This window comes from Amycolatopsis sp. NPDC045836, assembly GCF_056431745.1.
Genome location: NZ_JBWKKF010000008.1, coordinates 331294 through 385506 on the forward strand (window position 1 = coordinate 331294; position 54213 = coordinate 385506).

General features: G+C 71.9%; 62 protein-coding genes (2 of these 62 cut by a window edge). 40 read left to right on the forward strand and 22 right to left on the reverse strand.

Annotated features, from left to right (window positions below):
- The 3 genes in view from AC07EG_RS18160 to AC07EG_RS18170 are tightly spaced (at most 53 nt apart) and all read right to left on the reverse strand, a layout consistent with a single transcriptional unit that may run on beyond the window.
- Positions 1-20 carry the start of a VOC family protein gene (locus AC07EG_RS18160; RefSeq protein ID WP_478254264.1) on the reverse strand. It extends 370 nt beyond the left edge of the window, so 20 of the gene's 390 nt are visible here — the first part of the coding sequence; the start codon lies at positions 18-20; the stop codon falls past the left edge of the window.
- 53 nt (positions 21-73) lie between these two features.
- On the reverse strand, positions 74-559 hold the full coding sequence (locus AC07EG_RS18165) for an STAS domain-containing protein (RefSeq protein WP_478254265.1): 486 nt from the start codon (positions 557-559) through the stop codon (positions 74-76).
- Positions 560-598: 39 nt separating this feature from the next.
- Positions 599-976, reverse strand: a complete 378-nt coding sequence (locus AC07EG_RS18170; protein ID WP_478254266.1) for a sensor histidine kinase — start codon at positions 974-976, stop codon at positions 599-601.
- 400 nt (positions 977-1376) lie between these two features.
- On the opposite strand from AC07EG_RS18170, the gene AC07EG_RS18175 reads away from it, so the two are divergent.
- The 5 genes from AC07EG_RS18175 (at position 1377) to AC07EG_RS18195 (ending at position 5898) form a co-directional block, all read left to right on the forward strand.
- Complete coding sequence (locus tag AC07EG_RS18175; RefSeq protein ID WP_478254267.1) at positions 1377-2423, forward strand: chitinase; 1047 nt, start codon at positions 1377-1379, stop codon at positions 2421-2423.
- Positions 2424-2518: 95 nt separating this feature from the next.
- Positions 2519-3709: a lipid-transfer protein gene (locus tag AC07EG_RS18180; RefSeq protein WP_478254268.1), complete on the forward strand. Its 1191-nt coding sequence runs from the start codon at positions 2519-2521 to the stop codon at positions 3707-3709.
- Positions 3710-3728: 19 nt separating this feature from the next.
- Positions 3729-4160 carry a type II toxin-antitoxin system Rv0910 family toxin gene (locus tag AC07EG_RS18185; protein WP_478254269.1) on the forward strand — a complete coding sequence of 144 codons (432 nt, stop codon included), beginning with the start codon at positions 3729-3731 and terminating at the stop codon, positions 4158-4160.
- The gene (locus tag AC07EG_RS18190; RefSeq protein WP_478254270.1) at positions 4160-5002 is read left to right on the forward strand and encodes a MaoC/PaaZ C-terminal domain-containing protein; all 843 of its coding nucleotides are present in this window, start codon (positions 4160-4162) and stop codon (positions 5000-5002) included. The genes AC07EG_RS18185 and AC07EG_RS18190 overlap by 1 nt, the downstream gene beginning before the upstream one ends.
- 11 nt (positions 5003-5013) lie before the next feature.
- Positions 5014-5898 (forward strand): SDR family oxidoreductase, encoded by an 885-nt coding sequence (locus AC07EG_RS18195; RefSeq protein WP_478254271.1) that lies wholly within the window; start codon positions 5014-5016, stop codon positions 5896-5898.
- 240 nt (positions 5899-6138) lie between these two features.
- On the opposite strand, the gene AC07EG_RS18200 is transcribed toward AC07EG_RS18195, so the two are convergent.
- Positions 6139-6840, reverse strand: a complete 702-nt coding sequence (locus AC07EG_RS18200) for an IclR family transcriptional regulator (protein ID WP_478254272.1) — start codon at positions 6838-6840, stop codon at positions 6139-6141.
- An 81-nt stretch (positions 6841-6921) separates the two neighbouring features.
- Between AC07EG_RS18200 and leuC the strand changes: the two genes are divergently transcribed.
- From leuC to AC07EG_RS18220, 4 genes are all read left to right on the forward strand, one after another.
- On the forward strand, positions 6922-8361 hold the full coding sequence (leuC, locus tag AC07EG_RS18205; protein WP_478254273.1) for a 3-isopropylmalate dehydratase large subunit: 1440 nt from the start codon (positions 6922-6924) through the stop codon (positions 8359-8361).
- Between the two features lie 59 nt (positions 8362-8420).
- Complete coding sequence (leuD, locus tag AC07EG_RS18210; protein ID WP_478254274.1) at positions 8421-9020, forward strand: 3-isopropylmalate dehydratase small subunit; 600 nt, start codon at positions 8421-8423, stop codon at positions 9018-9020.
- Positions 9021-9251: 231 nt separating this feature from the next.
- The gene (locus AC07EG_RS18215) at positions 9252-9911 is read left to right on the forward strand and encodes an HU family DNA-binding protein (protein ID WP_478254275.1); all 660 of its coding nucleotides are present in this window, start codon (positions 9252-9254) and stop codon (positions 9909-9911) included.
- 158 nt (positions 9912-10069) lie between these two features.
- Complete coding sequence (locus AC07EG_RS18220; RefSeq protein WP_478254276.1) at positions 10070-12883, forward strand: AfsR/SARP family transcriptional regulator; 2814 nt, start codon at positions 10070-10072, stop codon at positions 12881-12883.
- A 66-nt stretch (positions 12884-12949) separates the two neighbouring features.
- Here the strand turns inward: AC07EG_RS18220 and AC07EG_RS18225 are convergent, their stop codons facing one another.
- Genes AC07EG_RS18225 through cofC form a run of 3 tightly spaced genes read right to left on the reverse strand, consistent with a single transcriptional unit; the run spans position 12950 to position 16822 of the window.
- Complete coding sequence (locus AC07EG_RS18225; protein ID WP_478254277.1) at positions 12950-13945, reverse strand: NUDIX hydrolase; 996 nt, start codon at positions 13943-13945, stop codon at positions 12950-12952.
- Complete coding sequence (locus AC07EG_RS18230; RefSeq protein ID WP_478254278.1) at positions 13942-16146, reverse strand: RNA degradosome polyphosphate kinase; 2205 nt, start codon at positions 16144-16146, stop codon at positions 13942-13944. The genes AC07EG_RS18225 and AC07EG_RS18230 overlap by 4 nt, the downstream gene beginning before the upstream one ends.
- Positions 16147-16204: 58 nt before the next feature.
- Complete coding sequence (gene cofC / locus AC07EG_RS18235) at positions 16205-16822, reverse strand: 2-phospho-L-lactate guanylyltransferase (protein ID WP_478254362.1); 618 nt, start codon at positions 16820-16822, stop codon at positions 16205-16207.
- A 118-nt stretch (positions 16823-16940) separates the two neighbouring features.
- Between cofC and AC07EG_RS18240 the strand changes: the two genes are divergently transcribed.
- The 3 genes from AC07EG_RS18240 to AC07EG_RS18250 all read left to right on the forward strand — a co-directional run bounded on the left by AC07EG_RS18240 (position 16941) and on the right by AC07EG_RS18250 (position 19358).
- Positions 16941-17645, forward strand: coding sequence for a lysophospholipid acyltransferase family protein (locus tag AC07EG_RS18240; protein ID WP_478254279.1), 705 nt, complete (start codon positions 16941-16943; stop codon positions 17643-17645).
- Between the two features lies 1 nt (position 17646).
- A complete protein-coding gene (locus AC07EG_RS18245) occupies positions 17647-18657 on the forward strand; it encodes an NAD(P)H-dependent glycerol-3-phosphate dehydrogenase (RefSeq protein ID WP_478254280.1) in 1011 nt (336 codons plus the stop codon).
- Between the two features lie 215 nt (positions 18658-18872).
- Positions 18873-19358: a cysteine dioxygenase gene (locus tag AC07EG_RS18250; protein ID WP_478254281.1), complete on the forward strand. Its 486-nt coding sequence runs from the start codon at positions 18873-18875 to the stop codon at positions 19356-19358.
- Here AC07EG_RS18250 and AC07EG_RS18255 read toward each other — a convergent pair.
- Entirely contained in the window at positions 19325-19978 is a 654-nt protein-coding gene (locus AC07EG_RS18255) for a pyridoxamine 5'-phosphate oxidase family protein (protein WP_478254282.1), read from the reverse strand. The genes AC07EG_RS18250 and AC07EG_RS18255 overlap by 34 nt on opposite strands.
- Positions 19979-20046: 68 nt before the next feature.
- Between AC07EG_RS18255 and pdxR the strand changes: the two genes are divergently transcribed.
- On the forward strand, positions 20047-21447 hold the full coding sequence (pdxR, locus tag AC07EG_RS18260; RefSeq protein ID WP_478254283.1) for a MocR-like pyridoxine biosynthesis transcription factor PdxR: 1401 nt from the start codon (positions 20047-20049) through the stop codon (positions 21445-21447).
- Positions 21448-21453: 6 nt separating this feature from the next.
- A complete protein-coding gene (locus AC07EG_RS18265) occupies positions 21454-22545 on the forward strand; it encodes a D-alanine--D-alanine ligase family protein (protein ID WP_478254284.1) in 1092 nt (363 codons plus the stop codon).
- A gap of 184 nt (positions 22546-22729) precedes the next feature.
- On the opposite strand, the gene AC07EG_RS18270 is transcribed toward AC07EG_RS18265, so the two are convergent.
- From AC07EG_RS18270 to AC07EG_RS18280, 3 genes are all read right to left on the reverse strand, one after another.
- Entirely contained in the window at positions 22730-23692 is a 963-nt protein-coding gene (locus AC07EG_RS18270; RefSeq protein WP_478254285.1) for a right-handed parallel beta-helix repeat-containing protein, read from the reverse strand.
- Positions 23693-23760: 68 nt separating this feature from the next.
- Positions 23761-24312 (reverse strand): DUF3515 domain-containing protein, encoded by a 552-nt coding sequence (locus AC07EG_RS18275; protein ID WP_478254286.1) that lies wholly within the window; start codon positions 24310-24312, stop codon positions 23761-23763.
- A gap of 19 nt (positions 24313-24331) precedes the next feature.
- Positions 24332-24565: an Lrp/AsnC family transcriptional regulator gene (locus tag AC07EG_RS18280; RefSeq protein ID WP_153036892.1), complete on the reverse strand. Its 234-nt coding sequence runs from the start codon at positions 24563-24565 to the stop codon at positions 24332-24334.
- Positions 24566-24675: 110 nt separating this feature from the next.
- On the opposite strand from AC07EG_RS18280, the gene AC07EG_RS18285 reads away from it, so the two are divergent.
- The 4 genes from AC07EG_RS18285 to AC07EG_RS18300 are packed head-to-tail and all read left to right on the forward strand — an operon-like array spanning position 24676 to position 27397.
- A complete protein-coding gene (locus tag AC07EG_RS18285) occupies positions 24676-25650 on the forward strand; it encodes a thiamine-phosphate kinase (protein WP_478254287.1) in 975 nt (324 codons plus the stop codon).
- A gap of 10 nt (positions 25651-25660) precedes the next feature.
- On the forward strand, positions 25661-26140 hold the full coding sequence (locus AC07EG_RS18290) for a GNAT family N-acetyltransferase (RefSeq protein ID WP_478254288.1): 480 nt from the start codon (positions 25661-25663) through the stop codon (positions 26138-26140).
- A 12-nt stretch (positions 26141-26152) separates the two neighbouring features.
- Positions 26153-26674: a gamma carbonic anhydrase family protein gene (locus AC07EG_RS18295; RefSeq protein WP_478254289.1), complete on the forward strand. Its 522-nt coding sequence runs from the start codon at positions 26153-26155 to the stop codon at positions 26672-26674.
- 45 nt (positions 26675-26719) lie between these two features.
- Positions 26720-27397, forward strand: a complete 678-nt coding sequence (locus AC07EG_RS18300; RefSeq protein ID WP_478254290.1) for a uracil-DNA glycosylase — start codon at positions 26720-26722, stop codon at positions 27395-27397.
- 57 nt (positions 27398-27454) lie between these two features.
- Here the strand turns inward: AC07EG_RS18300 and rpmB are convergent, their stop codons facing one another.
- Entirely contained in the window at positions 27455-27646 is a 192-nt protein-coding gene (gene rpmB / locus AC07EG_RS18305) for a 50S ribosomal protein L28 (RefSeq protein WP_113693675.1), read from the reverse strand.
- Positions 27647-27786: 140 nt separating this feature from the next.
- On the opposite strand from rpmB, the gene AC07EG_RS18310 reads away from it, so the two are divergent.
- Together AC07EG_RS18310 and recG are read left to right on the forward strand one after the other, a co-directional pair.
- Positions 27787-29367 carry a DAK2 domain-containing protein gene (locus tag AC07EG_RS18310; RefSeq protein WP_478254291.1) on the forward strand — a complete coding sequence of 527 codons (1581 nt, stop codon included), beginning with the start codon at positions 27787-27789 and terminating at the stop codon, positions 29365-29367.
- Positions 29368-29372: 5 nt separating this feature from the next.
- Positions 29373-31532: an ATP-dependent DNA helicase RecG gene (gene recG / locus AC07EG_RS18315; RefSeq protein WP_478254292.1), complete on the forward strand. Its 2160-nt coding sequence runs from the start codon at positions 29373-29375 to the stop codon at positions 31530-31532.
- 198 nt (positions 31533-31730) lie between these two features.
- Here recG and AC07EG_RS18320 read toward each other — a convergent pair whose 3' ends face one another.
- Positions 31731-32333, reverse strand: a complete 603-nt coding sequence (locus tag AC07EG_RS18320; RefSeq protein ID WP_478254293.1) for a TetR/AcrR family transcriptional regulator — start codon at positions 32331-32333, stop codon at positions 31731-31733.
- A 31-nt stretch (positions 32334-32364) separates the two neighbouring features.
- Here AC07EG_RS18320 and AC07EG_RS18325 point away from each other — a divergent pair, with 31 nt between their 5' ends.
- The 3 genes from AC07EG_RS18325 (at position 32365) to AC07EG_RS18335 (ending at position 35072) form a co-directional block, all read left to right on the forward strand.
- Complete coding sequence (locus tag AC07EG_RS18325) at positions 32365-33546, forward strand: erythromycin esterase family protein (RefSeq protein WP_478254294.1); 1182 nt, start codon at positions 32365-32367, stop codon at positions 33544-33546.
- A gap of 255 nt (positions 33547-33801) precedes the next feature.
- The gene (locus AC07EG_RS18330) at positions 33802-34398 is read left to right on the forward strand and encodes a sensor histidine kinase (RefSeq protein WP_478254295.1); all 597 of its coding nucleotides are present in this window, start codon (positions 33802-33804) and stop codon (positions 34396-34398) included.
- On the forward strand, positions 34395-35072 hold the full coding sequence (locus AC07EG_RS18335) for a LuxR C-terminal-related transcriptional regulator (protein ID WP_478254296.1): 678 nt from the start codon (positions 34395-34397) through the stop codon (positions 35070-35072). Before AC07EG_RS18330 ends, AC07EG_RS18335 begins: the two co-directional genes overlap by 4 nt.
- A 7-nt stretch (positions 35073-35079) precedes the next feature.
- Here AC07EG_RS18335 and AC07EG_RS18340 read toward each other — a convergent pair whose 3' ends face one another.
- Positions 35080-35793 carry a GntR family transcriptional regulator gene (locus AC07EG_RS18340; protein ID WP_478254297.1) on the reverse strand — a complete coding sequence of 238 codons (714 nt, stop codon included), beginning with the start codon at positions 35791-35793 and terminating at the stop codon, positions 35080-35082.
- A 167-nt stretch (positions 35794-35960) separates the two neighbouring features.
- On the opposite strand from AC07EG_RS18340, the gene AC07EG_RS18345 reads away from it, so the two are divergent.
- From AC07EG_RS18345 to AC07EG_RS18360, 4 genes are read left to right on the forward strand one after another with little or no spacing between them, the layout of a single operon-like run.
- Positions 35961-37208 carry an MFS transporter gene (locus tag AC07EG_RS18345; RefSeq protein WP_478254298.1) on the forward strand — a complete coding sequence of 416 codons (1248 nt, stop codon included), beginning with the start codon at positions 35961-35963 and terminating at the stop codon, positions 37206-37208.
- Positions 37205-38005: a putative hydro-lyase gene (locus AC07EG_RS18350; protein WP_478254299.1), complete on the forward strand. Its 801-nt coding sequence runs from the start codon at positions 37205-37207 to the stop codon at positions 38003-38005. The genes AC07EG_RS18345 and AC07EG_RS18350 overlap by 4 nt, the downstream gene beginning before the upstream one ends.
- Positions 38005-38613 carry a 5-oxoprolinase subunit B family protein gene (locus tag AC07EG_RS18355; protein WP_478254363.1) on the forward strand — a complete coding sequence of 203 codons (609 nt, stop codon included), beginning with the start codon at positions 38005-38007 and terminating at the stop codon, positions 38611-38613. Before AC07EG_RS18350 ends, AC07EG_RS18355 begins: the two co-directional genes overlap by 1 nt.
- Positions 38610-39479 (forward strand): 5-oxoprolinase subunit C family protein, encoded by an 870-nt coding sequence (locus tag AC07EG_RS18360; RefSeq protein WP_478254300.1) that lies wholly within the window; start codon positions 38610-38612, stop codon positions 39477-39479. Before AC07EG_RS18355 ends, AC07EG_RS18360 begins: the two co-directional genes overlap by 4 nt.
- Here the strand turns inward: AC07EG_RS18360 and shbA are convergent.
- From shbA to AC07EG_RS18380, 4 genes are all read right to left on the reverse strand, one after another.
- Positions 39457-40113, reverse strand: a complete 657-nt coding sequence (shbA, locus tag AC07EG_RS18365) for an RNA polymerase sigma factor ShbA (protein ID WP_478254301.1) — start codon at positions 40111-40113, stop codon at positions 39457-39459. The genes AC07EG_RS18360 and shbA overlap by 23 nt on opposite strands.
- Positions 40114-40462: 349 nt before the next feature.
- A complete protein-coding gene (locus AC07EG_RS18370) occupies positions 40463-40771 on the reverse strand; it encodes a DUF202 domain-containing protein (RefSeq protein WP_478254302.1) in 309 nt (102 codons plus the stop codon).
- On the reverse strand, positions 40768-41112 hold the full coding sequence (locus tag AC07EG_RS18375) for a YidH family protein (RefSeq protein WP_478254303.1): 345 nt from the start codon (positions 41110-41112) through the stop codon (positions 40768-40770). The genes AC07EG_RS18370 and AC07EG_RS18375 overlap by 4 nt, the downstream gene beginning before the upstream one ends.
- 23 nt (positions 41113-41135) lie before the next feature.
- Positions 41136-41573 carry a GtrA family protein gene (locus AC07EG_RS18380; protein ID WP_478254304.1) on the reverse strand — a complete coding sequence of 146 codons (438 nt, stop codon included), beginning with the start codon at positions 41571-41573 and terminating at the stop codon, positions 41136-41138.
- A gap of 118 nt (positions 41574-41691) precedes the next feature.
- On the opposite strand from AC07EG_RS18380, the gene AC07EG_RS18385 reads away from it, so the two are divergent.
- Both AC07EG_RS18385 and AC07EG_RS18390 read left to right on the forward strand, forming a co-directional pair.
- A complete protein-coding gene (locus tag AC07EG_RS18385) occupies positions 41692-42114 on the forward strand; it encodes a hypothetical protein (protein WP_478254364.1) in 423 nt (140 codons plus the stop codon).
- A gap of 83 nt (positions 42115-42197) precedes the next feature.
- Positions 42198-42506, forward strand: a complete 309-nt coding sequence (locus AC07EG_RS18390) for a HesB/IscA family protein (RefSeq protein WP_478254305.1) — start codon at positions 42198-42200, stop codon at positions 42504-42506.
- A gap of 274 nt (positions 42507-42780) precedes the next feature.
- On the opposite strand, the gene AC07EG_RS18395 is transcribed toward AC07EG_RS18390, so the two are convergent.
- The 3 genes from AC07EG_RS18395 to AC07EG_RS18405 form a co-directional block, all read right to left on the reverse strand.
- A complete protein-coding gene (locus tag AC07EG_RS18395; RefSeq protein WP_478254306.1) occupies positions 42781-43245 on the reverse strand; it encodes a hypothetical protein in 465 nt (154 codons plus the stop codon).
- A 65-nt stretch (positions 43246-43310) separates the two neighbouring features.
- The gene (locus AC07EG_RS18400; protein ID WP_478254307.1) at positions 43311-44414 is read right to left on the reverse strand and encodes a glycerate kinase; all 1104 of its coding nucleotides are present in this window, start codon (positions 44412-44414) and stop codon (positions 43311-43313) included.
- Entirely contained in the window at positions 44411-45367 is a 957-nt protein-coding gene (locus AC07EG_RS18405; protein ID WP_478254308.1) for a 2-hydroxyacid dehydrogenase, read from the reverse strand. The genes AC07EG_RS18400 and AC07EG_RS18405 overlap by 4 nt, the downstream gene beginning before the upstream one ends.
- Positions 45368-45494: 127 nt before the next feature.
- On the opposite strand from AC07EG_RS18405, the gene AC07EG_RS18410 reads away from it, so the two are divergent.
- From AC07EG_RS18410 to AC07EG_RS18455, 10 genes are all read left to right on the forward strand, one after another.
- On the forward strand, positions 45495-45968 hold the full coding sequence (locus AC07EG_RS18410; protein ID WP_478254309.1) for a MarR family winged helix-turn-helix transcriptional regulator: 474 nt from the start codon (positions 45495-45497) through the stop codon (positions 45966-45968).
- A gap of 86 nt (positions 45969-46054) precedes the next feature.
- Positions 46055-46855 (forward strand): CoA transferase subunit A, encoded by an 801-nt coding sequence (locus tag AC07EG_RS18415; protein ID WP_478254310.1) that lies wholly within the window; start codon positions 46055-46057, stop codon positions 46853-46855.
- Between the two features lie 17 nt (positions 46856-46872).
- A complete protein-coding gene (locus AC07EG_RS18420) occupies positions 46873-47604 on the forward strand; it encodes a CoA-transferase subunit beta (protein WP_478254365.1) in 732 nt (243 codons plus the stop codon).
- Positions 47601-48776 carry a thiolase family protein gene (locus tag AC07EG_RS18425; protein ID WP_478254311.1) on the forward strand — a complete coding sequence of 392 codons (1176 nt, stop codon included), beginning with the start codon at positions 47601-47603 and terminating at the stop codon, positions 48774-48776. Before AC07EG_RS18420 ends, AC07EG_RS18425 begins: the two co-directional genes overlap by 4 nt.
- A gap of 17 nt (positions 48777-48793) precedes the next feature.
- Positions 48794-49510, forward strand: a complete 717-nt coding sequence (pcaH, locus tag AC07EG_RS18430; protein ID WP_478254312.1) for a protocatechuate 3,4-dioxygenase subunit beta — start codon at positions 48794-48796, stop codon at positions 49508-49510.
- Entirely contained in the window at positions 49507-50052 is a 546-nt protein-coding gene (gene pcaG / locus AC07EG_RS18435) for a protocatechuate 3,4-dioxygenase subunit alpha (RefSeq protein WP_478254313.1), read from the forward strand. The genes pcaH and pcaG overlap by 4 nt, the downstream gene beginning before the upstream one ends.
- 35 nt (positions 50053-50087) lie before the next feature.
- Positions 50088-50843 carry a 3-oxoadipate enol-lactonase gene (pcaD, locus tag AC07EG_RS18440; protein WP_478254314.1) on the forward strand — a complete coding sequence of 252 codons (756 nt, stop codon included), beginning with the start codon at positions 50088-50090 and terminating at the stop codon, positions 50841-50843.
- Complete coding sequence (gene pcaC / locus AC07EG_RS18445) at positions 50840-51235, forward strand: 4-carboxymuconolactone decarboxylase (RefSeq protein ID WP_478254315.1); 396 nt, start codon at positions 50840-50842, stop codon at positions 51233-51235. Before pcaD ends, pcaC begins: the two co-directional genes overlap by 4 nt.
- Before the next feature lie 9 nt (positions 51236-51244).
- On the forward strand, positions 51245-52039 hold the full coding sequence (locus AC07EG_RS18450) for an IclR family transcriptional regulator domain-containing protein (RefSeq protein ID WP_478254316.1): 795 nt from the start codon (positions 51245-51247) through the stop codon (positions 52037-52039).
- Complete coding sequence (locus tag AC07EG_RS18455) at positions 52032-52658, forward strand: nucleotidyltransferase family protein (protein ID WP_478254317.1); 627 nt, start codon at positions 52032-52034, stop codon at positions 52656-52658. The genes AC07EG_RS18450 and AC07EG_RS18455 overlap by 8 nt, the downstream gene beginning before the upstream one ends.
- Before the next feature lie 3 nt (positions 52659-52661).
- On the opposite strand, the gene AC07EG_RS18460 is transcribed toward AC07EG_RS18455, so the two are convergent.
- Positions 52662-53423: a DeoR/GlpR family DNA-binding transcription regulator gene (locus AC07EG_RS18460; RefSeq protein ID WP_478254318.1), complete on the reverse strand. Its 762-nt coding sequence runs from the start codon at positions 53421-53423 to the stop codon at positions 52662-52664.
- 183 nt (positions 53424-53606) lie between these two features.
- On the opposite strand from AC07EG_RS18460, the gene pfkB reads away from it, so the two are divergent.
- Positions 53607-54213 carry the 5' portion of a 1-phosphofructokinase gene (gene pfkB, locus AC07EG_RS18465; RefSeq protein WP_478254319.1) on the forward strand. It continues 320 nt past the right edge of the window, so 607 of the gene's 927 nt are visible here — the first part of the coding sequence; the start codon lies at positions 53607-53609; the stop codon falls past the right edge of the window.

Here is a 54213-nt window from a genome sequence, read left to right on the forward strand (position 1 = left end):
ACCTGCAATTTCGTCTTCATGGCGGCCACGATAGGCACGCGGGGGGTGGCGGTGCTTCTCGAATCCTGATCGATCAGGCCGGGGGCACCCCGGACCGCCGCCTCGGCTCCGTGACCGCGGCGCGGGCGGGGGTGCGGTCGAACCGGCGCCTGCTCGCTTCGACGTCGGCGAGCGCGTCGATGAGCGTGGGGTGGACCGGCAGCACGGTGCTCACCCCGGTGGCTTCGACCACGCGGTTCACCACCGGCCCCCAGGTCACCATGGCCCACGAGACGTGCTCCTCGGCCGCCGCGGCGGCGGCTTCCAGCAGGGTCACCAGGCCGGCGGCCCCGAGGAAGCCGAGGCCGCGCAGGTCCAGGATGAAGTCCTCGCCGGCCGCGATGCGCCGCCTGGTGAACCGGTTGAGTGCGGGGGCGCCGAGCCGGTCGGCGTCTCCGGTCACGCAACCGATGACGACTCCGCTGCGGTGCACGCGAAGGTCTACGGACAGGTCACCGTCCCGTGGCAAGGTCGGCTCCTCGCGTTGGTCTGGCGGAAGAAATTCCCGAGCAAGGCCCATTATGCTCCGGGCCGGTGACCCCGGCAGCGCAACGGGGGTTTAGCTTTCTAGTGCACGGCCGGTGTCCGGCAGGGCCGTTCCGGCCCGCCCGAGCACGATCGGCAGGGACAGCACGAAGGTGCTGCCACCCGGCCCGCTGTCGGCCAGCACCAGATCACCCCGGTGCGCCCCGGCGATCGCCTTCGAGGTGCAGAGCCCCAGCCCGGTGCCCCGGTGCGTGCTGCCGAGCCGCTCGAACTTGCCGGACAGCCGGTCGCGGTGCTCCGGCGCGATGCCCGGCCCCTGGTCGGTCACCGCGATCTCCGCGCACGCGCCCTCGGTCCGCGGGGTGAGCCGGATCGGGGTGCCCGGCGGGCTGAACTTCGCCGCGTTGCCGAGCAGGTTCAGCAGGACCTGCCGATGCGGAAGGGGGTCCACCCCGGCCGGTTCGAACCCCCGCCAGTGCCTTTGCCGTGCCACAAGATCAACCGACGCCGGGGCCGATGAGGTGCCTCCTGCCCCAAGGGACGGTGTTCCCACCCGCCCAGCGCCACGGCGCCCGCGCCGCCCCAACGATCACACAGCTTCGGTAAACCCACACCGCACGCGAGGTCGCGCCGGTGGACGGAGGCAGGCACGCCGTGCCGCTGGGGCGGCCCGTCGCGCCTGCCTCCGCCCACCGGGTCCGAAGCGACCTCGCCGCCACGCCGGAGGCGTGGCCAACAATATGGTCTAGACCACCCGAAAGTAGGTACTGCCACTGTCCCGCCGGTGGTTATCTTGAGCCGACGGCCGTGTTCTCTCCGCTGTGGCAACGACGCTTACTAGGGAGCTGCGTATGTTCGGTCGTAAAGCACGCCTGTTCACCCTCGCCGCGCTGCTGGCGGTGTTCATCCCGGCGGGTCCGGCGGGCGCCGCGCCCGAGGCCGAGACCTGTCCGGTGAAGTCCAAGCCGGCCGGCAAGGTGCTCCAGGGTTACTGGGAGAACTGGGACGGCGCCTCCAACGGCGTGCACCCGCCGCTGGGCTGGATCCCGATCAACGACCCCCGCATCCGCCAGCACGGCTACAACGTGATCAACGCGGCCTTCCCGGTGATCCGCTCCGACGGCACGGTGCTGTGGGAGGACGGCATGGATTCCACGGTGAAGGTCGCCACACCCGCCGAGATGTGCGCGGCCAAGGAAGCCGGGGCCACCATCCTGATGTCGATCGGCGGCGCCACCGCCGGGATCGACCTCAACTCCAGTGCGGTGGCCGACCGGTTCGTCGCCACGATCGTGCCGATCCTGAAGAAGTACAACTTCGACGGCATCGACATCGACATCGAGACCGGCCTGGTGGGCAGCGGGAACATCAACTCGCCGTCGCCGTCGCAGGCGAACCTGATCCGCATCATCGACGGCGTGCTGGCCCAGATGCCGTCGAACTTCGGGCTGACCATGGCGCCGGAGACCGCCTACGTCACCGGCGGCAGCGTGGTCTACGGCTCGATCTGGGGCGCCTACCTGCCGATCATCAAGAAGTACGCGGACAACGGCAGGCTGTGGTGGCTGAACATGCAGTACTACAACGGCAGCATGTACGGCTGTTCCGGTGACTCGTACCAGGCGGGCACGGTCCAGGGCTTCACCGTGCAGACCAACTGCCTGAACCAGGGCCTGGTGATCCAGGGCACGACGATCCGGGTGCCGTTCGACAAGCAGGTGCCGGGGCTGCCCGCGCAGCCGGGTGCCGGTGGCGGGCACATGTCGCCGAGTCTGGTCGGGCAGGCGTGGAAGGCCTTCTCCGGCAACCTCAAGGGCCTGATGACCTGGTCGATCAACTGGGACGGTTCCCGGAACTGGACCTTCGGCGACAACGTGAAGTCGCTCCAGGGCCGCTGACCCCGGATCCCCCGTGAGCACGCTCACGGGGGATCTGCCCTTGAAAGATACATTCCTGTTGGTATGTAATTGCGGCGGCACGGAAGGAGGCCGTCGTGGCGAACAGGGTGTACGTCGTCGGGGTCGGCATGACCAAGTTCGAGAAGCCGGGGCGCCGGGCGGACTGGGACTACCCGCAGATGGCGAAGGAGGCGGGGACCAAGGCGCTGGCGGACGCCGGGATCGGCTACGAGCGGGTCGAGCAGGCCTACGTCGGGTACGTCTACGGCGAGTCGACCTCCGGGCAGCGCGCGGTCTACGAACTGGGCCTGACCGGCATCCCGATCGTCAACGTCAACAACAACTGCTCCACCGGCTCGACCGCGCTGTACCTGGCCGCGCAGGCGGTCAGGAGCGGGCAGGCGGACTGCGTGCTGGCGCTGGGCTTCGAAAAGATGCAGCCCGGTTCGCTCGGCTCCACCTTCGACGACCGCGAGCAGCCGCTGGCCAGCCACCTGCAGGCGCTGGCGGAGATCTCCGAGGTGCTCTTCCCGCCCGCGCCGTGGATGTTCGGCGCCGCCGGGCGCGAGCACATGAGGCAGTACGGCACCACCGCCGAGCACTTCGCGAAGATCGGCCTGAAGAACCACCGGCACTCGGTCCACAACCCGTACTCGCAGTTCCAGGACGAGTACACACTGGACGACGTCCTCGGCTCGCGGATGATCTACGACCCGCTGACCAAGCTGCAGTGCTCGCCCACTTCGGACGGTTCCGGGGCGGCGGTGCTGGCCGGTGCGGCCTTCGTGGAGGAGCACGGACTGGCCGGGCAGGCGGTGGAGATCGTCGGCCAGGCGATGACCACCGACTCCCGGTCCACTTTCGACGGCAGCGCGAAGAACATCGTCGGCCACGACATGAACGTGCGCGCCGCGCGGCGGGTCTACGAGCAGTCCGGCCTCGGCCCGGCCGACTTCGGGGTGATCGAGCTGCACGACTGCTTCTCCGCCAACGAACTGCTGCTCTACGAAGCCCTCGGCCTGTGCGCCGACGGGGAAGCCGGGCAACTGGTCGACGACGGCGCGACCACCTACGGCGGCAAGTGGGTGGTCAACCCGTCCGGCGGGCTGATCTCGAAGGGGCACCCGCTCGGCGCCACCGGGCTGGCGCAGTGCGCCGAACTGACCTGGCAGCTGCGCGGCACCGCGGGCAGGCGGCAGGTCGACGGCGTCGACGCCGCCCTGCAGCACAACATCGGCCTCGGCGGGGCCGCCGTGGTCACCGCCTACCAGCGCGCCGAGCGCTGAAGAACCCCGAGGAGGAAACATGGGCAAGGTCAACGCGTCCGTGGAACTGCCCGCCGGCCAGGAGAAGGTCTGGGCGGAGTTCTCGAACCCGAACAACTTCGAGAAGTGGCTGACCATCCACACCAAGTGGAAGGGCGAGGTGCCCGCGGAGTTCCGGCAGGGGGCGCGGGCCACCGAGGTGGTCACCATGCTGGGCATGGCGAACGCCATCGCGTGGACGGTCGACGAGTTCGACGCGCCGAACCGGCTGGTCATCTCCGGCACCGGGATGGCCGGGGTCAAGGTCACCTTCGAACTGCGCGTGGCGGCGGCGGGGGAGCGGTCGACCGCCACCATCGACGCCGAGTTCACCGGGCAGATGATCGTCGGCGCGCTGGGCAAGGCGGTGGAGAAGGACGCCAAGAAGAACCTGGACCGGTCGCTGGAGAACTTCGCCGCACTGGTGTCGTGATGGGCGAACTGGCGTTCGACCCCGCGACGCTGGGGAAGTGGACGGACGAGGTCCGGTTCGACGTGACCGCCGAGCGGATCGCCGAGTACGCCGCCGCCACCAGCGACCCGATCCCGGCGCACCGGGACGGTGCGGTGGCGAGCCCGGTCTTCGCCATCGTGCCGGTGTTCCAGTCGCTGCTGGAACCGGCGCTGGAGGTGGTGCCGCTGCCGCTGCTCGGCCGGGTGCTGCACGGCGAGCAGGACTTCCGGTTCCACCGGCCGATCCGCCCCGGCGACGAACTGGTGGCCAGGGCCAGGATGCTCGGCTACCGCGGCAGGCCGAAGGGCACCGCGGCCGGGGTCCACCTGGAAACCCGCACCACCGCCGGGGAACCGGTCAACGAGCAGTACGTGACCTTCGTCGTCCGCGGGTTCGACGCCGGGGAGCAGGTCGGGGAACTCCCGCCGGGGCACCGGTTCGACGAAGCGCTCCGCGACCAGCCGCCGGTGGCGGAACTCACGCAGCACGTCGACGAGGACCAGACCTTCCGCTACGGTCCCGCCGCCGGCGACCCGATGCCGATCCACCTCGACGAGGAGGTCGCCAAGGAGGCCGGGCTGCCCGGCATCATCGTGCACGGCCTGTGCAGCCTGGCGTTCGCCTCGTGGGCGGCGCTGACCGAACTGGCCGGCTCGGACGTGACCCGCCTGCGGCGGCTGGCCGTCCGCTTCGCCAAACCGGTCTTCCCCGGGCAGGACCTGCACACCCGCTTCTGGCGCACGGCCCCCGGTGCCTGCGCCTTCGAAACCACCGCGGGGGCGCAGGTGGTGCTCACCGACGGCCTCGCCGAAATCGGCTGAAGGGAACGAGCATGGGCGCACTGGACGGGCGGGTGGCCGTGATCACCGGGGCCGGCCGGGGGATCGGCCGCGAGCACGCGCTGCTGTTCGCCGCCGAAGGGGCCGCGGTGGTGGTCAACGACCTCGGTGGCGCCAACGACGGCAGCGGGGCCGACGCCGGGCCCGCCGCCGAAGTGGTGGCCGAGATCACCGGCGCCGGCGGGAAAGCCGTCGCCAGCACGGCCGACGTGGCTTCCTGGGACGGTGCCCGGCAGCTGGTCGAGCAGGCGGTGACCGAGTTCGGGCGGCTCGACGTGGTGGTGAACAACGCGGGCATCCTGCGCGACGCCTTCCTCGCCGGGATGGACGAGGCGCAGTGGGACGCGGTGATCGCGGTGCACCTCAAGGGGCACGCCGCGGTGCTGCACCACGCGGCCGCGCACTGGAAGGCGCGGTCGAAGGCCGGGGAACCCGTTGCCGCTGCGGTGATCAACACGGCGTCGGCCTCCGGCACCACGCTGCCGAACGCCGGGCAGGCGAACTACGGCGCGGCGAAGGCGGGCATCGCCGCGCTCACGCTGGTGGCCGCGGCGGAGCTGGAGCGCTACGGCGTGCGGGTGAACGCCATCGCCCCGATCGCGCGAACGCGGCTCACGCTGGCCACTCCGGGCATGGGCGCGATTTTCGCGCAGGAGGTCGGAGCCGGGGAGTTCGACGCCTTCGCGCCGGCCAACATCGCGCCGCTGGTGGCCTACCTGGCCACCGCGGACTGCCCGCACAACGGCCAGGTCTTCGCCGTGCAGGGCGGGTCCATCCAGCGACTGCGGGGCTGGACCGCCGCCGAGACCACCGAGACCGACGACCCGTGGACGATCGACGAGGTGGCTTCGCGCCTCGGTTCGTGGTCGCTCACATAGTCGAACCCGCATACCACTCTGTGAGCGGTGTACCGCGCGGAGTCACCTTCCTACCCTGGAAGCGGATCGGGTGTCCCGATGGGAAGGTGGTTCCGCGATGGGTGGATGCAACTGCTGCAGCTCCTGCACCGGTGCCAACTGCGGCTGCTGCGGGAGCTGCGGCTGAGTCGGCCGTCCACGACACCGGGAGTGGGCGTGCCCCGCGTCGAACGCGGAGGACGACCCGCTCCCGGCGCTCGCTCAGAGGCGTTCCTGGAGCGCTTCCGCGGCGGCGAGCAGGTCCGCCGCCCAGCGCGCGCCCGGTTTCCGCCCGATGCGCTCGATCGGCCCGGAAACCGAGACCGCGGCGACCACCGTGCCGCCGGAATCCCGCACCGGCGCCGAGACGCTCGCCACACCGGGCTCGCGTTCGGCGACGCTTTGCGCCCAGCCGCGCCGCCGGACCTCCAGCAGCGTGCGCTCCCCGTAGACCGCGTCGGTCAGGATCGCGCGCTGGGTGTGCGGATCCGACCACGCGGCGAGCACCTTCGCGCCGGAACCGGCGGTCATCGGCAGGCGTGAGCCGATCGGCACGGTGTCGCGCAGGCCACTCGGCGGCTCCGCGGTCGACACGCACACCCGCTGCACCCCGTCCCGGCGGTAGAGCTGCACGCTCTCGCCGGTGATGTCCCGCAACTTCGGCAGCACCGAGCCCGCCGCGTCGAGCAGCGGATCCGTTGTGCCACCGGCGAGTTCGGCCAGTGCCGTGCCCGGCCGCCACCGCCCGTCCGGCCCGCGCCGGAGCAGCCGGTGCACCTCCAGGCCGACCGCCAGCCGGTGCGCCGTGGCCCGCGGAAGGCCGGTCCGGCTGCAGAGTTCGGCGAGCCCGCACGGATCTTCGGCGACCGCCTGCAGCACGGCCACCGCCTTGTCCAGGACTCCGATACCGCTATGCTGTCCCACAGCGCGATACTATCTTCCCGCACTTTGGGAAGTCCAGATCCTGGGATAATCCCGGCAACAGTCTCTTCAGGAGGTGCCCTGATGTCTTCGAAACGGGGCCGCACGCTGGCGGAAAAGGTGTGGGACGCCCACGTGGTGCGGCGGGGCGAGGGAGCCGAGCCCGACCTGCTCTACATCGATCTGCACCTGGTGCACGAAGTCACCAGCCCGCAGGCGTTCGACGGCCTCCGCCTGGCGGGCCGCCCGGTGCGCCGTCCGGACCTGACCATCGCCACCGAGGACCACAACGTGCCGACGGTCGACATCGAGCTGCCCATCGCCGATCCGGTGTCCCGCACCCAGGTCGACACGCTTCGCCGCAACTGCAAGGAGTTCGGCGTCCGGCTGCACCCGATGGGCGACGCCGAGCAGGGCATCGTGCACGTGATCGGCCCGCAGCTGGGGCTGACCCAGCCGGGCACCACGGTGGTCTGCGGGGACAGCCACACCTCCACCCACGGCGCGTTCGGCGCGATGGCCTTCGGCATCGGCACCTCGGAGGTCGAGCACGTGCTGGCCACCCAGACGCTGCCGCTGCGTCCTTTCAAGACGATGGCGATCAACGTCGAGGGGCAGCTGCGCCCCGGCGTCACCGCCAAGGACGTCATCCTCGCGGTGATCGCCAAGATCGGCACCGGCGGCGGGCAGGGCTACGTGCTCGAGTACCGCGGCAGCGCGATCGAGGCGCTGTCCATGGAAGCCCGGATGACGGTCTGCAACATGTCCATCGAAGCCGGCGCCCGCGCCGGGATGATCGCGCCGGACGAGGTGACCTTCGCCTACCTCAAGGACCGCCCGCACGCGCCCAAGGGCGCCGACTGGGACGCCGCGGTGGCCTCCTGGCGCGAGCTGAAGACCGACGAGGACGCCGAGTTCGACGCCGAGGTACACCTCGACGCCGACGCGCTCACCCCCTTCGTGACCTGGGGAACCAACCCCGGCCAGGGCCTGCCGCTTGGCGACTCGGTGCCCGACCCGGAGCGCATCGCCGACGAGAACGAGCGCTCGGCCGCCGAGAAGGCCCTGTCCTATATGGATCTCAAGCCGGGCACCCCGCTGCGGGAGATCCAGGTCGACACCGTCTTCCTCGGCTCCTGCACGAACGGCCGCATCGAGGACCTGCGGGCGGCCGCGGAGGTGCTGCGCGGGCACCGGGTGGCCGACGGCGTGCGGATGCTGGTGGTCCCCGGCTCGATGCGGGTGCGCCAGGCGGCCGAAGCCGAGGGGCTGGACAAGGTCTTCGCCGACGCCGGGGCGGAGTGGCGCCAGGCGGGCTGCTCGATGTGCCTCGGGATGAACCCGGACCAGCTCAAGCCCGGTGAGCGGAGCGCGTCGACCTCCAACCGGAACTTCGAGGGCAGGCAGGGCAAGGGCGGCCGGACGCACCTGGTCTCGCCGCTGGTGGCCGCGGCGACCGCGGTGCGGGGCACGCTGTCCTCGCCGGAGGACCTGGTCCCCGCCACCGCCGGTACCGCCCGGTAAGTACCCGCCGGCGGACGCAAAAGCCCCGGTCACACCCCAGATCCAGGAGTCATCCCATCATGGACCCCTTCACCACCCACACCGGCGTCGGCGTGCCGCTGCGCCGGTCCAACGTGGACACTGACCAGATCATCCCGGCCGTCTACCTCAAGCGCGTGACCCGCACCGGCTTCGAGGACGGCCTGTTCGCCGCCTGGCGCTCGGACAGCGGGTTCGTGCTCAACCAGGAGCCGTTCCGGGCGGGCAGCGTGCTGGTGGCCGGGCCGGACTTCGGCACCGGCTCGTCGCGGGAGCACGCGGTCTGGGCGCTGATGAACTACGGCTTCCGCGTGGTCATCTCCTCCCGGTTCGCCGACATCTTCCGCGGGAACTCCGGCAAGCAGGGCCTGCTGGCCGCCCAGTGCGAGCAGGCGGACGTCGAGCTGCTCTGGAAGCTGCTCGAGAACGACCCCGGCACGGAGGTCACCGTGGACCTCCGGGAGAAGACCGTGCGAGCCAAGGACTTCACCGCGCCCTTCGCGATCGACGACTACACCCGCTGGCGGCTGCTCGAGGGGCTGGATGACATCGCTCTCACCCTGCGACACGCCGATGAGATCGATTCGTTCGAATCGGCCCGGCCCTCCTGGAAGCCGGTGACCACCCCGCAACCCGGCTGAGCTGCGAAGATTCCCTGCTCAACAAGGGAATACAGGCCCCGCCGACCGGCGTCGAACCCGTGCCGAACGGCCCCGGACAGCCCCGATGAGGGTCCCTCCACCGGCGGAACCACCGCCGATACAAGGGAAAAAATCCGCGTGCCGTTTGGAATTTGTGCTGCATTGGTAATACCGTGTGCGCAAGTCGGCCGAAGGAGGCCGTGTACGGATAGTTCTTCTTGGAGGACCGGAATGGCCAACAAGGCCCAGCTGATCGAGGCGCTGTCGGAGCGTCTGGGCGACAAAAAGGTTGCATCGGAAGCGGTCGACGGTCTCGTCGACATCATCATCCGGACGGTCAACAAGGGCGAGAAGGTGAACATCACCGGCTTCGGGGTGTTCGAGAAGCGCGCCCGCGCCGCCCGGACCGCGCGGAACCCGCGTACCGGTGAGACGGTCCGCGTCAAGAAGACCAACGTGCCCGCCTTCCGCGCCGGCACGACCTTCAAGGACGTGGTCAGCGGCGCGAAGAAGCTGCCGAAGGTCACCGCCGCCAAGAAGGCCGCCACCGGTACGCGGGCCGCGGGCACCACCGCGCGCGCGACCACGACCCGGGCGACGGCCAGCCGTCCGAGCACCACCCGCAGCACCACGACTCGCACGCGCGCCACCACCACGCGCAGCACCGCCGCGAGCCGTACCGCTGCCAAGGCGGCGCCGAAGACGGCTGCCAAGGCCACCACGGCCAAGGCGACCACGGCGAAGAAGACCACCGCCAAGGCCGCGCCGAAGGCCGCCGCCGCGAAGACGACCACCGCCAAGGCCACCACCGCCAAGGCCGCGCCGAAGGCGACCGCCGCGAAGAAGACCACCTCCGCGGCCAAGCGCACCACCGCCGCGAAGAAGAAGTAGGGCGTTCGAAGCGGTACCCACGGCGGGGCCCCGTGCTGACCGGCACGGGGCCCCGCCGTGTGTTTCGGCACCGGGTTTCGAACGCCTCCCGGGGGTCCCGCCGCCCCGCGACGGTGTGCGCCCCCCGCCTAACGCTCGCTAGAGTCGGGGGTCGCGGCGTGCGACCGCGGACTGGAGGAGGTAGAGCCGTCATCGACATCCGGCTGCTCGGCTCGTTCGAAGCCGCGATCGGCGGTGCGCCGGTCGCCCTCACCAGCGCACGCCAGCGCGCGCTGCTCGCCGGACTCGCGCTCTCCGCGGGCCGCCCGGTCTCGATCGACTCGCTGGCCCGGTTCATCTGGGGCGAAAGCCTGCCCGCGCGCGTGCGCGGCAGCCTGCACACCTACGTGATGCGCCTGCGGCGCTCGATCGGCGAGGACACCGTGGCCACCGCACCCGACGGCTACCGGCTCGTCGTGGAGCCCGAGCGGGTCGACGCACTGCGGTTCCTCCGCTTGCTCGACGACGCGGTGGAGCAACCGGACCCGGCCGCCGAACGGCGGTTGCTCGGCGAGGCGCTGGCGCTGTGGCGCGGCACCCCGCTGGAGGGCGTCGGATCACCCGCGCTGGCCGAGGACTGGGCACCCCTGCTCACCGAACGGTACCTGCTGGCGGTGGAACGGCGGATCGATCTCGACGCCGGTGTCGCCGAAGGCCCCGAGCTCGCCGCGGAACTCACCGAACTGATCGCGCGTTACCCGCTGCGGGAGTCGTTGTGGGAACGGCTCGTGGTGGAACTGGCGCGGTTGGGGCGCCGGGCCGAAGCGCTGGCCAGGTACGCGAAACTGCGGGAACTGCTCGCCGAGGAACTGGGGGTGGAGCCGGGGGCGCGGTTGCGCCGGTTGCACCTGGAGCTGCTTTCGGCGGGCACCGAGGCCCCGGAAGCACCAGCGGCCCGCGACGACGTGCCGCGGCAGCTGCCGTTCGACGTCACCCGGTTCACCGGCCGCGACACCGAACTCGCCGAACTGGACGCGTTCCTGGCCGGGCAGCACGCGCGCTCCACCGCGATCGCGGTGATCGAAGGCGCCGCCGGGGTCGGCAAGACCTCGCTGGCCGTGCACTGGGCCCACCACGTGCTCGACCGCTTCCCCGACGGGCAGCTGTTCCTCGACCTCCGCGGCCATTCGGCGGACACCCCGGTCACCCCGGACGCGGCGCTGGGCCGGTTCCTGCGGGCGGTCGGCGTGGCGGCCGAGGCCATCCCCTCCACAGTGGAGGAACGCTCGGCGATGCTGCGCAGCAGGCTGGCCGGGGCGCGGATGCTGATGCTGCTGGACAACGCGCACGACGCCGACCAGGTCCGCCCGCTGCTGCCCGGGTCCGGGAACCTGGTGGTGGTCACCAGCCGCAGCCAGCTGCGCGGCCTGGTGGCCCGTGAGGGCGCGCACCGGCTGGCGCTGGGCTCACTGGACCAACGGGGCGCCACGGCGCTGCTGGCGGGCAGCGTGGGGCACGCCAGGCTGGCCGCCGAACCCGACGCGGTGGCCGAACTGGCGGACCTGTGCGGCCGGTTGCCGCTCGCGCTGGCCCTGGCGGGCGAACGGGCTTCCCGGTTCGGCGGCATGTCCATCGCCGGCATCGTGGAGGAACTGCGCGACCAGCGCTCGCGGCTGGACACCCTGCGGGACCCGCACGACGCCGGCACCGATCTGCGTGCGGCGTTCTCGTGGTCCTACAAGGCGCTGCGCCCGGACGCGGCGCGGTTGTTCCGCCTGCTCGGCCTGCACCCCGGCGTGGACATCAGCCTGCCCGCCGCCGCGGTGCTGTGCGGCCGCCCGGTCCGCGAAACCCGGGACCTGCTCGACCAGCTCGCTTCGGCGCACCTGCTCAACCAGCCGCGCGCCGACCGCTACCAGTTCCACGACCTGCTGCGCGTCTACGCCACCGAGCGGCTGGAGGAGACCGAAAGCCCGGCGGAACAGGAAGCCGGTTTCGGCAGGCTGCTCGACTGGTACCTGTGCGCCGCCGCCGAAGCCAACAGCCACGTGCGCCCCGACCTGCTCACCGAGGACGTGGTGCTGCCGGTGGTGGACGGTCCCGAGGTGCGCTTCGCCGACCGCGCCGCGGCCACCGCGTGGTACCTCGCCGAGCGCTCCACCCTCGGCGCGCTGGTGGCCGCGGCGGCCCGGCGCGGCTGGTCCACCCGGACCTGGCAGCTCGGCTGGCTGCTGCGCGGGTTCAACGCGGAGCGGCATGACATCGATGACTGGATCGAAGTCGCCCGCCGCGCGGTGGAGGTCGCCGAGGCCGTGCACGACCGGCTCGGCCTCCAGTACGCCGCGAACAACCTGGGTACCGCGTTGCTGCGCGCCTCCCGCACCGACGAAGCGCTGGCGGCGCTGGAACAGGGCCTGGCGGCGGCACCGCCGGGCGGCAACGCGCTCAGCGTGGCCATCCTGAGCAACCTCGCCGGGGCCTACTACCTGCGCGGGGAATACGAGGAGTCCTACCGCTACAGCTCCGAGGGCGTCGAAGCCGCCCGCCGGTCCGGGCAGCAGACCTACCTCGCGCACGCCGAACTGAACCTGAGCGCCAGCTGCATCGGGCTGGGCAAGTTCGACGACGCCGCCGAGCACGCGACCAAGGCGCGGGAGACCTTCCTCGCCCTCGGCGACCAGTACCACGCCGCGCTGGCGAACGGGAACCTCGCCGAGGCGCTGGGCCGGACGGGCAGGCTCGACGAAGCGCTGGAGCACGCCCTGCACGCGCTGGCCGCGTTGCGCGAGATGAACGCCGACTACGGCACCATCGACGTGCTGATCACGCTCGGCCAGATCGAACGCGCGAGGGAGAACGGCGACGGGGCCCGCACGCACTGGCGGGAAGCGCTGGCGGCCTGCCGCCGGCTGAACGACCCGCGCACCGGCGAAGTGCAGGCCCTGCTGGACGAACTGGGAGGACAACCGGGACGGGATGCGCCGCACCCCTAGACCGTCGCATCCCGCCCGGCAACGGGCGCGATACGGAGTACACCAGGGTGGGCTGTCAGCTCGCTGTCAATCACCTTTCGCACTGCCGGACGGCAACGGCGAAGGCAGCTGGCTGGCGAAGTAGGTCGCCGCCGCCAACCGCGGCCCCTCGTTCCCGGCCGCCTGCCGGAAGGCGAGCAGCCACAGCGAACCCTTCTTCGCCGGGGCCGGCCGCCGCCGCTGCTCCGCTTCGGTGACGTGGCTGCGCAGTTCCAACTGGACGCCGTCGCGTTCGGCCAGTTGCGTCACCAGGTCCGGGATCACCCCGCCCTGGCTGCACAGCAGCGGCGTGCCGCCGTCACCGACGACGGCGGAGAACCGGGCCAGCCCGAGCACCGGGTCCGCCCAGTAACCCTCCTCGGAGAGCAGGTGCTCCTGCTCCACCTCCACGCCGAGGTCCTCGGCCACCTTCGAAACGGTCTGCACGCAACGCAGGCGCGGCGCGGAGAGCACCCGGGTCGGGCCGAACCGGCTCGCCACCGCGCGCACCCCGTCGGCCTGCCGCAGCCCGGCGTTCGACAGCGGGCGGAGGTCGTCGTCGCCGGTCCACTCGTCGCGCTTGCCCGCCTTGGCGTGGCGGACCAGCAGCACGGTGGTCAGGTCGGGGGGCAGCGCGCAGAACTCGCGCAGCGTCTCGACGTCCCCGCGGCGGCTGAAGACCGCTTCGGCCTCGGCCACGCCCAGCCAGCGGAGTTCGTCCACCTCCTCGTTCGGGGTGAACTCCCCGCCCACCGCCCTGGCGCTGAAGTAGTCGACGGTCTTGCCGACCGGCCTGCCGCCCGGACCCGGCACCGGATAGGCGACCTGCTTGAGGAAGCGCCCGAGCACCACCTGGAAACCGGTCTCCTCGTGCAGTTCGCGCACCGCGGCCGCCACCGTGGTCTCACCCGGGTCCAGCTTGCCCTTGGGCAGCGACCAGTCGTCGTACCGCGGCCGGTGCACCACCGCGATCTCCGGTTCACCGCCCGGACCCGGCCGCCACAGCACCGCACCGGCGGCGCGGACCTCCACCACCTCGTTCAACCGTTCGCCCGGTGCTTGGCGATCAGCTCCACCTGGTGGTCGCGCACCTCGGTGTCGTCGGCCGGGGACGGGGCCCACTCGCCGGTCGAGGTGAGCACCCAGCAGCGCGTGCTGGGGTCGAGCGCGGAGGAGAAGATTTCGTCGAGTTGCCGGGTCAGCTTGGGTTCCTTGACCCGCACCAGCGCCTCGATCCGGCGGTCGAGGTTGCGGTGCATCATGTCCGCGCTGCCGATCCAGTAGCTGTCACCACCGCGGAAGTGCAGGATCCGCGAGTGCTCCAGGAACCGGCCGAGGATGGAGCGGACGCGGATGTTCTCGCTCAGCCCCTCCACCCCCGGCTTCAGCGAGCAGATCCCGCGCACCACCACGTCGACCTCGACCCCGGCTCGCGACGCCTGGTACAGCGCGTCGATGACCTGTTCGTCGACGAGCGAGTTGCACTTGATCCGCACCCCGGCGGGCCGCCCGGCGCGCGCGTGCTCGATCTCCTCGGCGATGTCGCGCAGGAGGCCCCGCCGGATGCCGTTCGGCGCGGTGAGGATGTTGCGGAAGGTGTCCTGCCGCGAGTAGCCGGTGAGCACGTTGAACAGGTCGGTCAGGTCCGCGCCGATGCTCGGGTCGGCGGTGAGCAGGCCGAGGTCCTCGTAGAGCCGGGCGGTCTTCGGGTTGTAGTTGCCGGTGCCGATGTGGCAGTAGCGGCGGATGGTCGAGCCCTCCTGGCGCACCACCAGCGCGGTCTTGCAGTGCGTCTTGAGCCCCATCAGCCCGTAGACCACGTGCACGCCGGCGCGTTCCAGCGTGCGGGCCCAGGTGATGTTGGCCTGCTCGTCGAAGCGGGCCTTGATCTCCACCAGCGCCACCACCTGCTTGCCCGCTTCGGCGGCGTCGACGAGCGCGTCCACGATCGGCGAGTCGCCGGAGGTGCGGTAGAGCGTCTGCTTGATCGCCAGCACCTTGGGGTCGGCGGCGGCCTGCTCGACGAAGCGCTGCACGCTGGTGGAGAACGAGTCGTAGGGGTGGTGCACCAGCACGTCGCCCTCGCGCAGGGTGGCGAACACGCTCTTCGGCGTCTCGCGCTCACCGAAGGCCGGGTGGGTGGCGGGCACGAAGGTCGGGTACTTCAGCTCCTTGCGGTCCACGCCGGACAGCTGGTGCAGGCAGGTCAGGTCGAGCAGGCCGGGCACCTCGACCACGTCCCTCGGGTCCACCTCCAGCTCGCGCAGCAGCAGTTCGAGCATGTGCTCGCTCATGTCCTGCGCCACCTCGAGCCGCACCGGCGGGCCGAACCGGCGCTGGGCCAGTTCGCGTTCCAGCGCCTGCAGGAGGTCCTCGTCGCGGTCCTCCTCGACCTCGAAGTCGGCGTTACGGGTGATCCGGAACACGTGGTGCTCGGTCACCTCCATCCCGGTGAACAGTTCACCGAGGTGCGCCGAGATCAGTTCCTCCAGCGGCAGGAAGGTGGCCTCGCGCTGCTCCCGCTGGGCCTCCACCCGGATCAGCCGGGGAACGTTGCTCGGCACCTTGACCCTGGCGAAGCGCTCGGTACCGCCCTCCGGGTCGCGCACGGTCACCGCGAGGTTGAGCGAAAGGCCCGAAATGTACGGGAACGGGTGCGCCGGGTCGACGGCGAGCGGGGTCAGCACCGGGAAGATCTGGTCGGTGAAGTAGTTCGACAGCCGGGACCGGTCCGGCCCGTCCAAATCGGACCAGCTGACGATCCGGATGCCCTCGGCGGCCAGCTCCGGGCGCAGCTCCTCCTCGAACGCCCCGGTGTGCCGCTCCACCAGGTCCTGGTTGCGCTTGGCGATGTAGGCCAGCTGCTCACGCGGGGTGAGCCCGTCCGCGCTGCGCACCGACAGGCCGGTTTCGTCGCGGCGCTTCAGCCCGGCCACCCGCACCATGTAGAACTCGTCCAAATTGGACGCGAAGATGGCGAGGAACTTGGCCCGCTCCAGCAGCGGCTGGGAGGCGTCCTCGGCCAGCGCGAGCACGCGCGCGTTGAAGTCCTGCCAGGACAGCTCGCGGTTGAAGTAGCGGTCGTCCGGCAGGGAGTCGGCGGTCAGCGGCGCCACCGCGGTCACCGCCGGTGGCGCCGAGGGGACCCCGTGCTTCTCCGTTGCCGCCGGTGCGGACTGGGTACGGGCCCGGCGCAGGTCCGGTGGGGTGGGTGGGGGGTTCAGCGGCTCGCTCACACCCTGCATTCTTCCCCATCGGGGGCCGTCCTGCGCGTACCGCGATCTACGCCACGGTGAATTCCGGTCAGCTCAGGCAGCACGCCTCGCCGAGCAGGGTCGAGGTGCGCTCGCCGAGCCCGAGCCGCCGGGTGTGCGCGAGGTCGGCGGCGGTGTCCACGTCGCTGCGCAACGAGGGCGCGGCCAGGTCCAGCGGCACCGCGCCGGAGGCGGTGTGGGCCAGCGCCGACCCGGCGCCGAAGTGCGGGTCCAGCGGTTCGCCCGGCGCTGCGACCAGCAGCGTCGTACCGGTGCCCTGGCGGTCGGCGACGAAGGCGCGGCGGTCGGCGGCGGCCCCGAGGGCCATCGCCAGCTCGTCCGGCCGCAGCGCGGGGAGGTCGGCCTGCAACGCGGCGACCACACCGCCCGGATCGGCCCGGCGCAGGATCGCTTCACCCCGGCGCAGCGCGGCGTTGAGCCCGCGCACCCCGGCGTCGTCGACCACCTCCACGCCGAGCCGGTGCAGGCTGGTCAGCGCCAGCGGGTCGGCCGCGACCACCAGCACCCGGCGGACCCCGTTCGCCGCGGTCGCCGCGGCCAGGGTGTCGGCGGCCAGCGCGAGCACCAGCTCGGTGTGCGTGTCCTGGTCATGGATCTCCTCCAGCGCGCCCCGGAGCCGGGATTTGCCCAGGCTGGGCGGTTTCATCGGGACGATCAGGTCCACCTCGCGAGCCACGCCCTCCTTTCTACTCCTGCCCACCCGCCCGGTGCCCGTGACCGGGAGGGAGGCAGGATCAGCGAGGGCAACCGAGCGAGGAGGAGTTTTGGCCGATCGGGAAAAGGGCGGTTTCTGGGTGGGGACCGCCGCGGCGCTGTTCTACCCGCTGACCCTGCTCGGCAGGCGGGAGTACCGGCACGCGGAGCGCATTCCCCGGCAGGGCGGCGCACTGCTGGTGCTCAACCACATCTCGCACCTCGACCCGGTGGTCGACGCGGTGCTGGTGCACCGCGCCAGGCGCGTGCCGCGGTTCATGGCCAAGGAGAGCCTGACCCGGGTGCCGCTGCTCGGCAAGATCCTGATCGGCTCCGGCGGCATCCCGGTCTACCGCGGTTCGTCCAGCGCCGGCGACAGCCTGCGCGCGGCGCACCAGGCGTTGCGCGAGGGCAAGGTGGTGGTGATCTACCCCGAGGGCACGATCACCAGGGACCCGGCGGTCTGGCCCAAGCGCTCCTACACCGGGGCGGCCCGGCTGGCGCTGGAGAACGACGTGCCGGTGATCCCGATCGCGCGCTGGGGCACGCACGAGATCCTCAACGGCTACGACCGCAAGTTCCGGCCGTTCCCGCGCAAGCGGGTGATCCACTCGGTCGGCGAGCCGCTCGACCTGTCCGCCTATCGCGCTCGCCCCTCGGGGGCGAAGGTGCTGCGCGAGGTGACCGACCTGATGATGGCAGAGGTCACCGAGCTGCTGTCCGAAGTGCGCGGTGAGCAGCCGCCGCCGCGCCCGGCCGTCGCGGACGGGGACTGAGATGGGCCTGCAGCGGGTCACCGTGCTCGGGGCCGGGTCCTGGGGCACCACCTTCGCCAAGGTGCTCGGCGACGCCGGGCGCGACGTGACGATCTGGGCCCGCCGTCCGGAGGTCGCCGCGGAGATCGCCGGCGCCGGGACCAACGGGGGTTACCTGCCGGGCGTGGTGCTGCCGTCGCGGGTCACCGCCACCGCCGACCCGGCCGCGGCGCTGGACGGCGCCGAGGTGGTGGTGCTCGCCGTGCCCAGCCAGAGCCTGCGGGCGAACCTGACCGCGTGGCGCGGGCTGCTGCCGCCGGAGGCGATCCTGGTCAGCCTGGCCAAGGGCGTGGAACTGGGCACGCAGAAGCGGATGAGCGAGGTGATCACCGAGATCGCCGGGGTGCCGGACGGGCAGGTGGTGGTGGTCTCCGGGCCCAACCTGGCCAAGGAGATCGCGCAGGAGCAGCCCGCCGCGGCGGTGGTCGCCTGCGCCGACCACGAGCGGGCGGTCGCCGTGCAGCAGGCCTGCTCCACCGCCTACTTCCGGCCGTACACCAACACCGACGTGGTCGGCTGCGAGCTGGGCGGGGCCTGCAAGAACGTGATCGCGCTGAGCTGCGGCATGGCCACCGGCCTCGGCTTCGGCGCCAACACCACGGCGACGCTGATCACCCGCGGCCTGGCCGAAACCGCCCGGCTCGGCGTGAAACTGGGTGCCGACCCGCTCACCTTCGCCGGCCTGGCCGGGCTGGGGGACCTGGTCGCCACCTGCTCGTCCCCGCTGTCGCGGAACCGCACCTTCGGGGAACGGCTGGGGCAGGGGGAGTCGGTGGCGCAGGCGCAGCGGTCCGTCGGCGGCCAGGTCGCCGAGGGCGTGAAGTCCTGCACGTCCATCCGGGAACTGGCCTCCGGCCTCAGCGTGGACATGCCGATCACCGACGCCATGCACCGCGTCTGCCACGAGGGCGGCGACCCCCGCCGCCTCGGTGCCGAACTGCTCGGCCGGACCCACAAGCACGAGTGGTCCTAGTCGCGGCCCCGGGTGGGTGAACGCGGGGTTCACTGGGTGGGAGCCGGTTGACCCGGCGCGGATCGGCTGCTTCGCTGCCGGGGTGACCACGCGTGAGGTGTACGAGCGAGCCAGCCGCCAAGGCCAGCCCCGCGTCTCCGTGCTGTGTCCGTGTTGTCGCCGCTGAACCGTCGCCGAAACCCAGCCGCCACAACACCCGCAGAGGACAGACCACGATGTTCGCCGTCCCGGACAACACCGTCGCCCTGATCGAGAACGTTGTCCACCGCCACCCGGTGCGCGTCGCGCTCGCGTACGCCCACGACCGCGACCGCTGGCGCCACCTCCTCCGCTACGACCCCGACCAGCGGTTCTCCACCCTCGTCGCCCGTGACGGCGAGCAGGAGATCTGGCTGATGAGCTGGCTCCCCGGCCAGGAGACCGACCTGCACGACCACGTCGAATCGACCGGGGCCTTCACCGTCGTCTCCGGGGCGCTGACCGAGACGGTCAGCCGCACCACCGCCGACGGCCGGGTGGTCACCGAGGTGCACCCGCTGGTCGCGGGCCAGTCCCGGGTGTTCGCCCCCGGTTACGTGCACCACGTGCACAACCCCGGCACCGACCCGGCCGTCAGCGTGCACGTCTACCGCACCGGCGGCCGGGCCATGCGCAGCTACCGCGGCAGCTACGTCGACGGGCCCGCCCGCTCCGACACGTGAGCGGGCACCGGGACCGAGCACCCCGGGTCGGTCACCGGTGCCCCGAACGACGTCCGGATCGGCAGCACCCCCGCCCACGCCACGTCCGCTTCCACGTCGGCGGGGTCGTCGAGCGCACCGGCGTCGCGCACCTTGACCGACGCCTCCGCCAGGTCGAGCGCGAGCACCGTGACCGCGGCGAACTCCTTGGCGTTGACCTCGCGCGCGTGCTCCCACGAGCCGGGCGCGAGGTGGTCGGTGAGCACCCGCAGCCCGTGCCGCTTCTCGTCACCGGACAACGCCCGCGCCCGCCCGTGCACCACGGCGCTGCGGTAGTTCATCGAGTGGTCGTTGACCGAACGCGAGTACACCACGGCGTCCAGCAGGGTGACCGTCACGCACACGTCCAGCCCGGTCGCGGCCGCGCGCATGCTCGGCGAACCGGTCGAGCCGTGCAGGTAGAGCGTGTCCCCGTCGCGTCCGTAGCCGGTCGGCAGCACCACCGGCGAGCCGCCGAGCACCAGCCCGAGGTGGCAGACCAGCCCCTCGTCGAGCACCGCGTGCAGCTCGGCGCGCTCGGTCCGGCCGCGGTCCTTCTTCCGGGTCAGCGTGCTGCGTGGAGTGGGTGACAATGGGGTCATGCGGCTAGTCTGGCGCCGGCAAGTGGCATCATGAACGTCCAATTGCCGGACAATTCCAAGAGGCCACTTTGCCGCACCCCGACACCGCGCTCCCGGTGCACCTGGACCGCCGCAGCGGCACCCCGCTCGCCGTGCAGCTCGCCGACGCCCTGCGGGAATCGGCCGCCACCGGGCACCTGCGCGGCGGCGACCGGCTGCCCTCGACCCGGGCGCTGGCCAGCCGCCTCGGCGTCAGCCGGACGGTGACGTCGGCAGCATACGAGCAACTGCACGCCGAAGGCTGGATCGCCGGTCGCCACGGCTCCGGCACCTACGTCACCACCTCGCCGCCCCGCGACCGCCCGGCCCGCGGCCTGGTGCTCGGGGAGGTCCCGGCCCGGCCCGACCTGCTCGACCTCAGCCCCGGCGTGCCGTGGGCCGACGGGCTGGACCGCGCCGCCTGGCGCCGGGCCTGGCGGGCCGCCGCCGACGCACCGCCGTTGTCCAGGGCCCACCGCGCCGGGCTGTTCGACTACCGCGCGGTGATCGCCGAGCACCTGCTGCGCCACCGCGGCCTGTCCGCCGGAACGGATTCCGTGCTGGCCACGGCGGGCACCACGGCCGCGGTGATCGAGATCGCCGGCGCCATCTTCGAACCCGGTGACGTGGTCGGCGTCGAGGAACCCGGTTACCAGCGGGCGGTGCAGGCGCTGACCAGCGCCGGGCTGCGGACCGTTCCGGTGCCGGTGGACGGCGAGGGCCTGCGCCCGGACGCGGTGCCGCGCGGGGTCCGGGCCGTCTACTGCTCGCCCGCGCACCAGTACCCGATGGGCAGCCGGATGAGCGCGGCCCGCCGGGTGCAGCTGGTGGAACGGGCGCGCCACGAGGACTTCCTGCTGGTCGAGGACGACTACGACGGGGAGCTGCGGTTCGACGTGGCGCCGTTGCCGCTGCTCGCCGCGCTCGCCCCGGACGTGGTGGTGCACCTAGGCACCACCAGCAAGATCCTCACCCCGACCCTCGGCGCCGGCTGGATGGTGGCGCCGCCGAAGGTGGCCGCCGCGGTGCTGGAGTACCGCGACCGCGTCGGCACGCGGCCGTCCCCGGCGGGCCAGCGGGTGCTGATCGAACTGGCCCGCAACGGCGACCTCGGCCGCCACCTGCGGAAGCTGCGGCGGGAGCTGTCCGAGCGGCGGACCATGCTGACCACCGCGCTGCACGCGGGCGGTATCCCGGTGCTCGGCGACGACGCGGGTGCGCACCTGGTGGTGCCGCTGGGCTCGGCGGCTGAAGAGCTGGAGCGGACGCTGGCCGCCGAGGCCGCGGGCATCCGGCTGGACCGCCTCGGCCGCCACTTCGCCGGCACCCCGACCGCGTACGGCATTCCGCTGGCCTATTCGGGTTGTTCCCGCGAAGCGCTGGCCGGCGCGCTGGACACCCTGGTCGGTCTACTGCGCCCCGGTGTGATCCACAAGAGCCCGGTAGGGTGACGCCTCATGAGCCCAGCCAAGACGCGGGTCGCCGTGGTGTTCGGCGGCCGCAGCACCGAGCACACCATTTCCTGCGTTTCGGCGGGCAGTGTGCTGGCGAACCTGGACCCCGAGCGGTTCGAGATCGTGCCCATCGGCATCACCCGCGAGGGTGGCTGGGTGCTCGGCACGAGCGACCCGGAACGCCTGCGGATCGACGGCGACCACCTGCCCGTGGTGTCGGAGGGGAAGAGCCTGGTGCTCACCGGCGACCGGGTGAACCGCGAGCTGGTCTCGCTGGACGCCGGGGTGGACGCGATCGGTGCGGTGGACGTCATCTTCCCGGTGCTGCACGGCGCCTTCGGTGAGGACGGCACCATCCAGGGGCTGCTGGAACTGGCGGACGTGCCCTACGTCGGCGCGGGCGTGCTCGCCAGCGCGACGGCGATGGACAAGGAGTTCGCCAAGAAGCTGCTCTCCGCCGAGGGCCTGCCCAGCGGCGACTACGCGGTGCTCCGGCGTGGACGGTCCACTCTGCCCGAAGCCGAGCGCGAACGCCTCGGCCTGCCGGTTTTCGTCAAGCCCGCCAGGGCCGGGTCGTCGATCGGGATCAGCAAGGTGACCGACTGGTCCCAGCTGGACGCGGCGATCGCTTTGGCCCGCGAGACCGATCCCAAGGTGCTGGTGGAGGCCGCGTTGGTCGGCCGGGAGATCGAGTGCGGGGTGCTGGAGTTCCCGGACGGCCGGGTGGAGGCCTCGCTGCCCGCCGAGATCCGCGTGCTCGCCACGGACGAGAGCGCCTGGTACGACTTCGAAACCAAGTACCTCGGCGACGCCGCGGAATTGGACATCCCGGCCAAACTGGACGACCAGGTGACCGAGCGCCTGCGCGAGATGGCCGTGGCGGCCTTCCACGCGCTGGACTGCCAGGGACTGGCCAGGGTCGACTTCTTCGTCGGTGCCGATGGTGAGCTGACCATCAACGAGGTCAACACGATGCCGGGCTTCACGACGACTTCGGCGTATCCGAAGATGTGGGCGGTGACCGGGGTGGATTACCCGACGTTGTTGTCGACGCTGGTGGAGACGGCGATCGCTCGTGGGACGGGGTTGCGGTGAGTGTGTTGGGGGCCGCCCCGCTTTTCTAGTGTTTTCGGCTGTGGAGCGGGGCGGACTGGGGGGCTGGGCGGCTGGTGCTGCTGAGTGGCCCGGCTTGCGGTGGGGCCTGGGTTGGTTCGCCTGGTGGGTGCCCGGCTTGCGGTGTGGAGTCCGAAGTGGTTTGCGCCTTGTCTCGCCAGCCGCGCTAGCAGCCCTCGGTGGCGGGGACGTTGGCGAAGCCCTTGCCCGCGCCGCTGACCGTGTTGCTGGCGCAGACTCGGTTGCCCAGGTCCTTCTTGTGGATGTAGAAGCCGTAGGCGCCGGGGGACCGGACGTCGGCGGTGTTGCCGGCGAAGGTGTTGTTCTCGCCCCAGCCCGCCAGTTGGACGTGCACCTCGAAGCCGCCGTAGCTCTTGGTGGTGACGTAGACCTTGCTGCCCTTGTTGTTCGTGACGCGGTAGCCGTTGCCCTTGACGTCGACCCAGCTGTCCCCGGAGTTGGCGCCTTGCTGGCCGGTGCCGTCGAAGGTGTTGCCGGACAGTTCGCCGTCGCTGGTGCCTTCCTTGACGTCGATCGCCTCGGCGGCCACGTTCGGGCCGATCTTGTTGTTCAGCGCCTTGTTGCGATCACTGCGATCAGGGGTGCCACCCGGCCAGTTGCTCTTCGCCGACCCGAAGTAGATGCCTTCGCCGTAGTCGGGGGTCTGCCTGCCGGTGTCGCTGATCTCCGAGTTCCGCACCACGTTGTCCGTGCTGCCGTGCTGGAAGTGGATGGCTTCGTGACCGATGTCGTGCACCCGCAGGCCGTCCACCACGGTGTGGCGCACGCCCAGCGCCATCAGGCCCTTCTGCCCGCCGGTGATGGTGAAGCCTTCGAGGTTCCAGTAGCTCCCGGTCAGTTCCAGGGTGCGCCCGCCGGACGCCTTCAGCACCGCGTCGCGCGGGCCCTTCAGGGTGATCCGGGCGTTCGCCGTGCCGCTGACCGGTGCCTTGAAGTTGCCGGGGTAGGTCCCGGCGGCCAGCTGAACCGTGTCACCGGGGTCCACAGTGGACAGGGCGCTGGCGAGTTCGGCGCTGGTCCGGACGGTGATCACCGCCGCCGAAGCGGTGCCGGGAACGGTGAGCGCCGCGAGCGCGGCGGTGACTGCGACGGTGACGCCTGCACGCATGGGAAGGACCTCCGAGTCTCCTGCGTGGCGGCGGAACACACCCACGCTAATGAGCCTCCCCGTGCCGGTCAACCGTCGGAGAACCGCAGCGGCACCGGGGGCAGCGCACCCGCGATCGCGTCGGAGACCTCCTGCAGCGGGCCGGTTCCGGCGCTGTCCGGCACGGTCAGCGCGACGTAGACGGCGCGGTCGGCGAGGAACCAGGTGGTGGTGCCCTCGACCGCGATCGGCAGCCACTGCACGGAGTTGACCACCCGCAGCTGCGCCGTCCTGGTCAGCTCCCGGGGTTGGTCCAGACCGCAGCGCAACACGACCGGGTCACCGGTGCCCCAGGCCGCGGTCGACGGGGGAGCGGGCTCGGCCAGCACCCGCTTGGCCAGCTGCTCGCCGTTGGAGGTCAGCTCGCCGGGCAGCGCGCCGATCAGCGAGGCGCATTCGGGTGCACCGGCCTGCGGGGCGGGCACCGGGACCAATGGCAGCGGACCTTCGCCCGGCTCGTCGGCCGATCCGGTGATGATGCCGAACACCGCCACCCCGGCGGCGAGCGCGACCGCCAGGGTCGCGGCGATCACGATGAGCAGCCGGGGCGGGGCGCCGGTCTCGGTGTCGAACTCAGGCACGGCCCAACTAGACCACGCGTCAGAGGTGCACCACGGGGCAGGTCAGCGTCCGGGTGATGCCCTCCACGTTCTGCACCTTGGCCACCACCAGCTGGCCGAGCTGGTCGACGTTGTCCGCGGCGGCCCGGACGATCACGTCGTAGGGGCCGGTCACGTCCTCTGAGGTGGTGACCCCGGGGATGCCCGAGATCTCCGCCGCGACGGACGCGGCCTTGCCGACCTCGGTCTGGATGAGGATGTATGCGTGGACCACGGCGTGCCCCTTCGTCTGGATCTGCCTGCGCAAGGTAGGAACGTCTGAGGAACGTACCCCAGTAAGGGAACGATAGGGGATCCGACTATTTGAGGTCAGGAGGAAACGGCGTGCCGCAGGACACATCCGAGCAGCCGACCGTGGCGCAGACGGGTGAGTTCGGCCTGATCCGCGCGCTCACCAGGGACCGCGCGCAGCCGCCGTTCACCCTGCTCGGGCCGGGCGACGACGGAGCGCTGGTGGCCGCCCCGGACGGGCGGGTGGTGGCCAGCACCGACGTGCTGGTGCAGGGGGTGCACTTCCGGCTCGACTGGTCGGCACCCGAACAGGTCGGCCGCAAGGCGGTGGCGGTGAACCTGGCCGACATCGCCGCGATGGGCGCGCTGCCGACGTCGGTGCTGGTGGGGTTCGCCTGCCCGGGGGATCTCCCGGCGGCGGTGCTCACCGGGCTCACCGACGGCATGTGGGCCGAGGCCGAACGCGCCGGGATCGGCGTGGTCGGCGGGGACGTGGTCCGCTCCGAAACGCTGGTGGTCAGCGTCACCGCGCTCGGTGACCTCAACGGCCTGCCACCGGTGACCCGCTCGGGCGCCCGCGCCGGCGACGTGGTCGCGGTGTGCGGGCGGCTGGGCTGGGCGGCGGCCGGGCTGGTGGTGCTCGGCCGCGGTTTCCGGTCGCCGGTCGGCGTGGTCAACGCCCACCGCTACCCCGAACCGCCGTACGAGGCCGGGCCGGCGGCGGCTTCGGCCGGGGCCACTTCGATGATCGACGTCTCCGACGGCCTGCTGGCCGACCTGGGGCACATCGCGAAGGCGTCCGGGGTGGGCATCGACGTGCGCACCGACGCGCTCCAGCCGGACCAGCGGCTCCAGGAGGTGGCCGCCGCGCTCGGCGCCGACGCCCAGCGCTGGGTGCTCACCGGTGGGGAGGACCACGCGCTGGCGGCCACCTTCCCGCCGGACGCCGAGCTGCCCGGCGGCTGGCGCCGCATCGGCATGGTGACCAAGCCCGAGTTCGGCCTCACCGTGGACGGCCGCCCGCACACCGGCGGAGACACCGGGTGGGAGCACTGGAAGACCGGCTAGGGTCTCGATCGTGGAGATCCGTGTGGCCGCCTACGACGATCCGGACGCGCAGAAGCTGATCGCCGAGGTCCAGCAGGAGTACGTGGTGCGCTACGGCTCACCGGACGACACCCCGGTGCGGCCGGAGGAGTTCGCCGCGCCCAACGGCTTGTTCCTGGTCGGCTACCTCGACGACGTCCCGGTGGCGACCGGGGCCTGGCGGGTGCGCGACGCCGACGGCGGCGGGGTGCTGCGGGACGGCGACGCCGAGATCAAGCGCATGTTCGTGGTCACAGCCGCACGGGGCCGCGGGCTCGCGCGTGCCATGCTCGCCGAGATCGAGCGCACCGCGCTGGCCGCCGGGCGACGGCGGATGGTGCTGGAGACCGGGACCAAGCAGCCGGAGGCGATCGAGCTGTACCGCTCGAGCGGGTACCGGGAGATGGCCGGTTTCGGCCACTACGCCGGTGAAGCGGAGAGCCGGTACTACGGCAAGGCGCTCACCGGCTGAAGGAGGACGACCGTGGCGATCTACGCACTCGGCGACCTGGTGCCCGACATCCACCCCGACGCCTACGTCCACCCGGACGCGACGCTGATCGGCGACGTCCGCATCCGCGCGTTCGCCTCGGTGTGGCCGCAGGCGGTGCTGCGCGGCGACAACGGGTACATCGAGATCGGCGAGCGGTCCAACGTCCAGGACGGCTGCGTCGTCCACTGCACCGCACAGCACCCGACGGTGCTCGGGCCGTCGTCGGCGATGGGGCACTCGGTGCACGTCGAAGGCGCGGTCATCGGCACCGGCTGCCTGATCGCCTCGGGATCGGTGGTGCTGAACGGGAGTGAGATCGAGGACGGCGGCGTGGTCGGTGCCGGAGCCGTGCTGTCGTACGGGTCGCGGGTGGCGCCGGGGGAGATCGCGCTCGGTGTGCCGGCCAGGACGCGGGAGAACAAGTCGTTCGGCCCGGAGATGGTCGAGGCCGTGGTGACGAGCTACGTCGGGCGGGCGGCGCGGTTCCGCGCGGAACTCCGCCTGCTGAGCTGAGGCCGCCGACCCGTTGGTGTGACGCGGGCGATAGAGTCGCCCGCCGTGACCGCACGACCGCTGCACGAGATCGTCGAAGCCGGCTGGGCGAAGGCTCTCGCCCCCGTGGAAGCCAACATCGCCGCGATGGGCGAGTTCCTCCGCGCGGAGATCGCCGCCGGGCGCACCTACCTCCCGGCCGGGGAGAACGTCCTGCGGGCGTTCAAGCAACCCTTCGACGGGGTGCGCGTGCTCGTCGTCGGCCAGGACCCGTACCCGACGCCGGGGCACGCCATCGGCCTGTCCTTCGCCGTCGCGCCGGAGGTCCGCCCGCTGCCGAAGAGCCTGGTGAACATCTACAAGGAGTACGCCGAGGACCTCGGCCACCCGCTGCCGTCCAACGGGGACCTGACGCCGTGGGCCGAGCAGGGCGTGCTGCTGCTCAACCGAGCGCTGACGGTGATGCCGGGGAAGCCGAACTCGCACCAGGGCAAGGGCTGGGAGGTGGTCACCGAGCAGGCGATCAAGGCGCTGGCCGAGCGCGGCGGGCCGCTGGTGGCGATCCTGTGGGGCAGCAACGCCCGCAAGCTCAAGCCGCTGCTGGGTGCGGTGCCGTGCGTGGAGTCCGTGCACCCGAGCCCGCTCTCGGCGCACAACGGCTTCTTCGGCTCACGCCCGTTCAGCCGGGTGAACGAACTCCTGGTCCAGCAGGGCGCCGAGCCGGTGGACTGGAAGCTCCCCTAGGACACGCAAAAACGGCGAGTGCCCCGGTTGGGGCACTCGCCGTTCTGAGACCCGATCTCAGCCGCGGACGACCTTGCCCGCCTTGATGCACGAGGTGCACACGTTCAGGCGCTTGCGCTGGGACAGACCGACCTTGGCGTGCACGGTCTGGATGTTCGGGTTCCACCGGCGACTGGTCCGCCGGTGGGAGTGTGAGACCGACTTACCGAAGCCGGGTCCCTTGCCACAGACGTCGCACACGGCAGCCACGTCGAACTCCTTTGGATCTTCGAAGACGAAATCACGCCCGGCACGGCGGCCGGGCAACTCGACCATAGTAACCAGTACATTCCGAGGCGGCCCGGACGGGGTCGCTACCCTCGCCTGGACCAGGTCAGGAGGTGCTACGGGTGCGCGAGTTGGACGCCGCCGCGGTCGGGCGCTGGGCCGCGGCCTGCGCGCACAGCCTGGACGCGCTGCGACCGGAGATCAACGGCATCAACGTCTACCCGGTGGCGGACTCCGACACCGGGTCGAACCTGCACCACACCATCTCCGGCGCGTGGCACGCGCTGCACGGGGAAGCCCAGGAGAACGCGGGTGCGGCGCTGGCCGTGCTGGCCAAGGGCGCGGTCGCGGCGGCGAAGGGCAACTCCGGGGTGATCCTGTCGCAGGTGCTGCGCGGGCTCGCCGAGGCGCTGGCGGACCGCCCGGTGGACGGGCCCGCGCTGGCCGCCGCGCTGGTGCACGCCGACGAGACGGCCACCGGTGCGGTCGCCCGCCCGGTCGCCGGGACCATGCTGAGCGTGCTGCACGCGGTGGCCGCCGCGGTGGCCGGCTCGACCGGGACGCTGGTCGAGGTCGCGCGCGCCGCCGCCGAAGCCGCCGCGTCGGCACTGGAGCACACCCCGCAGCAGCTGCCCGTGCTCGCGCGCGCGGGAGTGGTGGACGCGGGCGGGCGCGGGGTGGTGGCCGTGCTGGACGCGCTGCTCGAAGTGGTCACCGGCAGCGAGCGCACCCCGGACCACCCGCTCACCGCGCACGGCCACGGGCACGGCGAACCCGCGTTGTACGCGTGGGAAGTGATGTTCCTGCTCGAAGGCGCCGACGAGGCCGCGTTGCCGGTGCTGCGCAAGGCGCTCAGCGGACTGGGCGACAGCGTCACCGTGGCCGCCGACGGGGCCGGTGCGCACGCGGTCCACGTGCACTGCGCGGACATCGGCGCCGCCATCGAAGCCGCGCTGGACGCCGGCCGCCCGCGTCGCATCCGCGTCGAGCCGCTGGTCACCCCGGCGCCGCTGGAACCGGGGGGCGGGCTGGACCGCACCGTGGTCGCGGTGGTGCGCGGCGAGGGGCTGGCGGAGGTCATCCGGGCGGAGAACGTCGCGGTCCTGTCGGTGCCCGCTGGTTCGGTACCCAGCGTGGAGGAGATGCTCGGCCTGATCACCGAAACCACCGGCAACCACGTCACCGTGCTGCCCGGTGGCCCCGACCTGACCACGGCCGCGGACACCGCCGCCGGGCACGCGATGACCGGTGACCGCGACGTGGTGGTCATCCCGTGCGCCTCGCCGGTGCAGGTGCTCGCGGCGCTGGCGGTGCACGACCCGGCCCGGCGCACCAACGACGACGTGGTGGCGATGGCCGAGGCCGCCGCCGCGACCCGGCGCGGTGAGGTGCTCTTCGCCAGCGGCGAGGCGCTGTCGGTGGTCGGCCGCGCGCACGCCGGTGACGTGGTCGGCCTGGTCGACGGCGAGGTGGTGCGGATCGAGCCGGCGGCCGGGGCGAACCTGCTGGAGGCGGCGATCACCGTGCTGGCGCGCCTGCTCGGGCCGGGCGGCGAGCTGGTCACCGTGGTCACCGGGGTGGGGGCGCCGCCGGACGTCGAGGAAGTGCTCGACGACTGGCTGCGTGCCGAGCACCCGGAGGTCGAACTGGTGTGCTATTCCGGACGGCAGACCGAGGCCGTGCTGCTGATCGGGGTGGAGTAGGGGAGATGACCGTTCTCGACGACAAGCTGACGCCGCTGCTCGGCGCGAAGACGGCCAAGGCGCTGGCCGGTTCGCTGGGCATCGAGACCGTGGCCGACCTGCTGCGGCACTACCCGCGCCGGTACGACGAGCGCGGCTCGCTGACCGACATCGGCGGGCTGGAGATCGGCGAGCACGTCACCGTGCTGGCCCGCATCGAGTCGGTGCAGGTGCGCTCGATGAAGGCGAGGTCGGGCAGCATCCTGGAGGTCACCATCACCGACGGCCGCCGCAAGCTGCAGCTGGCCTTCTTCGGCAACCAGGCCTGGCGCCAGCGGGAACTCCAGCTCAACCGGACGGCGTTGTTCGCGGGCAAGGTGACCGCCTTCCGCAACAAGCTGCAGCTGGCCAACCCCGAGTACGAACTGCTCGACGGCGACGAGGTGAACGAGTCGGTGATGGACGAGTTCCTCGGCATCCTGCCGGTCTACCCGGCCGCGCAGGGCATCCAGTCGTGGGCGATCGCGCGGGCGGTCCGCCAGGTGCTGGACACGCTGGACACCGCCGACGAGGACCCGATGCCGGCGGAACTGCTCGCCGCCAGGGGACTGGAGCCGCTGCACGACGCGCTGCGCCAGATCCACCGCCCGGAGAGCTGGCCCCGGCTGGAGTCGGCGAAGCGCAGGCTGAAGTGGGACGAGGCGATGTCGGTCCAGCTGATCTTCGCGCAGCGGCGGCATTCCACGGTGACCCGGCCCGCGCCGGTCTGCGCGCCGAAGGCCGGTGGCCTGCTCGAGGCGTTCGACCGGCGGCTGCCGTTCGACCTGACGCCGGGGCAGCGCGAGGTCGGCACGCGGATCGCCGAGGCGCTGTCGGTGGAGCACCCGATGAACCTGTTGCTGCAGGGGGAGGTCGGCAGCGGGAAGACGGTGGTGGCGCTGCGGGCGATGCTGCAGGCGGTGGACGCCGGGCGGCAGGCCGCGATGCTGGCGCCCACCGAGGTGCTGGCCGCGCAGCACGCGCGTTCGCTGCGGGACATGCTCGGTGAACTGGGGCAGGCGGGGGAACTGGGCGCGGCGGAGAACGCCACCCGGATCACCCTGCTGACCGGTTCGCTGCCGGCCAAGGAGCGCAAGCAGGCGCTGCTGGACACCGCGAGCGGCGCGGCGGGCATCGTGGTCGGCACGCACGCGCTCATCCAGGACACGGTGTCCTTCGCCGACCTCGGTTTCGTGGTGGTCGACGAGCAGCACCGGTTCGGTGTGGAGCAGCGGGACGCGCTGCGCTCGCGGGGGGCGGGCGGCAGCAGCCCGCACGTGCTGGTGATGACCGCGACGCCGATCCCCCGCACGGTGGCGATGACCGTCTACGGTGACCTGGAAACGGCTTCGCTGCGGGACATGCCCGCCGGGCGGTCGCCGATCTCGACCACCGTGGTGCCGGTGGCGGAGAAGCCGAAGTGGCTCGACCGGGTGTGGGACCGGGTGGTCGAGGAGGTGCGCAAGGGCAACCAGGCGTACGTGGTCTGCCCGCGCATCGGTGACGAACCGGCGTCGGACAAGAGCGACAGGCGGCCGCCGCTGGCCGTGCTCGACGTGGCCGAGGAACTGGCCGCCGGGCCGTTGCGGGGGCTGACCGTCGGGGTGCTGCACGGCCGGATGCCGCCGGAGGAGAAGGACGCGGTGATGCGGGCCTTCGCCGCGGCGAAGGTCGACGTGCTGGTGGCGACCACGGTGATCGAGGTCGGGGTGAACGTGCCGAACTCGACGGTGATGGTGATCATGGACGCCGACCGGTTCGGCGTCAGCCAGCTGCACCAGCTGCGCGGCCGGGTCGGCCGGGGGGCGAAGCCGGGGCTGTGCCTGCTGGTCACCGAGGCGCTGGAGGGCACCACCACGCGGGACCGCCTGGACGCCGTCGAGTCCACAACGGACGGTTTCGAGCTGTCGCAGCTGGACCTGGAGATCCGGCGGGAGGGGGACATCCTCGGCTCCGCGCAGTCCGGGAAGCGATCCGGTTTGAAGCTGCTCTCCCTGCTGCGGGACGAAGCGATCATCGCGGATGCCAGGGAATGCGCCCAGCGCATCGTGGCCGAGGACCCCGACCTGGTGAAGCACCGCGGCCTGGCCCACATGGTCGCCTCCGTGGTGGACGCCGAACGAGCGGAGTACCTGGAGAAGTCGTAGGCGACGACGGCGCCGGGGCGCTCACCACGGTGGTGCGGGGCACCGCCGGAGGTTCCGGGTGGCGACGGTTCCGGCTGGTCCGTCACCCGGTGATCGGGCGGCGCTGCTGTGCCACGGAGTGGCTCAGCCGCTGAGGTGGGGTCACGGGAACTCGCCGGGGCGGCGCCACACGTGGCCGGGAACGCCACCGGCCACCGGTTAGCTGATGAAGACGCCCGCCTTCGCCGCCGCCACCGCGGCGCGGGCGGCGCGGTCGGCGTCCGCGGGAGTGACGGGTTCTCGGCTGATGAAGAGGCGGTAGAAGACCGGGGCGGCGGCCTGGCGCATCACCTCGACGGGATCGGTGCCCACCGGGATCTCGCCGCGGGTGACGGCGCGTTCGGCCATGGCGGCGCCTCGCCGGTGCCGGTCGGCGTAGTACTCGCGCAGGGCATCGGCGGCCTTCGGCGACTGGAACGACGAGGCCACCGACGCCAGCGGCAGCGCGGACTTCGCCGGATCGGTGAAGTAGTCGGCCAGTTCGCGGTTCATCGCCCCCAGGTCGCCCTCGAGCGAGCCGGTGTCCGGCACCTCCCAAGTGTGCTCGATGCCGAACAGCAGCGCCGCCGCGACCAGCCCCTCGGCCGAACCCCAGCGCCGGTACAGCGTGGTCTTGTGCACGCCGGAGCGTTCGGCGACGGCATCGACGGTCAGCCCCGGGTAGCCCTTCTCGGCCAGCTCGTCCAGGGTCGCGGTCAGCACCGCCACGCGGTTGCGCTCGGTGCGCCCGCCGGGCCGGGTGCCGGGAAATTCAGTAGGCAACTGCTACTCCTGTTGCGTTAGTGTCTCCAGTGTGCCACAACTCCTTCCCCTCGACCGCCTCGCCGAGCTGATCGGTGACGCCCGCATCGTCGCCATCGGCGAGAACAACCACCACATCCGCGAGTTCAGCGCCTACCGCGACCGGGCGCTGCGGCTGCTCGTCACCGAACTCGGGTTCGGCGCGCTCGCCTTCGAATCCGGCTTCGCCGAGGGCAGGCTGGTCGACGCCTGGCTCCACGGTGCACCCGGCGCCGTCGCCGACGTCGCCCGCGACGGGTTCACCTTCTCCCTCGGCGATTCCCGCGAGATGCACACCATGCTGACCTGGTTGCGCGAACACAACGCCGCCGGCGGGGACGTGCGCTACGCCGGGCTCGACGTGCCCAGCAGCGCGGGTTCGCCGGAACCGGCGCTGCGGGCGGTGCGCGAGTACCTGCTCGCCGCCGACCCCGGTGCACTGTCTCTTGTGGACAAAGCGCTGGCCGCCACCCAGCCGTACTCCGGGGTCAGCAGCGCCGTCTCCCCGGAGCTGTACCAGCGTTTCGAAAACCGCGACGCGGCCACCGCCGCGCTGGCCGTGCTGGTCGCCCACCTGGAGTCCACCGGCCCGGTGCTGCGCCGCGGTGGCAGCCGGGGAGCGCACGCGGTGGCGCTGCACCACGCCCGCGGTGCGCTGCGCGTGGACACCTACCTGCGCGAGGTGTCCGACGCGATGAACGGCTCGGCCACCCCGGTGCAGGGCGCCTCGCGCGACCGCTACATGGCGGAATCCGTGCGCCTGGCGCGCGAATTCTGGCCCGACCGCAAAATCGTGCTGATGATGCACAACGGCCACCTGCAGCGCACGCCGAGCAGTCTCATCCCCGGGGTGACCAACGCGCCGGCCGGCGCGCACCTGGCCGACGAGTTCGGCGACGACTATTTCGCGCTGGCGCTGACCGGTGGCACAGGCCAAACCCCCGGATTGCGGCCCGATCCCGACGCCCGGCTGGGTTTCCGGCTGTACGAGCAGGAACTCGGTGCTCCGGAACCGGGCAGCATCGAGGAGTTCCTGTCCGGCGCCGGGGCGGGCCTGCTCGACCTGCGCCCGCTGCGCAACTCGGCTGACCGACCGCACGGTATTCGGCACGCGCACCTGACCGTGCAGGCCGACGTGCCCTTCGCATTCGACGCCGTGGCCCATTTTCCCCGCTTCGGCGTCTGCCAGTTCTGAATATTCCCAGTTCAACCCGGATGCCGGAGAATTGTTGCCGCCGAGCGGTTACCGTGCGCGACAGCACGCTATAACGTTGGGTAGATAAATATTCGGCCACTGTCCGGTATTCGGCCTGGGTTGTGCAACGTTCAATCGGAGTAGCCCGACTGAGTGATCGGAGTGCTTTAACGGAACTAGTGGAGGCGAAGGATGGAGCGATCGCCGGGGGAAGCGGCCACTGGGGGCCCCAGCCCGGGCGCTCGGCCGGTCGGGGTGGCCACTCGGGAGTTCCTGCACGATCTCGGGCACAGCCTGGCCACGTTGTCGTACCTGGTGGAGGCGGTGCGGGCGGATGCCACGCTGGCCCCGGGCACCCGCCGCCGGGCGGACGCCATCGACCAGGAGACGAACCGGTTGCTGGGCATGGTCCGCCACGCGATGGTGTCCGGCGACCGGCCGCGGACCGTGCTGGTGGACGTCGGGGAAGTGCTGGAGCAGATCGTTTCGCTGGTTTCGCTGGCCGGCGACACCTCGGTGGTGGTGCTGCCGGGTGAGCCGGTTTCGCTGCTGGTGGACGAATCACTGCTGTGGCGCATGGTCACGAACCTGGTCGACAACGCCGTTCGCGCGGCCGGGCCCGGTGGCCGCGTGGAGGTGTCCGCCCGCGAGGAGGGCGGGCTGGTCACCGTCGAAGTCGCCGACGACGGACCCGGTTTCGGTGAGGGCCCGGCCGGCTGGGCGTCGCTGGGGCTGGGCATCGTCGAACGGCTCGCCGAAGCCTGCCGCTGCGGGTTCCAGGTGGTGACCGCGGGTTCCCGGGGGACCCGGGTGCGCCTGCTGTTCGGCGGGCCCGAAGGAGGGCCGGAATGAACATCAGCTTGGTGCTCTGCGACGACCACATCCTGTTCTCCGACGCGCTGGCGTCCGTGCTCGGCCACGAGTTCGAAGTGCTCTCGGTGATCGACAAGATGGCCGACATCCCGGCCGCGATCCGGCGGCACCGGCCGGACGTGTGCCTGCTCGACCGCCGGTTCGTCGACGGTGACGCGCTCGACCGGCTCACCGAGATCCGCGCCGCGCGCCCGGCCACCAAGGTGGTGGTGCTCACCGCCGACCAGGACGACGAGGGCCTGCACCGGGCGCTCGCCGGCGGTGCCGTCGGTTACGTGCAGAAGACCTGCGGGGTGGCGACGCTGACCGCCGCGCTGCGCAGTGTGGTGGCCGGTGAAGTGGTGGTGCACGTGGCTTCGGAGCGGTCCGCGTTGCGCTCGCGGGGTTCCGCCGAGGCGGCGCGGCTGGCCGCGCACCTGACCGCCCGCGAACGCGAATGCCTGGCGATGCTGGTGGAAGGGCTCAGCACCGGGGAAATGGTGGCCAGGCTCGGCGTCGCCACCACCACCGTGCGCACGCACATCCAGGCGCTGCTGAGCAAACTCGGCGTGCACTCGCGGCTCGAAGCGGCTTCGCTGGCCGTGCGCTACTCGCTGCTCGACGAGCAGCACCCCCGCCGCCGGCGCCGTCGCGGCACCGTGGAGGCCGGCTGACGGCGGCTCAGCCTTCGCCCGCCGCGCGGGTGGAGTAGGCGCGCACCAGCTGCCGTTCCGCGTCGTTCAGGTAGGCGGCCAGCACGGTCTCGGCGCGCAGGTTGTGGCCGTCGCGCAGCAGCTGCAGGATCTCTTCGTTGCGCAGCAGGTACGGCTGGTGGAATTCGCGTGGATCGGTCATCACGTGGAAGACCAGCCGCAGCTCGGCGAAGATGCCCTGCATCAGCTCGTCGATGCGCGGGCTCGCGCTGAGCGCCGCCAGTGCCTGGTGGAAGTGGATGTTCGCGGTGCCGAGGGCACGCCAGCCCTCGGACCGCTCGGCGAGCACCCCGTCGGCGACCGCGCGTTCGAGCCGGGACAGGTCGGGCTCGACCGCGTTGCGCACGGCGGCGCATTCGATCACCTTGCGGACCCGGTAGAGGTCCACCACGTCGTCCACGCTCAGCATCCGGACGAAAACACCGCGGTTCAGCTCGTGGGAGAGCAGGCGTTCGTGGGTGAGCAGGCGGAAGGCTTCGCGCAGGGTGTTGCGCGAGACGCCCAGCGCGGCGCCGATCTCGTGCTCGGACAGCCGGGCGCCGGGCAGGAAGAAGCCCTCCGAGATGCGGGTGCGCAGCACGTCGGCCACGCGCTCGGCGGTGCTGGTCCGGCCGAGCAGGCCCCGGTCCGCGGCCAAGCCGGCCGAGCTGTCTGGGGTGCCGCTGCTGTCTGCGATGACCACGGGATCAGCCTACCGCAGGTCAAGTCAACGATAGGCGGAAACTCCTGGAGGATTATCCTCCTGACCTCTTGTGGGATTGTTCAACAATAGCCTACCTTGTGTCGCAGCTCACCTGTGTATCCCTGGACCCGGGTTCGGCGAACCCCCTGAACTCCGCGAGGTGCGTGATGGACACGACCGCAGCGACCGCTGAGGACACCCGACCGTTCGCCTGGTACCGAACACTCGGCTCGCGCGGGCGGCGCGCCTTCGCCGGCGCGTTCGGCGGCTACGGCCTCGATTCGTACGACTACTGGGTCCTGCCGCTCAGCCTGAGCGCGATCATCGCCTACTTCGGCCTGACCCCCGGCACGGCCGGCCTGCTCAGCACCACCACGCTGGTGGTCTCGGCGATCGGCGGCGCCGGCGCGGGCATCCTGGCCGACCGCATCGGCCGGGTCCGCACGCTCCAGCTGACCGTGGCCACCTACACCGTGTTCACCGTGCTCTGCGGGTTCGCGCCGAACTTCGAGACGCTGCTGGTGTTCCGCGCCCTGCAGGGCCTCGGCTTCGGCGGCGAGTGGGCGGCGGGCGCCATCCTGGTCGCCGAATACGCCAGTTCGCGGTACCGCGGCCGCACGGTCGCCTTCGTGCAGAGCGCGTGGGCGGCGGGCTGGGGCCTCGCGGTGATCGCCTACACCGTGGTGTTCAGCCTCTCCGGCGACGACCTGGCCTGGCGCATCATGTTCTGGACCGGGGTGCTCCCGGCGCTGCTGATCATGTGGGTGCGCAAGAACGTCACCGACTCCGACCAGGCCACCCAGCGCCGCCGGGACACCGAGGAGCGCGGTTCGTTCGCGCGGATCTTCCGCGGCGACCTCCTGCGCACCACGCTGGTCGCGTCGCTGTTCGCCACCGGGGTGCAGGGCGGGTACTACACGCTGGCCACCTGGCTGCCGTCGTACCTGCGCACCACCCGCGAGCTGACCGTGATCAACACCGGCGGGTACTACGTGTTCCTGATCTCCGGCGCGTTCATCGGGTACGTCTGCGGTGGCTACCTCACCGACCTGCTGGGGCGCAAGCGGACCTTCGTGCTCTTCGCCGCGTTGTCGGCGGTGCTGATCGTGGCCTACACCCAGATCCCGCACGGGGCCAACACCCTGGTGATGATCCTCGGCTTCCCGCTCGGCTTCTCCATGTCCGCGATCTTCAGCGGGTTCGGCGCCTTCCTCGCCGAGCTGTACCCGACCGCGCAGCGCGGCACCGGGCAGGGCTTCACCTACAACTTCGGCCGCGCCGTCGGCGCCGTTTTCCCCGGTGTGGTGGGACTCCTCGGCGCCGGTGGCGCGATGGTGTTCGGCGCGGTCGGTTACGGCGTCGCGGTACTGGCCCTGCTGGGCCTGCCGGAAACCCGTGGAAAGGAACTGGCATGACCATTGTGGACGAACCGGTGACGCTGGCCCCGGCGGAAGCGCGCGCCCTGTTCCGCGACGGCGTCGAGGCCCCGACGACGGGCTGGTCGGCGGGTTACACGCAGGCGAACCTGATCGCGGTGCGGAAGAACTGGGCGTACGACGTGCTGTTGTTCTGCCAGCGCAACGCCCAGCCGTGCCCGGTGCTCGACGTCAGCGATCCCGGCGATCCGTCGACCGTGCTGGCGCCCGGCGCGGACCTGCGCCGCGACCTGCCGCGGTACCGGATCTGGGAGAACGGCAGGCTGCGCGCCGAAGTCACCGACGCCACGCGGTACTGGCGCAGCGATCTCGTCGCCTTCTCGATCGGGTGCAGCTTCTCCTTCGAGACCGCGCTGGCCGCCGAGGGCATCCCGCTGCGGCACGTGGCGCAGGGCCGCAACGTGGCGATGTACGTGACCAACCGGAAGTGCCGCCCGGCCGGCCGGTTGCACGGGCCGATGGTGGTGTCCATGCGCCAGATCCCGGAGCACCGGGTGGACGACGCCATCCGGATCACCGCGGAGATGCCCGCCGTGCACGGCGCGCCGGTGCACGCCGGCGACCCGGGTGCGCTCGGCATCGCCGACCTCGGCAGGCCCGACTTCGGCGACCCGGTGGTGCCGGAACCCGGTGACGTGCCGGTGTTCTGGGCGTGCGGGGTGACCCCGCAGGCGGCGCTGATGGCGTCGAAACCGCCGTTCGCCATCACGCACGCGCCGGGGCACATGCTGATCACCGACCGGCGGGACGACGAGTACCGGGTCGGCCGCCGGTGATCCGGGTGCACCGGTACGGCACCCGCGCGGCCCTGGTCGACCTCCCCGGCGCCGCCGAGGTGCTCGGGCTCGACGCCGCGCTGGCGGCGGACCCGCCGGACGGGGTGGAGGAGGTGGTGCCCGCCGCGCGGACCGTGCTGGTCCGGTTCGACCCCGGCCGCACCACCTTCGAGCGGCTGGTCGACCAGCTCACCGGCCGTCCGCTGCACGAGCCACCCGCCCGTCGGGGTGACGAACTGGTGGTACCGGTCCGCTACGACGGCGAGGACCTCGCGGAAGTGGCTTCGCTGAGCGGGATGAGCGAGGCCGAGGTGGTCCGCCGGCACACCGGCGCCGAGTACCGGGTCGCCTTCTGCGGGTTCGCGCCCGGCTTCGGTTACCTCACCGGCCTCGACCCGCGGCTGCACCTGCCACGGCGCGGCAGCCCGCGGGTGCGCGTGCCCGCGGGCGCGGTCGCGGTGGCGGGCGGGTACACCGCGGTGTACCCGCACCCGTCGCCCGGCGGCTGGCACCTGCTCGGGCACACCGAGCTGACCGTGTGGGACACCGGCCGCGAGCCGCCGAACCTGCTCGCCCCCGGCACGACCGTGCGGTTCACCGAGGCATGAGCACGAAGCTCGAAGTGCTCGCCCCCGGCCTGTTCGCCACCGTGCAGGACCTCGGCAGGCCGGGGTACACCGGGCTGGGCGTCGGCCGGTCCGGTGCCGCCGACCGCGCCGCGCTGCGCCTGGCGAACCGGCTGGTCGGCAATCCCGAAGCCAACGCCGCGATCGAGGCGACCTTCGGTGGCCTGGCCGTCCGGTTCGACGGCCCGGCGCTGATCGCGCTGACCGGGGCGATCGGCCCGGCCCGGCTCGGCGGCCGGGCGATCGGCCCGAACGCCCCGGTGCTCGTCCGCGCCGGGGACGAACTCCGGCTGGGCCCGCCGGACCGCGGGCTGCGCACGTACTTGGCGGTGCGCGGCGGGATCGACGTGCCACCGGTGCTCGGCGGCCGCGGCACGGACACGCTGTCCGGGCTGGGGCCGGCCCCGCTCGCGGCGGGTACCACGCTGCCGGTCGGCCACCGGGTGCTCGCCTGGCCCGTGGTGGACCAGGCGCCGTGCGCGGCGCTCCCGGGCGAACCGGTGCTGCGGCTGGTTCCGGGGCCACGTCTGGACTTCTTCACCGGGGACGCGTTCGGCACCCTGCTGTCCGGGCGGTACGCGGTCTCGGCGGAGAGCAACCGGGTCGGGCTGCGGCTCGACGGGCCGGCGCTGCACCGGGTGGTACCGGGGGAGCTGCCGTCCGAACCGGCGGCGCCGGGGGCGGTGCAGGTGCCCCCGTCCGGGCAGCCGATCCTCTTCCTCGCCGACCACCCGGTGACCGGCGGCTACCCGGTGGTGGCGGTGGTGGCGGAGGAGGACCTCGGCGGGGCCGCGCAGGCGCGGCCGGGCACCCGCCTGGTGTTCGTCAGAAGTCGCCTTCCAGGGTGATCAGCTCGCGCAGCTTCTGCAGCGCGCGGTGCTGGGTGGTGCGCACGTTGCCCGCCTTGAGGCCGACCGCCTCCGCGGTCTCGGCGGCGGACAGGCCCACGGCCACGCGCAGGATGACGATCTCCTGCTGCACCCGGGGCAGCGTGCGGATCAGCCGGTTCAGCCGTTCCCCGAGGTCGACGTCGAGCGCGTACTTCTCCGGCTCGTTGTCGGCGCCGGAGCGCTCGGGCAGGTCGGGGACCGGCTCGCAGCGGTCACGGGAGACCGCGCGGAAGGCGTCGGCGACCTTGTTCGCGGCGATCGCGTGCACCAGGTAGAGGAACGAACCGCCCCGGTCCTGGTACTGCGGCAGCGCCTTGAGCACCGCCAGGCACACCTCCTGGGAGATGTCGTCGGCGGAGAAGTACGACAGGTCGCGACCGCCGAGCCGGGCCCGGCAGTAGCGCGTGACCACCGGTTTCAGCGCGGCCAGCAGGCCGTCCATCGCGTCGTGGTCGCCCTTGGCGGCCCGGCGGACCAGGGGGTCGAGGTCCTCCTTGGTCAGCCGTGGATAGTGGCTCGAGTTCCGCTGGACCGTCTTCGGCGTCGCGGGCCCCTCGGTGTCCCGCGTCGTCGAGTCCAAGCTCGTGGTCATCCGCCCGCCCATTCTTCGAACGTCCGCTGTTGTCCCGCCCAGCCGCTGAACCGACAAACTCGATTAATCACCGAATCAACCGCCCCTGCTGAGCGTCATTGTCCGATCGCTAACAAGACGACTGTCCGTAGCTGAGTTACCCGAATGGCTCTCGCTCGTTCTGCGATCTGACGACTGTGCGTAACTCTAGACCGCCAGACGCGTCGGCTCCAGGGATCTCGCAGAGATGCCCCATTAGCACGAATCTAGGTCTCAATCATCTTTCGGTTGCGGAGCGCAAAAGTGCCGAGCGCCCTGATTGCTCCGTACGGCGGTAGGGCCTTAGGACCCTGAAAATCGCGTTTGCCAGTTAAGCGAGAAACACCAGCGCGACCACCGCCAAGAGGGTCAGCGAACCCGCCGCCAGGCCGATGACCAGGGGCTGTGCGGCAGCCGGCGCAGTCAGCCGGGCCCGGAGGAGGTGTCGTTCACGCCGCCGGGCCAGCAGGGCGAGCGAAATCGTGACCAGGACCCCGGTGACCGCCGGGATAACGGAGAGGTCACCGCCGGAGTGTGCCACTGAGTGGAAGAGCAGGGCGGTCACGGCCGCCGCGGAGGCGGTGGTGCGGCGCCACGCGAGCCAGGTGCGCTCCGGCTGGAGGCCCGGATCGCGGCTCATCCGGTCACCGCGAGCACCACGGCGAAGGCGGTGATGGCCAGCACGCCGATGGTCAGCACGAGCAGCATCCGGTTGGGCGGCAGCGGTTCACCGCGGCGCATCGCCCGCTGGACCCGGCGCCAGCGGGGGTAGCTCGCCGCGGTCAGCAGCACCGCGAGCGCCGCGCACAGCAGGGCCAGCGCGGTCCGGGCCCCCGGCACGCCGAACTCCGGCACCAGCTGCCGCACCGCCACCGCGCCGGCCAGCAACCCCAGCGCGGTGCGCAGCCAGGCGAGGAAGGTGCGTTCGTTGGCCAGGCTGAACCGGTAGTCGGGTTCGTGCTCTTCGGGGGACTCGGTCATGCGGACAGCCTGTCCCGGGCGGTTCAGCCGGGCGACTCCGGGTGGCGGTGCGCGAAGACCCACCAGCGGAGCAGTGCGAACCGGCAGGCGCCCCCGAGCAGGCTGGCCGTGGCGAGCACCACGGTCTCGGTGACCGCGGACGGGTCGGGGACCACCGCGTGCAGCACGAGCAGCACGACCGAGCCGTACCCGGCGTAGAAGGCGATGGTGCCGGCCACCTGGAGGTGCCGCCGCCGCGGCGGGCTGGTGCTGCCCGCGAAGGTGACCCGCCGGTGGAACTCGGTGTTGCCGACGGTGGTGACGGTGATCGCGAGCAGGTTCGCCACGTGGGCGCCCAGCGGCGCGCGGAGCAGGAAGTAGAGCACGAACTGCGCCACGGTGGTCACCACGCCCGCCGCCAGGTACCAGCCCGCGTGCACGGCGAGGCCGTGGGTCGGGGCTGGCGCTGCCGTGGTGGCCATGACCTGGACGTTACCCAGCCCGCCCGCCCGGGTGGCTGTGAGGTGCACGACGGTGCCGCGGTTTCGGCGGCGGGCCGGGCGGGTAGGCGAAGCGCACCAGAGCAAGACCACGAGGAGGATGCCGATGTCCGCACCCCAGGATCCGGTCGAAACCGATCCGGCCGCGCTGAACAGCGCCGAGGACCTCGACGAGGACCGCCTGAAGGTGGACCCGCTGGAGGAGGGCATCGAGCCGCCGGAGCACTGGAGCGAGGCCAACCGCTTCGGGATGACCCCGGCCGAGCAGCGCGAGGGCGAGAGCATGGAGGCGCGGTTGCGGGAAGAGCAGCCGGACGTGAGCGTCGAGGAGGTGCCGGAGAAGCCGATCGCGGCGACCCCGGCCGACGAGCTGGACGAGTCGATCGACGACCAGCCGGTGGACGTGGACGCGGTGGTCCCGGAAGACGCCGGTGGCGGCCGTCACACCTTCAGCGACGCCATCCCGGAAGCCGCTGACCAGCCGGGTGGCTCGGTGGCCGACACCATCCGCACCCCCGAGTAACCGGGCGGCGCCCAGCGCGCGCGGAGCGTGACCCCTACGGTGGGAGGGGCCAGAGCCAAGCAACCGACGAAGGGAGCCTGTCGATGCTCGCCATGACAGACGCCGCGGCCGAGGCCATCACCGCGTTGACCGGGCAGGAGGGCCAGTCCGAGGCCGGCCTGCGGTTCGCGGTGCAGGAGGTGGAGGAAAGCGGTGCCCAGCTGGGTTTGACCGTCGCGCCCTCCCCCGAGGACGGTGATCAGGTGCTCGCCACCGAAGGCGGGGCCAAGGTCTTCCTGGAACCGCAAGCCGCCGAATTCCTCGACGACAAGGTGCTGGACATCCAGCAGGACGACCAGGGGCAGATGGCCTTCGCCGTCCTCCAGCAACCGGACGACACCCCGGCCAACTGACCCCCTCGCGCACCCCAAGGGCCCTGCTTGCACTCTCACCCGCAAGCAGGGCCCTTCCACGTGCGCACCAACTCAACTCAAAAGGACGGCGCCAACCAGAAACGGGAAGCCAGCAACTCAACCCAGCGCCCACCCAGACCCCCCGCCCCACCCCGGTCCACAGCGAAAAACACGGCGGGGATGACCTGGTCAAGGCATCTTTCCCGCCTTGACCAGGTCATCCCCGCCGTAGTCACACTGAAAAGCCGGGGTGGCGCTTCAAAAAGCCAAGAACTCAGGCCGAATACGGATCCCGCTGCTCCAGCGACGGACTGACCCGGGGATCCACCCCGGGCTGCCCCGGCACCGGCGCCACCGTCGGCTCCCCGGCCCGCTGCTGCGGCGCCTGCGGCTGCGGGTTGAGCGCCCGCTCCGCCACCTGGTTGTCCCGGATCCTGGCCAGCACGGTCAGCGTCACCCCGTGCGCGATGGCCAGCACGATCAGCGTGATCCCCAGCTTCCACACCACCGCCTCGGTCGCGTTGTCCCCGCCCGAGTCGATGGTCGACAGCAACGCGAGCACGCCCAGCACCGCCAAGTGGAACAGCACGGTCACCAGGCGCGTCATCGACGCACCCGCCGCCGGGTCGCCGTACGAGTGCTCCAGGTACCGCCGTCCGCTGCGGTAGATGATCTGGCCGTCGACCACCACCAGCAGCGTCGCCAGCACCAGGAACGTTATGTAGGCATTGGTTTCCACGGAAGTGGCTCCTCTCGGTGACACGGCTCCCCCGGAGGGTTACCCGCCCGTCACACCCACAAACGCTACGGAGCCCAGGCCCGCACCAAGTCAGCCGTTTGCGCGCGAAGCAACTCGTAAGCGTGCTTTCGCGCGTAGGACAACGACGGCGCGTGATCAATCAGGGCGCGGTGCCCGGCCACCCCCAACCGGGCCAGCTCCGCCGCGGACAGCGCCACCCGCCCGGCGACCACCAGCACCGGCAGCTCACCAGCCAGAGCGGCGATCCCCGCGGGGGCCTTGCCGTCGAGGCTCTGCGAGTCCAGCGAGCCTTCGCCGGTGATCACCAGGTCCGCCCGCTCCAGCGCGGCCGGCACGCCGGTGAGTTCGCAGACCAGGTCGAACCCCGATTCGAAAACAGCACCCAGGGCCGCCATCGCGCCACCGGCCACGCCACCGCCCGCCCCGGCACCCGGTGCGTCCGAGACGTCACGGCCGCCCGCGGCGTGCAGCGCCGACGCCCACCGGCCCAGTGCTTCACCCAGCAAAGCGACCTCAGCCGGGGAAGCGCCCTTCTGCGGCCCGAAGACCGCCGCCGCGCCCTTCTCGCCGAGCAGCGGATTGCGCACGTCCGTGGCCACCCGCACGCCGACCCCGGAGAACCGCGAGCGCAACACGGCCAGGTCGACCGACGAGACCGTCCGAAGTGGACCACCGCCCAGGTCGAGCGAAGCGGGCGAAACCGCGGCGCCGAGCGCCCGCAGCATCCCCGAACCGCCGTCCGTGCTCGCGGTCCCGCCGACGGTCAGCACCACCTGCCGGACCCCGCGCTCCAGCGCGTGCCCGATCAGCTCACCGACGCCCCAGGTGTGCGCGGCCAGCGCCACCGCCGGCGACGGCTCCACGAACTCGATGCCGCACGCCCGCGCCGACTCGACGTACGCCGTCTCGCCCAGCACCGCGTAGTGCGCCCGCACCGGGGCGTCCAGCGGCCCGCGGACCACCAGGTCCACCCGTTCCGCGCCCGCGGCGTACAGCACGTCCAGCGTGCCTTCACCGCCGTCGGCCACCGGGCACAGCATCGTTTCGGCGTCCCCGAGCGCGTCGAGCACGCCGTCGCGGATGGCCTCGGCGGCCCGCATCGCGGTCAGGCTGCCCTTGAACTTGTCCGGCGCGATCAGCACCCTCATGCGGTCACCGCCGTGAGCGGTGGCTCGCCGGACAGCACCGCGGCCACGTTGCGCGCCGCCAGCAACGCCATCTCGGTGCGGGTTTCCACCGTCGCCGAGCCCAGGTGCGGGGTGAGCACCACGTTCTCCAGCTCGAGCAGGCGCGGTTCGACCTGCGGCTCCTTCTCGAACACGTCGAGCGCGGCACCGGCGAGCACCCCCTCAGCGAGCGCTTCGGCCAGCGCGGCCTCGTCGACCACCGGGCCACGCGTGGTGTTGACCAGGTACGCACCGGGTTTCATGGTCCGCAGCGTCCTGGCGTCGATCAGGTGCCGGGTTTCCGGCGTGAGCGGGCAGTGCAGTGAGACGAAATCCGCCGTGCGCAGCAGTTCGTCCAGCGGCAGGTGCCGCGCGCCCAGCTCGGCTTCCACCCCGGGCGCCGCCCTGCGGCGTCCACTGTAGACAATGGAGAGGCCGAACGCCCCGGCCCGGCGCGCCACCGCCTGGCCGATCTGGCCCAGGCCGACGATGCCCAGCGTGCGCCCCTGGAGTCCGGTGCCGAGCATGAACCCCAGGTGGAAGTTCCACGGCGTGCGCGAGCGCAGCAGCCGCTCACCCTCGCCGAGCCGCCGGGTGAGCGCCAGGAGCAGGCCGAACGCCAGGTCCGCGGTGGCCTCGGTGAGCACGCCCGGCGTGTTCGTCACCGTCACCCCGCGGGCGGAGAGCGCTTTCACGTCGAGGTTGTCGTAGCCGACGGCGACGTTGGCGACCACCTCCAGGCCGGGACCGGCGGCCTCGGCGACGGCGTCGTCCACCCGGTCGCCGACCATGGTGACCAGCGCGGCCGCGCCCGCGACCCGTTCACGCAGTTCGGCGGGCCGCAGCGCCCGGTCGGCCACCCACACCTCGCCCACCTCGCCGAGCACTTTCAACGCCGGTTCCGGGAGTTGTCCGGTGACCACGATCTTCGGCACGGTCGGCTTACCTCCACGGCTCGGCGTCCCGCCCAACATAACCCGGCCGGGGGCCGCCGTGAACCGGCTGCGGCCACGCCACGTGTCTGTTGGTGACGGCACACGGTTACGCGACGGGAGGTTGTTGATGACGATCTCGACACCGGGGGTTGGCGTGGACGCACATCGGCACACCGGCCACCTGATCCGCCGGGCGCAGCAGCTCCACACCCACCTGTGGTCGGCTGAAGTGTCCAAAGAGGTCACCTCGACCCAGTTCGCGGTGCTGAGCGCGGTGGCGGTCAACCCGGAGACCGACCAGAACGCGCTCTCGCGGGAGGTCTCGCTGGACACCTCGACGGTGGGCGCGGTGGTGAACCGGCTGATCGACCGCGGCCTGCTCCGGCGCGACCGCGACCCCGGCGACCGGCGGCGGAACCTGCTGAGCCTGACCGACGCCGGGCACGCCCTCTACGGCGAGCTCTCGGTGCGCGCGGCCAGGATGACCGAGGGCATGATCGGCTGCCTGGCCCCGGAGGACCGCGAGGAACTGGTCCGCATCCTGACCACGCTGGTCGACGCCGGGGAGGCCAGGCGGGAGCGGGCCGGCCCCACCCGTTAGCGGCGTTCCGCGGCCGCCCGTTCCATGCTATGTTCATATGCAGAACTTGTGTGCGTAATGCGAACAAGACCACGGGAGGTCGGGCGATGGCCGAGATCGTCTCGCTCGCGGACGGCGTGGCCCGCCTCGTCCGCGACGGGGACACGGTGGCGCTGGAGGGGTTCACCCACCTCATCCCGGTGGCCGCCGGGCAGGAGATCATCCGCCAGGGCCGCCGCGGGCTGACGCTGGTCCGGATGACCCCGGACATCGTCTACGACCAGCTGATCGGGGCCGGCTGCGCGAGCAAGCTGATCTTCTCCTGGGGTGGCAACCCCGGCGTCGGCTCGCTGCACCGGTTCCGCGACGCGGTGCAGCACGGCTGGCCGGTGCCGCTGGAGATCGAGGAGCACAGCCACGCCGGCATGGCCAACCGCTACGTGGCGGGTGCCTCCGGGCTGCCGTTCGCCGTGCTGCGCGGCTACTCGGGCACCGACCTGCCCAAGCACACGGCCACCATCAAGCCGATCACCTGCCCGTTCACCGGGGAGCAGCTGGCCGCGGTGCCCGCGCTCAACCCCGACGTGACGATCGTGCACGCCCAGCGCGCCGACCGCGCGGGCAACGTGCAGCTGTGGGGCATCACCGGGGTGCAGAAGGAGGCGGTGCTGGCGGCGAAGCGCTCGCTGGTCACCGTCGAAGAGGTGGTCGGCGAACTGGAACCGCGGCCGGGGGCGCTGGTGCTGCCGTCGTGGGCGGTGACCGCGGTGGCCGAGGTGCCCTCCGGCGCCAAACCCTCCTACGCTGCGGGGTACTACGACCGCGACAACGCGGCGTACCAGGCGTGGGACGCGGTGAGCCGGGACCGCGAGGAGTTCGGCAAGTGGCTGGCGGAGGTGGCGGCGTGACCTACACCACCGACGAGATGATGAGCATCGCGGCGGCCCGCGCGCTGGACGACGGCATGTCCTGCTTCGTCGGCATCGGCCTGCCGAGCACGGCGGCCAACCTCGCCCGCCGCTCGCACGCGCCGAACCTGAAGCTGATCTACGAATCGGGCTGCCTCGGCGCGAAACCGGCCAGCCTGCCGCTGTCCATCGGCGACGGTGAGCTGGCCGAGACCGCGGACGCGGTGATCAGCGTGCCCGAGGTGTTCAACTACTGGCTGCAGCCCGGCCGCATCGACGTCGGTTTCCTCGGCGCGGCCCAGCTGGACAAGTTCGGCAACATCAACACCACGGTGATCGGCACCGACTACGCCGATCCGAAGGTGCGGCTGCCGGGTGCCGGTGGCGCGCCGGAGATCGCGGCCTCCTGCCGCGAGGTCTTCGTGGTGCTGCGGCAGAGCAAGCGCGCGTTCGTGGAGAAGGTCGACTTCGTCACCTCGTTCGGCCACGGCTCCGGCCGCGGTGACCGCGAACGGCTCGGCCTGCCGGGCGCCGGGCCGACCCTGGTGGTCACCGACCTCGGCCTGCTGCGGCCGGATCCGGAGACCGCCGAGCTGACCCTGACCGACCTGCACCCCGGCGTCGAGGTCGAGCAGGTGCGCGAGGCCACCGGCTGGGCGCTGAAGGTCGCCGGCGACCTGCGGCGGACGCCGGAACCCACCGAAGCGGAACTGACCGGACTGCGTGAGCTGAAGAAGGCGGGGCAATGACCGAGGTATACGTGCTGGACGCCGTGCGCACCCCGTTCGGCAAGTACGGCGGCGCACTGGCCGGCACCCGGCCCGACGACCTGGCCGCGCACGTGCTGCGCGCGCTGGGCGAGCGGTCCGGGTTCGACCCGGCCGCGGTGGACGAGGTGGTGCTCGGCAACGCCAACGGGGCCGGCGAGGACAACCGGAACGTGGCCAGGATGGCCACCCTGCTGGCGGGCTGGCCGACCGCCATCCCCGGCGGCACGGTCAACCGGCTGTGCGGTTCCGGCCTCGACGCGGCGTCCCAGGCCAGCAGGCTGATCGCCACCGGCGACGCTTCGCTGGTGGTGGCCGGTGGCGTCGAGTCGATGAGCCGGTCGCCGTGGGTGGTGCAGAAGCCGGAGAGGGCCTTCCCCAACGGCAACCAGACGATGTACTCGACCGCGCTGGGCTGGCGCATGGTCAACCCGGCGATGCCGGAGCAGTGGACGGTTTCGCTGGGGGAGTCCACCGAACTGCTCGCCGAGCGGTACGGCATCGGGCGCGACGAGCAGGACGAGTTCGCCGCCCGCAGCCACGTCAACGCCGCGAAGGCGTGGGACGAGGGCTTCTACGACAACCAGGTCGTGCCCGTGCCCGGGGTGGACCTGACCAGGGACGAGGGCATCCGGCCGGACTCCTCGCCGGAGAAGCTGGCCAAGCTCAAGCCGGTGTTCCGGGCCGAGGGCACGGTGACCGCGGGCAACGCCTCCCCGTTGAACGACGGCGCCTCCGCGCTGCTGCTCGGCGACCGGGCCGCCGCCGACCGGATCGGCGTCACGCCGCTGGCGCGCATCGCCGGGCGCGGTGCGGCCGGGGTGGACCCCGACGTGTTCGGCATCGGGCCGGTGCGGGCCGCCGAGATCGCGCTGGAGCGCGCCGGGATCGGCTGGGACGACCTCGCCGTGGCCGAGCTGAACGAGGCGTTCGCCGCCCAGTCGCTGGCCTGCCTGCGCGACTGGCCGGAACTGGACCCGGCGAAGGTCAACCCGCACGGCGGCGCGATCGCCATCGGCCACCCGCTGGGCGCCTCGGGCGGCCGGATCCTCGGCACGCTCGCGCACGACCTGCGCCGCCGCGGCGGCGGCTGGGGCCTCGCCGCCATCTGCATCGGCGTCGGCCAGGGCCTCGCCGTGGTGCTGGAAGCCTGAGAAGGGAGCGTTCGACGATGAACCTGCCCGGCTACCGCCCGGATCCCGAGGGCACCCACCCGCCGCTCGGCTTCCCCGGCTACCGCTCCACCACGTTCCGGCACCCGAAGCAGCCGCTGGTGCTGCTGCCGCAGATGCTCACCGAGGTCACCGGCCCGCTGCTCGGGCCGGGCAGGCTCGGCGAGCACGACAACGACCTGACCCGCCAGCACGCCGGTGAACCGCTGGGCCAGCGGATCATCGTGCACGGCAGGCTGCTCGACGGTGACGGCCGCCCGGTGCGCAACTCGCTGGTCGAGGTGTGGCAGGCCAACGCCGGCGGGCGCTACCGGCACACCGGCGACCGCTGGCCGTGTGCGCTGGACCCGAACTTCGACGGCGTCGGGCGCACGCTCACCGACGACGACGGGCACTACGAGTTCACCACCATCAAGCCGGGTGCCTACCCGTGGAAGAACCACGACAACGCCTGGCGGCCGGCGCACATCCACTTCTCGGTGTTCGGCACCTCGTTCACCCAGCGCCTGGTCACCCAGATGTACTTCCCGGAGGACCCGCTCTTCGCGCAGGACCCGATCTTCAACTCCATCCCGGACGAGAAGGCCCGCATGCGCATGGTCTCCCGCTTCGACCTGGAGCGCACGCAGCCGGAGTGGGCGCTGGCCTACGAATTCGACATCGTGCTGCGCGGCCGCGACGCCTCGGTGTTCGAGGACGAGGAGGACGACGAATGAGCACCCCTTCGCAGACCGTGGGGCCGTACCTGTCGATCGGGCTGCCCTGGGACGACGGCCCCGAGGTGGTGCCGGAGGGCACCCCGGGCGCGATCGTGCTGCGTGGCGTGGTCTACGACGGCAACGGCGATCCGGTGCCGGACGCGCTGATCGAGACCTGGCAGGCCGACGCCGACGGCCGGTTCGACCACCCGGACGACCCGCGTGGGCGGGTGGCCGGCTTCCGCGGCTTCGGCCGGTGCCCGACCGACGAGCAGGGCCGCTGGTCCATCCGCACGGTGGTGCCGGGTGCGCTGCCCGGCACCGGCGACACGCCGCAGGCCCCGCACATCGACGTGTCCGTGCTCGGCCGCGGGCTGCTGCACCGGGTGGTCACCCGGATCTACTTCCCCGAGCACGCCGAGGCGAACGCCGCCGACCCGGTGCTCGGCTCGGTTCCCGAAGACCGCCGGGACACGCTGGTCGCGGTGCGCGAAGGCGACGGCTACCGGTTCGACGTGCGCCTGCAGGGCGACGGCGAGACGGTGTTCTTCGAGCTCTAGGTTTTCGAGGGCCGGGTTTCGAGGCGAGGAGGGGCATGCGGGTCCACCACGTGGTCGACGGGCCGGACGGCGGTGAGGCGGTGGTGCTGAGCGGTTCGCTCGGCAGCACGCTGGAGATGTGGGAGCCGCAGGTCGGGCCGCTGACCGCGGCGGGGTACCGGGTGATCCGGTACGACCACCGCGGGCACGGCGGTTCCCCGGCGCCCGAAGGCCGGTACGACCTCGCCGATCTCGGCGGTGACGTGCTCGAACTGCTCGACCGGCTCGGCGTGGCGCGGGCGCACTTCGCCGGGTTGTCCCTGGGCGGGATGACCGGCATGTGGCTGGGGCGGCACGCGCCGGAGCGGTTGCGTTCGCTGGTGCTGTGCTGCACGTCGGCGAAGCTGGGGCCGCCGGAGGTGTGGGCCGAGCGGGCGCGGGCGGTGCGGGCGGCGGGCACCGGTTCGCTGGCCGCCTCGGTGGTCGACCGCTGGGTCACGCCGAAGTTCCCGGCGGAGCGGCGGGCCGCGCTGGAACGGATGGTCGAGTCCACTTCGGACGACGGTTACGCGGGCTGCTGCGCGGCGATCGAGGTGATGGACCTGACCGGCGAGCTGGCCGGGATCACCGCGCCGACGCTGGTGCTCAGCACCGCCGAGGACCCGGCCACCCCGCCGCCGCACGGCCGGGTGATCGCCGAGGGCGTGCCCGGCGCGCGCCTCGAGGTCGTGCCGGACGCGGCGCACCTGGGCAACGTCGAACAGCCGGACGAGTTCAACCGCCTGATCCTGGCGCACCTGGAGGCACGATGACCGACGACGAGCTGTACCGCGACGGCATCCGCGTGCGCCGCGAGGTGCTCGGGGACGCCCACGTGGACCGCGCGGTGGCGAACACCACCGAGTTCTCCCAGCCGTTCCAGGACTGGATCACCCGGTCGGCGTGGGGCTCGGTGTGGACCAGGCCGGGGCTGGACCGCCGCACGCGCAGCTGCGTCACGCTGGCCGCGCTGACCGCGTTGCACTGCCACGAGGAACTCGCCATGCACGTCCGCGTGGCGATCCACAATGGACTTACTCCGGCGGAGATCTCCGAGGTGCTGCTGCACACCGCGGTGTACGCGGGCGCACCGGCCGGGAACGCCGCGTTCGCCGTGGCGCAGCGCGTGCTCGCCGAGCTGGGTGAGGAGTCCGCCGGGGGTTAGGGTGTCGGCATGGACGAGACTCGGGGCGCGCACCACGTGCAGTCGCTGGACCGCGGGCTGGCGGTGATCCGGGCGTTCGGCGCGGACGCCCCCGAGCTGACCCTCAGCGACGTCGCCAGGGTCACCGGCCTGACCAGGGCGGCCGCGCGGCGGTTCCTGCTCACCCTGGCCGACCTGGGGTACGTGCGCACCGACGGCAAGTACTTCTCGCTGACCGCGCGGGTGCTGGAGCTGGGGTACGCCTACCTGTCCAGCATGTCGCTGCCCGAGGTGGCCACCCCGCACCTGGAGCGGCTTTCGGCGGAGGTGCGCGAGTCCAGTTCGGTGTCGGTGCTGGAGGGCACGGACATCGTCTACGTGGCCCGCGTGGCGGTGTCGCGGATCATGACCGTCTCGATCAACGTGGGCACGCGGTTCCCGGCGTACGCGACCTCGATGGGGCACGTGCTGCTCGCCGGGCTGCCCGGCGACCGGCTCGACGAGTACCTGGCGCAGGCCCGCCTGGACCGGCTGACCTCGCACACGCTGACCTCGGAAGCCGAGCTGCGGGCCGAACTGGCCGAGGTGCGGGCACGCGGCTGGGCGGTGGTCGACCAGGAACTGGAGGAGGGGCTGCGCTCGGTCGCGGCGCCGATCCGGGCGCGGGACGGCAAGGTGGTCGCCGCGGTCAACGTCTCGACACACGCTTCGCGGACGACGCTGGAGGCGGTGCGGGAGGAGATGGTGCCGCGCCTGCTCGATGCCGCTGAACGCATCGAGGCCGACCTGGCCGTCGCGCCGCCGTCACGGGCGACTCGTGGCTGACTGCGCCGGGTTGCTGCTGGCGGCGGGGGCGGGTCGCCGGTTCGGCGGGCCGAAGGCGTTGGTGGAGCTGGACGGGGAACCGTTGGTGCGGCGGGCTTTGCGGGCTTTGGCGCCTTGTTCGCCGGTGTTCGTGGTGACCGGTGCGGCGGCTGCTTCGGTGACGGCTCTGCTGCCGGGGTCGGTTTCGGCGGTGCACGCTTCGTCGTGGGCTTCGGGGATGGGGGAGTCGCTGCGGGCGGGGCTTATGGCTCTGTCTGGTGTGCCTGGTGTGGAGGCGGTTTTGGTGCACCTCGTGGATCTGCCCGGGGTGGGGGTGGAGGTGGTGCGCCGGTTGGTCGCGCTGGCGGCGCCGGGGGTGGTGGCGCGGGCTGCGTATGCGGGGGTGCCGGGGCATCCGGTGTTGCTGGGGCGGGAGCACTGGGGTGCGGTGGCTTCCGTGGTTTCGGGGGATGCGGGGGCCCGTGGCTGGTTGTCCGGGCGGAGGGATCTGCGGTTGGTGGAGTGCGGGGATGTGGGGACTGGGCGGGACGTGGATCGGCCGGGGGATCTGCCCCGCCCCGGGGAGTGTGGGCGGGGCGCGGGTGCGCTCCCGGGCGGCGGTGGGCGGGTGGGCGAGTGAGAGTCAGACCCGCAGGACGCGTGGGCCGGTGGCGGCTATTTCTTCGGCCACGGCGGCATCGATGCCGTCGTCGGTGATGAAGGTGTCGATGTCGCTGAGTTCGGCGAAGCGGGAGAAGTGGTCGTTGCCGACCTTGGTGTGATCCGCCAGCAGCACCGTGCGCCTGGCGCAGTTGACCGCCGCGCGCTTCACCATCGACTCGGCCGGGTCCGGGGTGGTCAGTCCCCGCTCCACCGAGATCCCGTTGGTGGCCATGAAAGCCACCTCGACGAAGGTTTCGTCCAGTGCGCGCAGCGCCCACGCGTCGACCGAGGCCAGGGTCCGGCTGCGCAACCGCCCGCCGACCAGCATCACGGTCAGGTTCGGCCGGGTGGTCATCGCGAGCGCGATGTTCACCGAGTGCGTGACCACGGTCAGTTCGCGGTCCAGCGGCAGTTGCTCGGCCACCCGGGCGGTGGTGGTGCCCGCGTCCAGCAGGATGGTGCCCTCTTCGGGCAGTTCGGCCAGCGCTGCCTTGGCGATCCGCTCCTTCTCGTTGGTCATCACGCCTTCGCGCATCGCCACCGCGGGCTCGAAACCCAAGCGCTCCACCGGGATCGCGCCGCCGTGGACCCGCCGCAGGACACCGTGCCGTTCCAGCACGGTGAGATCCCGGCGCACCGTCTCGGTCGTGACGGTGAACTCCTCGGCCAGTGTCGCGACGTCGACGCGGCCGAGGCCGCGCGCTCGCTCGAGGATGATCTGCTGCCGCTCCTCCGCGTACATCCCGCACCGTCCAGTTAGTAGTGAATTCCGCGTCCAGGTAACCACATCATGTGAGTTCGTGTGGGGACTTGCGGTCTTCTTTGGTTACAACGCGATCAAGGGGTTGCAAACCCAAGCGATCCCATGCAAAATCACTCAAAACCAAGTCCGGAACCCAGAGGTGGTGTGCGGGTGTTCCTCACCGTGACAGCGAACCCGAGCGTGGACCGCACCGTCGAGGTGCCGCGTCTGGCGCGCGGTGAGCTGCACCGGGCCTCCGCGGTGCACGTCCACCCCGGCGGCAAGGGCATCAACGTGGCCAGGGCCCTGGTGCGCAACGGACTGCCCGCCCGTGCGGTGCTGCCGGCCGGCGGACCCGAGGGCGACCACCTCATCTCGCTGTTGAACACCTATGAAATCGACGTGGTGCGCGTGCCCGCGTCCGGGCCGGTGCGCACCAACATCAGCGTCATCGAGCCGGACGCCACGGTCACCAAGCTGAACGAGGCGGGCGCGCGGTTGTCCGCGGCGGAGATCTCGGCGCTGTCGTCGGCCGTGCTCGGCAACCTCTCCGACGTCTCCTGGGTGGTACTGGCGGGAAGCCTGCCGCCCGGGGTCGACGCGGGGTTCTACGCCGAGCTGATCCGCTCGGTCGACGGCCACGCCGAGGTCGTGGTGGACACCAGCGGACCGGCGCTGCTCGCCGCGGTCAAGGCCGGGCCGGCTCTGGTCAAGCCGAACCTCGAGGAGCTGGAGGAGGCCGTCGGCCGGTCGCTGGCGAACGTGCGCGAGGTGGTCGAGGCGGCACGCG

Coding starts and splice junctions, on each gene's coding strand:
- AC07EG_RS18165 (WP_478254265.1), bottom strand. CDS start 559: ATGGGCCTTGCTCGGGAATTTCTTCCGCCAGACCAACGCGAGGAGCCG.
- AC07EG_RS18175 (WP_478254267.1), top strand. CDS start 1,377: ATGTTCGGTCGTAAAGCACGCCTGTTCACCCTCGCCGCGCTGCTGGCG.
- AC07EG_RS18185 (WP_478254269.1), top strand. CDS start 3,729: ATGGGCAAGGTCAACGCGTCCGTGGAACTGCCCGCCGGCCAGGAGAAG.
- AC07EG_RS18190 (WP_478254270.1), top strand. CDS start 4,160: ATGGGCGAACTGGCGTTCGACCCCGCGACGCTGGGGAAGTGGACGGAC.
- AC07EG_RS18195 (WP_478254271.1), top strand. CDS start 5,014: ATGGGCGCACTGGACGGGCGGGTGGCCGTGATCACCGGGGCCGGCCGG.
- leuC (WP_478254273.1), top strand. CDS start 6,922: ATGTCTTCGAAACGGGGCCGCACGCTGGCGGAAAAGGTGTGGGACGCC.
- leuD (WP_478254274.1), top strand. CDS start 8,421: ATGGACCCCTTCACCACCCACACCGGCGTCGGCGTGCCGCTGCGCCGG.
- AC07EG_RS18215 (WP_478254275.1), top strand. CDS start 9,252: ATGGCCAACAAGGCCCAGCTGATCGAGGCGCTGTCGGAGCGTCTGGGC.
- AC07EG_RS18230 (WP_478254278.1), bottom strand. CDS start 16,146: ATGCAGGGTGTGAGCGAGCCGCTGAACCCCCCACCCACCCCACCGGAC.
- cofC (WP_478254362.1), bottom strand. CDS start 16,822: ATGAAACCGCCCAGCCTGGGCAAATCCCGGCTCCGGGGCGCGCTGGAG.
- AC07EG_RS18245 (WP_478254280.1), top strand. CDS start 17,647: ATGGGCCTGCAGCGGGTCACCGTGCTCGGGGCCGGGTCCTGGGGCACC.
- AC07EG_RS18250 (WP_478254281.1), top strand. CDS start 18,873: ATGTTCGCCGTCCCGGACAACACCGTCGCCCTGATCGAGAACGTTGTC.
- AC07EG_RS18255 (WP_478254282.1), bottom strand. CDS start 19,978: ATGACCCCATTGTCACCCACTCCACGCAGCACGCTGACCCGGAAGAAG.
- AC07EG_RS18265 (WP_478254284.1), top strand. CDS start 21,454: ATGAGCCCAGCCAAGACGCGGGTCGCCGTGGTGTTCGGCGGCCGCAGC.
- AC07EG_RS18270 (WP_478254285.1), bottom strand. CDS start 23,692: ATGCGTGCAGGCGTCACCGTCGCAGTCACCGCCGCGCTCGCGGCGCTC.
- recG (WP_478254292.1), top strand. CDS start 29,373: ATGACCGTTCTCGACGACAAGCTGACGCCGCTGCTCGGCGCGAAGACG.
- AC07EG_RS18335 (WP_478254296.1), top strand. CDS start 34,395: ATGAACATCAGCTTGGTGCTCTGCGACGACCACATCCTGTTCTCCGAC.
- AC07EG_RS18345 (WP_478254298.1), top strand. CDS start 35,961: ATGGACACGACCGCAGCGACCGCTGAGGACACCCGACCGTTCGCCTGG.
- AC07EG_RS18350 (WP_478254299.1), top strand. CDS start 37,205: ATGACCATTGTGGACGAACCGGTGACGCTGGCCCCGGCGGAAGCGCGC.
- AC07EG_RS18360 (WP_478254300.1), top strand. CDS start 38,610: ATGAGCACGAAGCTCGAAGTGCTCGCCCCCGGCCTGTTCGCCACCGTG.
- shbA (WP_478254301.1), bottom strand. CDS start 40,113: ATGACCACGAGCTTGGACTCGACGACGCGGGACACCGAGGGGCCCGCG.
- AC07EG_RS18370 (WP_478254302.1), bottom strand. CDS start 40,771: ATGAGCCGCGATCCGGGCCTCCAGCCGGAGCGCACCTGGCTCGCGTGG.
- AC07EG_RS18375 (WP_478254303.1), bottom strand. CDS start 41,112: ATGACCGAGTCCCCCGAAGAGCACGAACCCGACTACCGGTTCAGCCTG.
- AC07EG_RS18380 (WP_478254304.1), bottom strand. CDS start 41,573: ATGGCCACCACGGCAGCGCCAGCCCCGACCCACGGCCTCGCCGTGCAC.
- AC07EG_RS18385 (WP_478254364.1), top strand. CDS start 41,692: ATGCCGATGTCCGCACCCCAGGATCCGGTCGAAACCGATCCGGCCGCG.
- AC07EG_RS18390 (WP_478254305.1), top strand. CDS start 42,198: ATGCTCGCCATGACAGACGCCGCGGCCGAGGCCATCACCGCGTTGACC.
- AC07EG_RS18400 (WP_478254307.1), bottom strand. CDS start 44,414: ATGAGGGTGCTGATCGCGCCGGACAAGTTCAAGGGCAGCCTGACCGCG.
- AC07EG_RS18410 (WP_478254309.1), top strand. CDS start 45,495: ATGACGATCTCGACACCGGGGGTTGGCGTGGACGCACATCGGCACACC.
- AC07EG_RS18415 (WP_478254310.1), top strand. CDS start 46,055: ATGGCCGAGATCGTCTCGCTCGCGGACGGCGTGGCCCGCCTCGTCCGC.
- AC07EG_RS18420 (WP_478254365.1), top strand. CDS start 46,873: ATGATGAGCATCGCGGCGGCCCGCGCGCTGGACGACGGCATGTCCTGC.
- AC07EG_RS18425 (WP_478254311.1), top strand. CDS start 47,601: ATGACCGAGGTATACGTGCTGGACGCCGTGCGCACCCCGTTCGGCAAG.
- pcaH (WP_478254312.1), top strand. CDS start 48,794: ATGAACCTGCCCGGCTACCGCCCGGATCCCGAGGGCACCCACCCGCCG.
- pcaG (WP_478254313.1), top strand. CDS start 49,507: ATGAGCACCCCTTCGCAGACCGTGGGGCCGTACCTGTCGATCGGGCTG.
- pcaD (WP_478254314.1), top strand. CDS start 50,088: ATGCGGGTCCACCACGTGGTCGACGGGCCGGACGGCGGTGAGGCGGTG.
- pcaC (WP_478254315.1), top strand. CDS start 50,840: ATGACCGACGACGAGCTGTACCGCGACGGCATCCGCGTGCGCCGCGAG.
- AC07EG_RS18450 (WP_478254316.1), top strand. CDS start 51,245: ATGGACGAGACTCGGGGCGCGCACCACGTGCAGTCGCTGGACCGCGGG.
- AC07EG_RS18460 (WP_478254318.1), bottom strand. CDS start 53,423: ATGTACGCGGAGGAGCGGCAGCAGATCATCCTCGAGCGAGCGCGCGGC.